The sequence below is a fragment of the Muribaculum sp. An289 genome, from assembly GCF_002159555.1.
Classification (GTDB): Bacteria; Bacteroidota; Bacteroidia; order Bacteroidales; family UBA932; genus Merdivivens; species Merdivivens faecigallinarum.
In genome coordinates this window covers 57672-115342 of sequence record NZ_NFIV01000006.1, presented here as the reverse complement: position 1 = coordinate 115342, position 57671 = coordinate 57672, and the positions used below count along the sequence as shown (strand labels likewise).

51 protein-coding genes and 1 pseudogene (1 of these 52 only partly in view) are annotated in these 57671 nt (G+C 45.2%); 32 read left to right on the top strand and 20 right to left on the bottom strand.

Annotated features, from left to right (window positions below; genetic code table 11):
• Window positions 1–437 carry the end of a class I mannose-6-phosphate isomerase gene (locus B5F83_RS06510; RefSeq protein WP_087278922.1) on the top strand. It extends 616 nt beyond the left edge of the window, so only the last 437 of its 1053 coding nucleotides appear in the window; its start codon lies off the left edge, out of view; its stop codon occupies window positions 435–437.
• Window positions 438–452: 15 nt separating this feature from the next.
• Complete coding sequence (locus B5F83_RS06505; RefSeq protein WP_087278925.1) at window positions 453–884, top strand: RNA-binding S4 domain-containing protein; 432 nt, start codon at window positions 453–455, stop codon at window positions 882–884.
• On the opposite strand, the gene pth is transcribed toward B5F83_RS06505, so the two are convergent.
• From pth to B5F83_RS06490, 3 genes are all read right to left on the bottom strand, one after another.
• Window positions 878–1456 (bottom strand): aminoacyl-tRNA hydrolase, encoded by a 579-nt coding sequence (gene pth, locus B5F83_RS06500; RefSeq protein WP_087278995.1) that lies wholly within the window; start codon window positions 1454–1456, stop codon window positions 878–880. The genes B5F83_RS06505 and pth overlap by 7 nt on opposite strands.
• A 32-nt stretch (window positions 1457–1488) precedes the next feature.
• Window positions 1489–2061 carry a 50S ribosomal protein L25 gene (locus B5F83_RS06495; protein WP_087278928.1) on the bottom strand — a complete coding sequence of 191 codons (573 nt, stop codon included), beginning with the start codon at window positions 2059–2061 and terminating at the stop codon, window positions 1489–1491.
• Between the two features lie 104 nt (window positions 2062–2165).
• Window positions 2166–3431, bottom strand: coding sequence for a clostripain-related cysteine peptidase (locus tag B5F83_RS06490; protein WP_158094174.1), 1266 nt, complete (start codon window positions 3429–3431; stop codon window positions 2166–2168).
• An 82-nt stretch (window positions 3432–3513) separates the two neighbouring features.
• Here B5F83_RS06490 and B5F83_RS06485 point away from each other — a divergent pair, with 82 nt between their 5' ends.
• The 5 genes from B5F83_RS06485 (at window position 3514) to B5F83_RS06465 (ending at window position 6620) form a co-directional block, all read left to right on the top strand.
• Complete coding sequence (locus B5F83_RS06485) at window positions 3514–3762, top strand: YtxH domain-containing protein (protein ID WP_087278934.1); 249 nt, start codon at window positions 3514–3516, stop codon at window positions 3760–3762.
• A 3-nt stretch (window positions 3763–3765) separates the two neighbouring features.
• The gene (locus tag B5F83_RS06480; protein ID WP_087278937.1) at window positions 3766–4116 is read left to right on the top strand and encodes a hypothetical protein; all 351 of its coding nucleotides are present in this window, start codon (window positions 3766–3768) and stop codon (window positions 4114–4116) included.
• Window positions 4109–4354 carry a hypothetical protein gene (locus B5F83_RS06475; RefSeq protein WP_087278940.1) on the top strand — a complete coding sequence of 82 codons (246 nt, stop codon included), beginning with the start codon at window positions 4109–4111 and terminating at the stop codon, window positions 4352–4354. Before B5F83_RS06480 ends, B5F83_RS06475 begins: the two co-directional genes overlap by 8 nt.
• 11 nt (window positions 4355–4365) lie before the next feature.
• Window positions 4366–6369: a dihydrofolate reductase gene (locus B5F83_RS06470; protein ID WP_087278943.1), complete on the top strand. Its 2004-nt coding sequence runs from the start codon at window positions 4366–4368 to the stop codon at window positions 6367–6369.
• 77 nt (window positions 6370–6446) lie between these two features.
• Window positions 6447–6620 (top strand): histone H1, encoded by a 174-nt coding sequence (locus B5F83_RS06465; RefSeq protein ID WP_087278945.1) that lies wholly within the window; start codon window positions 6447–6449, stop codon window positions 6618–6620.
• Window positions 6621–6698: 78 nt separating this feature from the next.
• On the opposite strand, the gene B5F83_RS06460 is transcribed toward B5F83_RS06465, so the two are convergent.
• Window positions 6699–7700 (bottom strand): PCMD domain-containing protein, encoded by a 1002-nt coding sequence (locus B5F83_RS06460; RefSeq protein ID WP_087278998.1) that lies wholly within the window; start codon window positions 7698–7700, stop codon window positions 6699–6701.
• Window positions 7701–7768: 68 nt separating this feature from the next.
• Here B5F83_RS06460 and B5F83_RS06455 point away from each other — a divergent pair, with 68 nt between their 5' ends.
• Entirely contained in the window at window positions 7769–9952 is a 2184-nt protein-coding gene (locus B5F83_RS06455) for a M6 family metalloprotease domain-containing protein (protein WP_087278948.1), read from the top strand.
• Between the two features lie 23 nt (window positions 9953–9975).
• Window positions 9976–10392, top strand: a complete 417-nt coding sequence (locus tag B5F83_RS06450; protein ID WP_087278950.1) for a hypothetical protein — start codon at window positions 9976–9978, stop codon at window positions 10390–10392.
• Here B5F83_RS06450 and holA read toward each other — a convergent pair.
• Window positions 10385–11425, bottom strand: a complete 1041-nt coding sequence (holA, locus tag B5F83_RS06445; RefSeq protein ID WP_158094173.1) for a DNA polymerase III subunit delta — start codon at window positions 11423–11425, stop codon at window positions 10385–10387. The genes B5F83_RS06450 and holA overlap by 8 nt on opposite strands.
• Window positions 11426–11506: 81 nt before the next feature.
• On the opposite strand from holA, the gene B5F83_RS06440 reads away from it, so the two are divergent.
• Both B5F83_RS06440 and B5F83_RS06435 read left to right on the top strand, forming a co-directional pair.
• Window positions 11507–11935 carry a type I restriction enzyme HsdR N-terminal domain-containing protein gene (locus tag B5F83_RS06440; protein WP_087279001.1) on the top strand — a complete coding sequence of 143 codons (429 nt, stop codon included), beginning with the start codon at window positions 11507–11509 and terminating at the stop codon, window positions 11933–11935.
• Window positions 11932–13356, top strand: coding sequence for an HD domain-containing protein (locus B5F83_RS06435; protein ID WP_087278955.1), 1425 nt, complete (start codon window positions 11932–11934; stop codon window positions 13354–13356). The genes B5F83_RS06440 and B5F83_RS06435 overlap by 4 nt, the downstream gene beginning before the upstream one ends.
• 29 nt (window positions 13357–13385) lie before the next feature.
• On the opposite strand, the gene folE is transcribed toward B5F83_RS06435, so the two are convergent.
• Window positions 13386–13985, bottom strand: a complete 600-nt coding sequence (gene folE / locus B5F83_RS06430) for a GTP cyclohydrolase I FolE (RefSeq protein ID WP_087278958.1) — start codon at window positions 13983–13985, stop codon at window positions 13386–13388.
• 143 nt (window positions 13986–14128) lie between these two features.
• Here folE and B5F83_RS06425 point away from each other — a divergent pair, with 143 nt between their 5' ends.
• From B5F83_RS06425 to B5F83_RS06385, 9 genes are all read left to right on the top strand, one after another.
• On the top strand, window positions 14129–14662 hold the full coding sequence (locus B5F83_RS06425; protein ID WP_087278961.1) for a cob(I)yrinic acid a,c-diamide adenosyltransferase: 534 nt from the start codon (window positions 14129–14131) through the stop codon (window positions 14660–14662).
• 125 nt (window positions 14663–14787) lie between these two features.
• Entirely contained in the window at window positions 14788–15009 is a 222-nt protein-coding gene (locus B5F83_RS06420; RefSeq protein ID WP_087278964.1) for a DUF2795 domain-containing protein, read from the top strand.
• A 230-nt stretch (window positions 15010–15239) separates the two neighbouring features.
• On the top strand, window positions 15240–16598 hold the full coding sequence (locus B5F83_RS06415) for a tyrosine-type recombinase/integrase (protein WP_087278967.1): 1359 nt from the start codon (window positions 15240–15242) through the stop codon (window positions 16596–16598).
• Window positions 16599–16654: 56 nt separating this feature from the next.
• On the top strand, window positions 16655–17326 hold the full coding sequence (locus B5F83_RS06410; protein ID WP_087278970.1) for a DUF2975 domain-containing protein: 672 nt from the start codon (window positions 16655–16657) through the stop codon (window positions 17324–17326).
• Window positions 17327–17666: 340 nt separating this feature from the next.
• Window positions 17667–17996, top strand: coding sequence for a helix-turn-helix domain-containing protein (locus B5F83_RS06405; RefSeq protein ID WP_055212302.1), 330 nt, complete (start codon window positions 17667–17669; stop codon window positions 17994–17996).
• Window positions 17989–19488: a DUF3987 domain-containing protein gene (locus B5F83_RS06400; protein WP_087279004.1), complete on the top strand. Its 1500-nt coding sequence runs from the start codon at window positions 17989–17991 to the stop codon at window positions 19486–19488. The genes B5F83_RS06405 and B5F83_RS06400 overlap by 8 nt, the downstream gene beginning before the upstream one ends.
• Complete coding sequence (locus B5F83_RS06395; protein WP_087278973.1) at window positions 19481–20509, top strand: DUF6371 domain-containing protein; 1029 nt, start codon at window positions 19481–19483, stop codon at window positions 20507–20509. The genes B5F83_RS06400 and B5F83_RS06395 overlap by 8 nt, the downstream gene beginning before the upstream one ends.
• Window positions 20510–20659: 150 nt before the next feature.
• Window positions 20660–22207: a MobV family relaxase gene (gene mobV, locus B5F83_RS06390; RefSeq protein ID WP_087278976.1), complete on the top strand. Its 1548-nt coding sequence runs from the start codon at window positions 20660–20662 to the stop codon at window positions 22205–22207.
• A gap of 102 nt (window positions 22208–22309) precedes the next feature.
• Window positions 22310–23575 carry a restriction endonuclease subunit S gene (locus B5F83_RS06385; protein ID WP_087325282.1) on the top strand — a complete coding sequence of 422 codons (1266 nt, stop codon included), beginning with the start codon at window positions 22310–22312 and terminating at the stop codon, window positions 23573–23575.
• A 25-nt stretch (window positions 23576–23600) separates the two neighbouring features.
• Here B5F83_RS06385 and B5F83_RS06380 read toward each other — a convergent pair whose 3' ends face one another.
• The 3 genes from B5F83_RS06380 to istA all read right to left on the bottom strand — a co-directional run bounded on the left by B5F83_RS06380 (window position 23601) and on the right by istA (window position 27111).
• Window positions 23601–24404 (bottom strand): tyrosine-type recombinase/integrase, encoded by an 804-nt coding sequence (locus B5F83_RS06380; RefSeq protein ID WP_087280787.1) that lies wholly within the window; start codon window positions 24402–24404, stop codon window positions 23601–23603.
• 380 nt (window positions 24405–24784) lie between these two features.
• Window positions 24785–25516: an IS21-like element helper ATPase IstB gene (gene istB, locus B5F83_RS06370; RefSeq protein ID WP_087280784.1), complete on the bottom strand. Its 732-nt coding sequence runs from the start codon at window positions 25514–25516 to the stop codon at window positions 24785–24787.
• Window positions 25517–25551: 35 nt separating this feature from the next.
• Window positions 25552–27111, bottom strand: a complete 1560-nt coding sequence (gene istA, locus B5F83_RS06365) for an IS21 family transposase (protein WP_087280781.1) — start codon at window positions 27109–27111, stop codon at window positions 25552–25554.
• Between the two features lie 221 nt (window positions 27112–27332).
• On the opposite strand from istA, the pseudogene B5F83_RS06360 reads away from it, so the two are divergent.
• A pseudogene (locus B5F83_RS06360) lies at window positions 27333–27581 on the top strand (restriction endonuclease subunit S); the annotation flags it as partial.
• Here the strand turns inward: B5F83_RS06360 and B5F83_RS06355 are convergent.
• The 7 genes from B5F83_RS06355 to B5F83_RS06325 form a co-directional block, all read right to left on the bottom strand.
• Complete coding sequence (locus tag B5F83_RS06355) at window positions 27576–28943, bottom strand: restriction endonuclease subunit S (protein ID WP_087325280.1); 1368 nt, start codon at window positions 28941–28943, stop codon at window positions 27576–27578. The pseudogene B5F83_RS06360 and the gene B5F83_RS06355 sit on opposite strands and share 6 nt — an antisense overlap.
• Window positions 28943–30757 (bottom strand): DUF262 domain-containing protein, encoded by a 1815-nt coding sequence (locus B5F83_RS06350; protein WP_087277975.1) that lies wholly within the window; start codon window positions 30755–30757, stop codon window positions 28943–28945. Before B5F83_RS06350 ends, B5F83_RS06355 begins: the two co-directional genes overlap by 1 nt.
• 60 nt (window positions 30758–30817) lie before the next feature.
• Window positions 30818–31966 (bottom strand): PDDEXK nuclease domain-containing protein, encoded by a 1149-nt coding sequence (locus B5F83_RS06345; protein ID WP_087278402.1) that lies wholly within the window; start codon window positions 31964–31966, stop codon window positions 30818–30820.
• A 4-nt stretch (window positions 31967–31970) separates the two neighbouring features.
• Window positions 31971–33401, bottom strand: a complete 1431-nt coding sequence (locus B5F83_RS06340; RefSeq protein WP_087277978.1) for a class I SAM-dependent DNA methyltransferase — start codon at window positions 33399–33401, stop codon at window positions 31971–31973.
• Between the two features lie 5 nt (window positions 33402–33406).
• A complete protein-coding gene (locus B5F83_RS06335) occupies window positions 33407–34063 on the bottom strand; it encodes a hypothetical protein (RefSeq protein WP_087277981.1) in 657 nt (218 codons plus the stop codon).
• Between the two features lie 2 nt (window positions 34064–34065).
• Window positions 34066–36771, bottom strand: a complete 2706-nt coding sequence (locus B5F83_RS06330) for a DEAD/DEAH box helicase family protein (protein ID WP_087277984.1) — start codon at window positions 36769–36771, stop codon at window positions 34066–34068.
• Between the two features lie 65 nt (window positions 36772–36836).
• Entirely contained in the window at window positions 36837–37043 is a 207-nt protein-coding gene (locus tag B5F83_RS06325) for a helix-turn-helix transcriptional regulator (RefSeq protein ID WP_087278405.1), read from the bottom strand.
• An 88-nt stretch (window positions 37044–37131) separates the two neighbouring features.
• Between B5F83_RS06325 and B5F83_RS06320 the strand changes: the two genes are divergently transcribed.
• The 9 genes from B5F83_RS06320 (at window position 37132) to B5F83_RS06280 (ending at window position 47289) form a co-directional block, all read left to right on the top strand.
• Entirely contained in the window at window positions 37132–37941 is an 810-nt protein-coding gene (locus B5F83_RS06320) for a nucleotidyltransferase domain-containing protein (protein ID WP_087277988.1), read from the top strand.
• Between the two features lie 4 nt (window positions 37942–37945).
• Window positions 37946–38506: an SLATT domain-containing protein gene (locus tag B5F83_RS06315; protein ID WP_087277991.1), complete on the top strand. Its 561-nt coding sequence runs from the start codon at window positions 37946–37948 to the stop codon at window positions 38504–38506.
• 177 nt (window positions 38507–38683) lie between these two features.
• On the top strand, window positions 38684–40579 hold the full coding sequence (locus B5F83_RS06310; protein ID WP_087277994.1) for a DUF262 domain-containing protein: 1896 nt from the start codon (window positions 38684–38686) through the stop codon (window positions 40577–40579).
• A 10-nt stretch (window positions 40580–40589) separates the two neighbouring features.
• Window positions 40590–42701, top strand: coding sequence for a DUF262 domain-containing protein (locus tag B5F83_RS06305; protein ID WP_087277997.1), 2112 nt, complete (start codon window positions 40590–40592; stop codon window positions 42699–42701).
• Window positions 42702–43173: 472 nt separating this feature from the next.
• Window positions 43174–43383 (top strand): helix-turn-helix transcriptional regulator, encoded by a 210-nt coding sequence (locus tag B5F83_RS06300; RefSeq protein WP_087278000.1) that lies wholly within the window; start codon window positions 43174–43176, stop codon window positions 43381–43383.
• Complete coding sequence (locus tag B5F83_RS06295) at window positions 43380–43718, top strand: HipA N-terminal domain-containing protein (RefSeq protein WP_087278004.1); 339 nt, start codon at window positions 43380–43382, stop codon at window positions 43716–43718. Before B5F83_RS06300 ends, B5F83_RS06295 begins: the two co-directional genes overlap by 4 nt.
• Window positions 43711–44676, top strand: coding sequence for a HipA domain-containing protein (locus tag B5F83_RS06290; RefSeq protein ID WP_087278007.1), 966 nt, complete (start codon window positions 43711–43713; stop codon window positions 44674–44676). The genes B5F83_RS06295 and B5F83_RS06290 overlap by 8 nt, the downstream gene beginning before the upstream one ends.
• Complete coding sequence (locus B5F83_RS06285) at window positions 44673–45944, top strand: serine hydrolase (RefSeq protein WP_087278010.1); 1272 nt, start codon at window positions 44673–44675, stop codon at window positions 45942–45944. The genes B5F83_RS06290 and B5F83_RS06285 overlap by 4 nt, the downstream gene beginning before the upstream one ends.
• A gap of 205 nt (window positions 45945–46149) precedes the next feature.
• A complete protein-coding gene (locus B5F83_RS06280) occupies window positions 46150–47289 on the top strand; it encodes a hypothetical protein (RefSeq protein WP_087278014.1) in 1140 nt (379 codons plus the stop codon).
• Between the two features lie 402 nt (window positions 47290–47691).
• Here the strand turns inward: B5F83_RS06280 and B5F83_RS06275 are convergent, their stop codons facing one another.
• Both B5F83_RS06275 and B5F83_RS06270 read right to left on the bottom strand, forming a co-directional pair.
• Window positions 47692–48447 (bottom strand): protein phosphatase 2C domain-containing protein, encoded by a 756-nt coding sequence (locus tag B5F83_RS06275; protein WP_087278017.1) that lies wholly within the window; start codon window positions 48445–48447, stop codon window positions 47692–47694.
• A 121-nt stretch (window positions 48448–48568) separates the two neighbouring features.
• Entirely contained in the window at window positions 48569–51064 is a 2496-nt protein-coding gene (locus B5F83_RS06270) for an excinuclease ABC subunit A (protein WP_087278019.1), read from the bottom strand.
• Window positions 51065–51380: 316 nt separating this feature from the next.
• Here B5F83_RS06270 and trkA point away from each other — a divergent pair, with 316 nt between their 5' ends.
• A complete protein-coding gene (gene trkA / locus B5F83_RS06265; RefSeq protein WP_087278022.1) occupies window positions 51381–52736 on the top strand; it encodes a Trk system potassium transporter TrkA in 1356 nt (451 codons plus the stop codon).
• Window positions 52737–52748: 12 nt separating this feature from the next.
• On the top strand, window positions 52749–54530 hold the full coding sequence (locus B5F83_RS06260; protein WP_087278025.1) for an ABC-F family ATP-binding cassette domain-containing protein: 1782 nt from the start codon (window positions 52749–52751) through the stop codon (window positions 54528–54530).
• A 12-nt stretch (window positions 54531–54542) separates the two neighbouring features.
• On the opposite strand, the gene ettA is transcribed toward B5F83_RS06260, so the two are convergent.
• Complete coding sequence (gene ettA / locus B5F83_RS06255; protein WP_087278028.1) at window positions 54543–56219, bottom strand: energy-dependent translational throttle protein EttA; 1677 nt, start codon at window positions 56217–56219, stop codon at window positions 54543–54545.
• A gap of 67 nt (window positions 56220–56286) precedes the next feature.
• Window positions 56287–57444, bottom strand: a complete 1158-nt coding sequence (locus B5F83_RS06250; protein ID WP_087278031.1) for a helix-turn-helix domain-containing protein — start codon at window positions 57442–57444, stop codon at window positions 56287–56289.
• Window positions 57445–57671 lie beyond the last annotated feature (227 nt).

Genomic DNA, 57671 nt, shown 5'->3' with positions numbered 1-57671 from the left:
CGTCCCTCATAGCCTTCAATCTGTATGACGGGAAAGGGACCGCCGAAGAAAGGATAGCCCATATCGGAGAGTCCATGGATTTCATCCGGCTCGAACGGACCAACCCGGCCGACTGCATCTCCCGGAAGGAAGGCATCGTAAGCGACTCTGACGAATCTACCATAGAATGCATCAGGCTTGCACCGGAAGGAACAAGGAGCACCGGCCTCGAAGAGGAAGACAGCGTATCGGTATTCCTGTGCACGGAAGGCGATGCCGGATTCACCATGGAACCGTACAGCGATTCAGCCACATGCAGGGTGAAGAAGGGGGAAGCCGTCGTAATACCGGCCGCCGCGACAGCCCTCACGATAAAGGCCGGGAAACAGGGCTGCACCCTTATCTCGGCAAAACTCCGCGAAAGGGAGGAGCATGACAGCTACACTGAACAAGGATAAAAACGTTTGGGACAAATGGCGGAAGTAAGGATAGACAAATACCTTTGGGCCATCAGGGTCTACAAGACGAGGGCGGATGCCACCGATGCCTGCAAAGGCAACAAGGTACATATAAACGGCGGGGATGCGAAACCCTCCAAATCAGTAAAACCGGGAGATGTAATAACCGTCAGGAAAAATGAAGTCACATTCACCTTCCGGGTGATAAATACGATAGAAAAGAGAATAGGGGCGAAACTTGTCCCCGAGTACGCCGAAAACATCACGCCACAGGAGGAACTTGAAAAACTCCGCCGCCCGATCGAGACTTTTTTCCTGAAAAGGGAACGCGGCACAGGACGTCCGACGAAAAAGGAAAGAAGGGAAATGGACGACCTCTGGGACAGGTATTTCTTCGACTCGGAAGATGTCTACGGTGAAGAAGACGATGAGGAAGAAGACTATTGAGGCTCCTTCCTTTTGGAATTGAAAAGGGACATGGCCCTGTCAGGACCGATTGTTATAAAGGCCTTTACGGCTTCGATGGAACGCCCGAGCAACTCGGGCAGTTCTTTTTTCTCCATTTCGTCCAGCTCTCCGAGGACGAAATCCACCTGGCCGCCACGGCCGAAATCATGGCCGATTCCCATCCTCAGACGCGCATATTCGGTAGTGCCTATCAGCTGATTGATGTTTTCCAGCCCGTTATGTCCCCCCGAGCTGCCGTTCTTGCGCATCCGGATCGTACCGTAAGGAAGATTCAGGTCATCGGAAATCACGAGAAGGTTCGAAACCGGGACTTTCAGGCGGTCGAGCCAATACCTTACGGCCTTTCCGCTGAGGTTCATGTAAGTGGAAGGTTTCAGCAAAGTAACCGAATTGCCGTTCAGCCTCAGCTGGGCGACTGCCCCGTACCTTTCGGATGAAAAAGAAATGTTGGACGCCTGAGCCCAGGCATCCAACACCATAAAACCCATATTATGACGGGTATTCGCATATTCGCCGCCAATATTGCCAAGACCTGTGACAAGATAATTCATTCCCATGGCAAATCAGGACGATAGGCCCGCCGTTATTCAGCAGCAGCTGCGGCTGCTGCCGCCCTGGTCATTCTGACAGAACAGATAATGGTAGCCTTAGGAGACACAATCTGTATATTGTCATAATGGAGGTCGCCGGCAACAATCTGCTTGCCTATATTAAGTTCTGTAACATCCACGTCGAGCCTGTCAGGAAGATCCTTGATCATGCCGCTGACTTTAAGCTTCCTTGAAGATACCATGAGCTTACCGCCCTGACGTACTCCGATGGAGTTTCCGGTAATCGAAAGAGGAACGTTTATGACAACCGGCCTGTCTTCCCTGATGGCAAGGAAATCCACATGCAAAGGCATGTCGGTCACAGGATGGAACTGTATCGCATGCAATACCGCAAGCTGTTTCTTCCCATCGATGTCGAGTTCGATGATATAGGAATTAGGAGTGTTTATAAGCTGCTCAAGGTCTTTCAGTGTCACTGTGAACATCGTGTTCTCCACACCGTTTCCATAATAAACGCATGGGACGAGTTTTGACCTGCGCAAAGCCTTCACGTCCGATTTCTTGCCGATAGTACGGCCTGTACCTTTTAATGTAACCTGTTTCATGTAATTAAAAATTTAAAAATGTGTTACTCAGCCCGTTTCCACGGGCCCCATTGCACCAAAAAGCCCGACGGCTTTTTATGGGGCTGCAAATATAGCGATTTTTTTTATTCCGCAATCATCCTGGTTGCAATATTCCAGTCGAGACCGCGGTAATATTCGTCAAGATACGGTTCCTCGGGCTTCTGGATATAAGTACTGAGCCCGCTGAAATCGGTTATTTCGAAACTGATGAAACGCTCCGTATTTTCCTTGAAAATCACTGCACGGTCCATTGCCGAGCGGAAATCCGCCATCAAGGTCGCGGACGGCTCCAGATTTTCCACGAAATCGCCCAAATCATAGAACCAGTGCTTGTTCATCCTGAAATAAGGCTGAATCGCCCCAAGGTCCAGATCCGGCACCTTGTACCTGTTCTCCTCGTATATCGCCCTGCATGCCGAAGCCAGGCCGTCAAGGCGCGAGCAATCCACCACCGAAACCGTCGCATAAGGGGCGTTGCTATCGGCATAATAATGGAAATACAAATCCGCCACTTCCTTCAGCGCCGACTCGGTGGAATATTTGAAAAGCGGCTCCATGATGTGGGTGTAAGGAAAACCGTTCGCGAGCACTTCGGTCGGGGAAGCGAGAAAATAATCCGTCACTCCGCGGAACTGGTAGGCGACTTCGACACAGCCCATAAGACAGCTGTCGAAAATAAGGAAGTCAAGATGCATCGGGATTGCCGCCGCAAGGTCTATGATGTCTATCTCCTCACCGGTATATTTGTCATTGCCGAAACTCGATGGGGAAATACCCGGCCCGGCCATCTTTACTATGGCATTCCCGTAAACGTCCATGTGGTTCATCGGCGATGTCGGGGCGTCGGCCGGATTGGCATAGCCAGACGGGGCCCCGTTCTCATAATAGCCCTCAGGCAGCCAGCCTGTAGAATGCGACCACAGGATGAGACCGTAATTGTCCGAAGGATAGGACTCCTTCACGTATGAAAGCACACTGCCCACACATTCCGCCGTAGAGGAAGACTCTACATCGAATGTCCTGACAACGGTTTCGACAGGATTGCCCTTGCGGTCCCTTGAAAGCTCCACGAGTCTCGGGGAATCGTCTACGGTATGGAAAAACACGAGCAGGCGCTCACCGGAACCCTGGGCCGGAAGATAGCCTTCCAGCATGGCCACATAGTTCGTATCGGCATAGGACACGCCGAATTCGGCATCGTCATAATTCGAAAGGTTGTTATTCGCTGAAATATATACGACTACCACGCGCCCCGACCCCTTGTAAGGAGGATAGGGAGACTCTTCCTCGCAGGAAAAGACAAGCAGGGAAGACAGCACGGCGGCCATGAATATGAAAAAGTTCCTCATAATCCATTTATTTGGGAGCAAATATAGTATTTTTCCGGCTAAAATGTTATCTTTGCTTTCATCATCATAAAAAATTATCGTCATGGACAAGAACCCGATATTCGCATTTCTCGCCGGTGCCGCAGCAGGCGCCGTCGTGGCGCTGCTCTTCGCACCGGACAAAGGCAGCGAAACACGCGCAAAGATAAGCCGGAAGGCCGAAGAAGGGCTTGAAGCCGCCAAGGCGTTGAAGGAAAGCCTGAAAGAAAGCGGCAACGAGCTCAAGGAAGACGTAAGGGAGCGCATCCTCGAAAGGCTGGACGCCCTGGAAAGGACCCTCGAAAAGATGTAAGGCATGGAAGATTTCACAAAACCTGCCGAAGACCTGTCAAAGGAAGCGGCAGAATATGCGGAACTTAGACTGCAAAAGATAAAGCTCAGGACGGTGAAGGACCTGTCTACCGTCCTGGGAAGGTTTTTCGGCATGCTTGTCCTTCTCATAACCGTAATGACGGCAGTAATTACAGCCGCATTCGGCTGCATACTCGTCATCGGAGAGGAAATCGGAAGCTACGCCGCCGGAGCCTTCATCGTCGCCGGCATATTCTGCATCGCCGCAGCGGTGCTTTTCGCTTTCAGGAAGAAACTTTTCAGGAATACGTTCGTGAGATTATTCATCAAACTGTTTTACGACAACAATGAATAGATACGCCGACATAAAGAACTACGATGAGCTGACGGCTTCCATCGGCAATTTGAAGGATGAGATAGAGCGGAAGGAGAAGAAGCTCGGGGAACAGTACGGAAAGGCCAAGGATTTCTACTCCCCGTCCAACCTTGCATATCTGGCAGTCCGCAGTATAATGTCATCGGTGGACTGGGCGGCACTCGCCCTCAAGGCAGTCAGAAAGCTGAAAGCGGCTATAGAGGACAAACGTGAATAAAAACATAAAACATGAATTTTAAAAAATTGCTTGTGTACACATTGGGACTATCCGCCATGCTGACAGGATGCGATGGCGGGCGGAAAACAGCGGAAGACGGCTTCCGCTATACCGTGGACGAATTCGCGGACATTAAGATAATGAGATACAGGATACCTGGATGGGATTCCCTCACATTCCGCCAGAAAAGCCTCCTCTACCATCTCGGGGAAGCCGCGAAATACGGAAGAGACATCCTTTGGGATCAGAACTGCAAGTACAACCTCGAAATCAGGCATCTGCTCGAAGCCATAATCGAAGACTATCAGGGAGACAGGGAGACGGAAGAATGGAAAAAATTCGAGACCTATGCCAAGAGGGTGTTCTTCAGCAACGGCATACACCACCATTATGCCGAAGACAAGATTGTCCCGGAATGCGGAAGGGAGTATTTTTCCATGCTGGTTGCGGAAGCCGGGAATACGGACAACGGTGAAAAACTCCTTAATATTATATATGACCCCGAAATCTACGCGCAAAGGAAATACACGGACGGGGACAAGGACATACTCTCCGCCTCAGCGGTCAACTTCTATGAGGACGTGACACGCAGGGAAGCCGAAAGGTTCTACTCCGCCATGGAGAACCCCGATGACCCGGCCCCTGTTTCCTACGGTCTGAACAGCCGGCTCGTCAGGGAAGACGGGAAAATAAAGGAAGACACCTACCGGATAGGAGGTCTGTACGGTAAAGCGATAGAAAAGATAGTGGAAGAGCTTGAGCTTGCATCCGGATTTGCAGAAAACGAAATGCAGAAAGAATGCATAGACCTGCTCATCAGCTATTACCGTACCGGAGACCTCAGGACGTGGGACGAATACAATATCGCCTGGGTAAGGGACACTCTTTCGGAAATAGACTTCGTGAACGGCTTCGTAGAGACCTACAACGACCCTCTCGGAATGAAGGGCACGTGGGAATCCATAGTGAACATCCGGGATGCGGAAGCGTCCAAAAGGACCGAGACCATAAGCGAAAACGCACAGTGGTTCGAAGACAATTCGCCAGTGGACCCCAGATTCAAGAAAAAGGAGGTCAAGGGGATATCGGCAAAGGTCATAGACGCGACAACCCTCGGAGGCGACTGCTTCCCGTCCACCCCGATAGGAATAAACCTCCCGAATGCGGACTGGATAAGGAAAGAGCACGGCTCCAAATCGGTGACGATAGCCAACATCACGCACGCATACAACAAATCGGCTGAAGAAGCGCCGAAAAGCACCACTTCCGAATTCGCTTGGGACGAGGACGAAGTCGCCTTAATCAAAAAATACTCATCATATACCGATGAATTGCACACCGACCTCCACGAATGCCTCGGGCACGGTTCAGGGCAGCTTCTTCCTGGAGTGTCTTCCAATGCGCTCGGGGAATACGCCTCCGCCCTCGAAGAGGCAAGGGCCGACCTTTTCGCCCTTTATTACATGGGAGACGATAAGATGGTAGAACTCGGGCTGCTTCCCGACATGGAAGCGTACAAGGCACAGTACCTGACATATATCAGGAACGGGATTTGCGTACAGTTCTCAAGGGTGGAACCGGGAAGGCCGAATACCGAGGCACACATGCAGAACAGGAAACTCATTTCCGAATGGTGCTACGAAAAGGGGCTTGCGGACAATGTCATCGAGAAAAGGACAAGGGACGGCAAGACATATTTCATCATTAACGACTATGTGAAACTCCGCGGACTTTTCGGGGAATTGCTTGCCGAGATACAGAGAATCAAATCTGAAGGCGACTATGAAGCGGGGAAAGCTCTGATAGAGCGCTATGCCATACACATAGATCCGGCTCTGCACAAGGAAGTCAGGGAAAGGTACGCCTCCCTCGGGCTCAAACCTTACGGGGGATTCGTGAATCCTGAAATAGTACCTGTCATCGAAAACGGGGAAACCATCGATTACAGGGTCGAATATACCGATGATTTTCTCGGACAGATGCTCGAATACGGCAAAAAATACCGTACTCTTTGATATTTAATGATTTTTTTTGCTATTTTTGTAGACAATTGCTATTTAACCATATTGTATAACACATTAACTTTAATTTCATGAAAGAGCTTGTAAATCAAATCAAGGCTGAAATCGATGCTTTCATCGCTAATGCCGACGCACAGGTTGAAAAAGGGAACAAGGCAGCCGGCACAAGGGCACGCAAAGCAGCCCTCAACATCAGCAAATTGATGAAAGATTTCAGAAAAGCATCCGTTGAAGCTTCGAAGTAAATTGACCATCCACTAAAGAGGAGGCCCTGCCATCACCGGCAAGGCCTCTTCTTTTTGCCCTGAATCCTGAAAGCCTTCTCAGAAGACAAGTTTCACATTGTCAATCCAGAATTTGTTGCCGATTCCGCCGCTGAAGGCAACCCCGTAACTCGACGAGAAACGGATTATGAGGAAGTTCGGTTCGGTGCCAGGTTCCGCCCAGCCCACTTCATGGACAGGCACGGACTTGCCTTTGCTGTTGAGTGTGTAATTGGAAACCTCTTCCTTGATAAGGCCCATATAAGGCTCGTAACCGGGGTCGGATGTAATGTCGCCGTATTTCACAGGCACGGTATGTCCGTTCTGCCACTCGGTCACGCTTTCGGTAATCCGTTCGTAGGCCGTCCCTACCCTTTTGGCATACACGTTGCCTTCCTCATCCTCCCATCTGTACTGGAGCATCATTACTATGTCTGCATAATCGGCATATCCCAACGGTTTCTTTTTGGAAAATCCCGTGGCCTTGACTGCCTCATTCCCTACTATGGCCTTATAATCCAGTTGAAGGGCAGAGGGCCTTGAAGTAAAAGGGAAGCCGAAAAGGAGCTTTCCCTGGGGATTGCTCGTATTGCGTATCGGTTCGGGAAGCCTTCCGAGAAAAATCGAGCCCTGCACGGTCACCTCCATGTTAAGCAGTCCGAAGACCTTCAGTTCTTCGAAATAGGTTTCCAGACGGGCGCAATAGCCGTCCCCCCTCCTTTCGGGAAACACGCTCGTGCTTGTCTTCACCACTCCCACGACATCGGCATAGACGTTGGAGGTCCTCCACACACAGCCGTCCGGATTCATATATGCCTGCCGTCCCGAAATGGTATCGTTTGCAAGGGAAGGTTCATACAGATACGCCGTATCGCCTCCGATGATCGCCGATTCTTCCATCACCCTCAAAGTCCAGAAATCGAATTTTCCCGCCTTCTCTATGTCTTCTACCAGCTTTCTGTCATTATCTTTGACGGGATTCACTTCATTCTGGGCAAAAAGCGGCAAACTGAAAGCCGCCATGACCGCAACGAATAATTTTTCCGCAAACTGTTTAATCATAATTATTATTATATTTGCCAATCGAATTTTTAAAATTAACCGTCAAAAATAAGAAAATTTTTACGGATATGATAAAACGTTTGAAAATCCTATTCTTCGTCCTCTTGTCCGGATTAGGTACGTTGCATGCCGGCGCCTCGCCTGTAAGAAGCGGCAGCACAACGATAACGCAACCGGACGGAAAGTGCGTGACAGTGCGTTTTACAGGCGATGAATTTTACAAGATAACGACGACCGAGGACGGTGCGGCGGTGACACTTTGTGCGGACGGCTACCTGAGATATGTGATTTATGAAAACGGGAAAAGGACGGTGACGGAATACGCTGTTGGCGGGGAAAATACCCCGAAGGAGATAGTCGCCGCAGCCCGGAATATCCCATACGCGCAATTGCAGGAAAACGCGAGAAGCAAGAGGAGGGCATACTACGATGCCGTCAGCATCTACGAAAGGAGAAGGGCGGACATGACCCCGCGTGCGGGAACTGCCGGCCGCGGCATGGTCAAGGCGGCGGTCATCCTTGTCGAGTTCCCCGACCTGGCGTTTACGGAAGGGGACAAGGACCGTTTCAATTCGCTGCTGAACTCGGAAGGATATTCGGAAAACGGGGCTGACGGTTCCGCGAAGGACTACTTCAAGGCACAGTTCGGAGAGCTGGCGGATTTCCAGTTCGATGTCTACGGCCCGTACACTGCCAAAAACGGATATGCCTACTATGGCGGGAACGATGACTCGGGGAACGACAAAGCGCCCGCGGAACTTGTGGCGGAAGCCTGCGAGGGACTGGATGCGGAAGTCGACTTCAGCCAGTATGACAGCGACGGAGACGGAGTCTGCGATTTCGTTTTCATGTTCTTCGCCGGGAATGACGAGGCCCAGAATCCTGCCCTGTATCCGGACAATATCTGGTCCCATGCATACGTTGTGGACTACTACAATCCGGAGCTGTACCTTGACGGGGTGAGGATTTCGAGATATGCCTGCACATCTGAGCTGATGGTAGCGGGGAACGGGTCGAGATTCACGGCCATAGGGACGTTCTGCCATGAGTTCAGCCACATTCTCGGACTGTCGGACGCCTACGATACAAGCTACAACTACGACGGAATGGCCACGGCCGATGCCCTGTGGGGCTCCACTTCCATCATGGATTCGGGGTCATACAACAACAACGGAAACACCCCTCCGAATTACAATGCTTTCGAAAGGGAAATGCTCGAAATAGCTTCTCCAAGGGAATTGTCCACCGGGGAACAGAGCCTTGCCCCTGTCAACGTTTCAAATGAATTCATCAGGATAGAAAGCGATACGGAAAACGAATACTTCATAGTGGAATGCAGGAAAAAAGAGGGCTGGGATGCCTACATACCGGCCTCCGGAATGCTGGTCTACCATATCGACAAATCGGAAAACGATGCCGGGACTTCATACAATTACGGACGGCCGGTCACCGCCAGCGAAAGATGGCTTTACAATGAAGTGAACAGTTATCCTCTGCACCAGTGCGCCGACCTCATAGAGGCATCGTACCCGGCAGACAAGAATAACCCTGCGGACATTTTCTTCCCCGGGCCGATGGCCATAACGCACTGTTCTTCCGAAACGCATGAAGACTATGTGTGCTGGAGCGGAGAAAGAGTCGGATACCAGCTGTACGGCATACGCATGTCGGAAGACAACGTAGTCTTCCAGCTGCTCGATGCGGACGCGCTCGACCTCCCGACCATAACGAAACACAGCATAACGGTAGCCGGCTGCAATGTAATGCTGTCATGGGAGACGGACAAGACCGATGAAGAGGCCGTCGCCTTCGTAAACCTCTCGTACAAGGACGGGGATACCGTATCCGAGCAGGAGGCCGAGGGGAACACGGTTTCTTACATGGACCTGACCGTGGACACCGAATACACCGTGACCATCTGGTACGACAAGAACGGAATCGAAGGCGAGAAGTACTCCATTGATTTTACTACTTTCGAGCAGAACAGCGATTTTCCTTATATTTTCATAAACAGGAGCGCCCTCGTAATGGGCAATACGATAAAACTGGAACTCATAAACCTCGAAAGCAGCGACTGCAAAATCGACTGGTATCTCGGCGACTACATAATAACGGTCCCGGACAAATTCGTGATAGCATTCGAAGGCAACCGGGAACTGAGTGCCATCATCACCTATCCTGACGGAAGGAAGGAACGGGTGGCCACGACCATACATGTTCCTGAAGCGGAAGAAGAAAACGACAAAAAATAAAAACAACAAATATTTTAATAATTATGAAGAAAATCATTATAATTTTCAGTCTGCTCGTCTCCGGACTCGTTTTGTTTTCATGCCAGAAAGACCTGAAAATGACGGAGACACAGAAAGCATTCACCGAAATGGCTTCACCCGGCCTTGTTTCATCGGGAAATTACGTAATCGAATTCGTGGCCGACAGCTGCCAGATTTCATCGACTACCGACGGCAGATACAGGATAATGACCGATACGCAGTCGCAATATGTCGAGGCGGTAATCGAAGGCGGCATCGGGAAGGTCGGCGCGACCCGGAAGGTGGCCCTCAAATGGTTCAAGGACGGAAAAATGAACGAGGAGGAGCTCGACATGGTTGTCAGCCTCAACTCTGGGGACACTTACTGGCTCTGGAACGAGGAAAATTCGAAGGGGGTAATCCTCAGGAAACTCATATAGCGAGGAGTCTGGAAACCAGTTCCATCAAAAGTTCTCCGGACGAAGCCTCACCGGCATCTCCACCCTTGCTTTTGTAGTCATACTCCTCGATTTCGGCTATCGCCGCCATGCATTTCCTTACGGGGAAAGACTTGGCGGCAATATCGTATTCCTGTAGGAAATAAGGATTTATGCCTATCTCCCTTGCCCTGTCCTGGGCGGAGGCCTGCGGGTTCCTTTTAAGCAGGGCTTCGTATTTCAGGATTCTGTAAAAATGCAGGAAAAGCGCGTTCACTGCCGCCGGAAGTGCGAAATTGGGAGAGTTCCCGAGATATGCGGCGATATGGAACGCCTTTGCCGAATCCCTGTATGAAAGGGCCTTGGTAAGTTCGAAAACACTGAACTGGCGGGTAATCCCTACATTCTGCTCGATGTCCTCGACCCGTATCTCCTTCCTGCCTTCTTCGAGGCTTTTTATGATTTTATCACCTTCCACGGCAATTTTGCTCAGTTCCGCTCCCGAATATTCGGCAAGAAGGGCTGCCGCCGGTGGCTGGATGCTGAAACCCTCGGAGGAAAAATAGGATGAAATCCACCTCGGCAGTTCATACTCCCTGACCGGCTGGGACTCCAGAACGACACCTTTTTTCAGTATCTCCTTATATAAAGAGGTGCGCTTGTCCATGCTCTTGCCCATGTAACAGAGCACCAGCACCGTGGTATCGAGGGGGGAAGCCACATATGAAAGGAGGTCGTCGAGTTTCTTTACGGACTGGGCCTCCCTCACGGCCACCAACTGCCGTTCGGCCATCATCGGATAGCGCGAGGCCGCGTTCGCTATGTCGGCCCCGGTAACGTCCGCCCCGTAGAAAACGGTCAGATTGAAGTCCTCTTCCGTTTCCGTCAGGACATTGTCCATCAGCATGCCGTATATTTTATCGATATAATACTGCTCCTCTCCCATCAACAGATATACCGGGGCGAAATGCCCGGCCCTGATGTCGGACGAGACCGAATTGAAGACGTTTTCCGTATTGCCTGTACCCTTTGCCATAAACCAATTTTTAACTTCGATTGCAATAAACCCCGTAAAGTTAAGAAAATTTGTACCTTTGTGAGCCAAAATCCATAGGATATGGAGGATATTTTCGATCCGTTGAGGAAAAAATTCGTCAGACTGACCCCGGAGGAGCAGGTAAGGCAGTGGTTCATAGGCGTGCTCCATAAAACGGCAGGTGTCCCGCTCACCCACATGATGAGCGAAGTGCAGCTGCATATCGGAGGAAAATCGTTGAGGGCCGATATCATAGTGTATGACAGAAAATTGAGGGAAGTCTGCATAGTCGAATGCAAGGAGCCTTCGGTAAGGCTCGACGGGGATGTCCTGGAACAGGCGCTCAGATATGACATGGCCGTCGGAGTCCCTTACATCTGCATCACCAACGGGAAGAAAACGTTCTTTTTCAAACGGGCATCGGGAGAAGGGGCGCCATACGGTTATATGGACAGGCTGCCGGCATACGAGGAGATGGTTGCGGCAGCAGGACAGAAAGGGATTATATGACAACGATAGGTTCAGGATATCTTGACAATCCGGTTTTCGGGATTGTTTCGGAATGCGCCGCAAAACTCGGCGTAAGGAGTTTCGTCATCGGAGGCTATGTCAGGGATTCGTTCCTTCACATACCCTGCAAGGATATAGACATAGTGGTGGAAGGCAGCGGCATCGAACTGGCCGAAGCCGTAGGGGCCGCCGTGCATTCGAAAATCTCGGTTTTCAAGAATTTCGGGACGGCAATGGTACGTTATAAAGACATAGAGCTCGAATTCGTAGGGGCCAGAAAGGAGTCGTACCACCGTGAATCGAGGAAGCCGATAGTGGAGAACGGGACACTCGAAGACGACCAGCTGAGGAGGGATTTCACCATAAACGCCATGGCTTTCAGCCTGTGCAGGGACAATTTCGGAGAACTGATAGATCCCTTCGGGGGCATCAGGGACCTTGCCGGCGGCATAATCCGCACCCCCCTCGATCCCGACACCACTTACAGCGACGACCCTCTGCGCATGATAAGGGCCATACGTTTCGCCACGAGGTTCGGTTTTACGATAGTGCCCGAATCCCTCGAATCCATAAAGAAGAACAAGGACAGGCTGGACATACTTTCCAGGGAGAGGATAGCCGAAGAACTGCACAAGATACTTTCCTGCGAGAGCCCGTCCAAGGGATTCCTCCTTTTGGACGAAACGGAACTGCTCGAAAAGATACTTCCGGAACTGACACGGCTCAAGAAAGTCGAGAACATAGACGGACACGGTCACAAGGACAACTTCCGGCATACATTGGAAGTCGTGGACAATATCTGCCGCAACAACCCGGACTCGGGCCTGTGGCTGAGATGGGCCGGCCTGTTGCACGACGTGGGTAAGGCCGTCACGAAACGGTACGACCCGAAAATCGGCTGGACATTCCACGCCCATGACACCGTAGGGGCCAAGATGGTGCCGGGGATATTCAAGAACCTGCACATGCCCCTGAACGAGAAGATGAAATATGTCCAGAAACTCGTAGCGCTCCATCTGAGGCCGATAGCCCTTGTCACCGACGAGGTTACGGATTCGGCCGTCAGGAGGCTTCTTTTCGATGCCGGGGACGACATAGACGACCTTATGGAACTCTGCGAGGCAGACATAACGTCCAAGAACCCGCGGAAGGTCAAGATGTTGAAAAACAATTTCGCCCTGGTAAGGGAAAAACTCGCCGAAGTCGAAGCAAAGGATGCCATCCGCAATTTCAAGAACCCGGTTACCGGGGAAATCATAATGACCACATACGGCATAGCCCCCGGTCCCGAAATCGGAGAGATAAAGGAGCACGTCAAGAATGCGATTCTCGACGGAACCATCGAAAACGACAAGGAAGCCGCCTTACGGCTGATGAGGGAATATGTCGCCTCCCATTACGGCTGGCCGGAACAGGCCTGACAGCGCAGAGTTGCCGGGGGCAGAGGGAATCAATCCAGCTTCTGGCCTATAAGGTGCATGAATTCCTCCCTCGTGCGGGGGTCCTTGAGGAAGGCTCCTGAAAAGGCCGAGGTTGTTGTAAGCGAGTGTTCCTTCTGTACTCCCCTGAGCCTCATGCAGGTATGGGCGGCCTCTATTACGACTGCCGTCCCGAGGGGCTTGAGCGTGGAATCTATGCATTCAAGTATCTGGGTAGTAAGCCTTTCCTGGACCTGGAGACGACGGGCATAACATTCGACCACGCGGGCAATCTTGCTGAGACCGGTTATCCTGCCGTTCGGGATGTATGCCACATGGGCCTTGCCTATGAAGGGAAGCATGTGGTGTTCGCAGGTAGAATAGAGCTCGATATCCTTTACCAGAACCATCTGGCTGTATTTTTCTTCAAACAAGGCCCCCATGAGGATTTCACGTCCGTCCTGGAGATATCCGTTCGTCAGGAACTGTATGGCCTTCGCGACCCTTTCGGGGGTTTTCAGCAGGCCCTCACGGGAAGGGTCCTCCCCTATCAGTTCGAGGATGGCCTTATAATGTTCCGCCAGTTTTGCGGTCGTTTCTTCGTCGTAGCTTTCTATTTTCCTGTATGCCATTGTCTTGAATTATTTGGCCCTTTATTTTCATTTTCCAAAGAGCCGCAAAATTAATTAAATTTTCATAAACACTTTTTCATATTAATGTTTATTTTTGGCGGTTGGATTGAATTTTTGCACAGAATTGGAAAACGGACGAAAATATGAAGATTTATACTAAAACCGGAGATGAGGGGAAAACGTCCCTCGTCGGCGGAAAAAGGGTTCCGAAAAACCATCCGCGGGTGATGGCTTACGGCGATATCGACGAGCTTATTTCATGGATCGGGCTTCTGCGCGCCGGGCTGCCGGAACATGATTATGAACTGCGGCGGATACAATGCGCGCTGATGAACGGTTCGGCACATATAGCGGCCGAGGATTCGTCGAAACCGCTGCCGGCTTTCCCGGAAGAGGATATCGCCTGGATCGAAGGGCAGATTGACAAAATGACACAGACGATTCCTGAACAGAAGGCCTTCGTGCTTCCTTCGGGACCGAGGGAGGCGGCCCTGTGCCACGTCGCCAGAACTGTCTGCCGCAGGTGCGAGAGGTCTTCCATCGCCATCGGAGGACAGCAGGGAGAGGATGTCCGGAAAACGGTAAAATATATTAACAGGTTGTCGGATTATCTTTTCACATTGGCACGATATGTGACAAATGCCAAGGGCTTGGTTGAAGATTTCTGGCTGCCATAAAAATTGTAAAAAATCAGGCATTGGCGACCGGGGTCTGAAAAAAGTTTTTATCTTTGCGCCCCGACTGGAACAATGGAAACCGGAGGGACAGTCAAAGAAAGTTTAACGATTTAACTGACAGAACGATGTATTGGACACTTGAGCTTGCTTACAGATTGGAAGATGCGCCTTGGCCAGCAACCAAAGAGGAACTGATCGATTACGCCACCAGATCCGGAGCTCCGCTCGAAGTAATCGAGAATCTTGAAGACCTGGATGATGACGGCGAGATTTACGAAAGCATAGAAGACATTTGGCCGGACTACCCTACCAAAGAAGATTTCTTCTTCAACGAGGAGGAATATTAGTGCAATTTTAAGCGCAAAAACTACTATTAAATCCCTGTCAATCAATAAGATTGGCGGGATTTAATTTATTTGGACAACAGTGTTTGACCGCCTCAAATGGCGTGGTTTATTTGGACAAAATACGTTTTTCGGAGGAAAAATCGGGATTTGTTTGGACAAAATTCATTACCTTTACAGAGGTTTGTGAGTATTACCGCAACCTCTGTTTTTTAATTTCAAACATCTCCAGTATGGGACGACCGAAACGACTATATCCATTGGGACGCTATCGCCTGCATATCCGGGGTGAGATCGATCCAGCCAAACAGTATCTTGTCCAGCTTGAATACACCAGGAACCGGCAGGTGATACGCAAGGGCATGAACATCTTTGTCCGGCTGGGCGACTGGAATGAGAAAGCCAACAAGGGACGCGGAGGTGTGAGGGCGAGTTATGGTCCGGAGGCCAACCGGATCAACAGTCTGCTGCTTGCCCGTGCGGACAAGATCGACGGACTGCTGGCCGAATATCAGGAAAAACATCCCAATCAGATTACGGCTCAGGTGATCGCCGACTTTCTGGCAGACAAACCGCTCACACGGGAGGACAAAGGGAAGGATTTTATCGAGTTTGTTTTGGAAAGGCTCGAATCTGACTATTCCCGGAACAGAATCGGACGCAGCCGCTATGAGAACGGCAAGAGCGGCATGAATATCTTCCGTATCTTTCTCCGTGCAACAAAGAACGGTACCTACAAGCCGGACAGTATCTATTTAGGTGAAATATCGGTTGAACTGATTGACGAATACATCAGGTGGCGGCGTGAGATAAAACAGAACAGCGATGCAACGATCAACCATGCCTTGACTCCGATTCTGAAGGCATGTGCCTATGCTTCCGAAATGAAGATGATAGACCATGCCGTCAATGCGAGGATTCAGGATATGCGTATCGCCTCAAAGATATCTCTTGCAGACGAAGACAATGAGTTTGACGGCAAGTATCTTTCAAAAGAACAGATGTCTGCGTTGTTGGAATATTACCATGCCTGCACCGAACCGCGCCGTAAGGAGTTTTTGGAAATGTTCTTCTTTGCCTTCCATGCCTGTGGACTCCGTGTTGTCGATGTGATGACATTGCAGTGGGGGCATGTAAATTTTGAGAAGAAGGAACTGAGAAAAATTATGATCAAGACGAACAAGCGCCATGTAATTCCTCTTACGGAACCTGCCCTGAATATTCTGCATCGTTGGCAGGAGAAACGTGCCGGATGCCGGTATGTATTCAACTTGGTAAAGGATGATCTGGATCTTGATGATGCAGAAGCTCTGTACAAAGCCCGTAACAATGCGACGAAATGTATCAATCAGTCGCTGGCGGTTGTCGGAGAACAGATAGGGCTTCCGTTTACCCTCTCAATGCATGTGGCCCGGCATTCGTTTGCGGTCTTTGCTCTGAACAAGGGACTTTCCATGTCGGTTGTCAGTCGTTTGCTCGGTCATGGAAGTACGGATGTCACCGAAAAGGTATATGCCAAATTCCTGCCCGAAACGCTGTCGGCGGAAGTGGCACGTCTGAAAGAGGATTTTGCTTCTCTCGAAATTGTCTGATGAATGTAGATGGCTATTGAAAACATTCATTAATTTTACACCTAAATTGACTTGAGATGACTATTACGCAGGTATTCCTATTGCTGGTGTGCGCATTTGTTCTGGTATTGCTGCTTTCTACTATCTTTAATAAGCACCATAGGATAATCATGTGGTCTGCTGCAATAGTATTTTTTATAGGAACTCTGCTCCTTATAGGACTTGGGATAATTGATCCGGTAAAGGACAATCATCCTGATCCTGTCGTTATAACAGGCATTGTCACCGCCCTTATCTTATCGGGGCTATTTGCATACGGAGCAGAAAAACTGCACATCAAACTTAGGGAAAAGAATCAGCAAACCGTTCAAGCCATAGATAATCAGTCAGAATGTCCGGATTCCCCAAAAGGGGTTGTATTGTCGGGAAGACTTGATACTTCACTTGCCCGTACAATCTTTGCGAAAGCAATAGAAGCCGGATATATTGAAGAGGTCGGGTCCCATTATAGCTGGAAAGGGACAAAGGCTCTTCTTGCCTATATGTGTGGTCGAATATATTGCGGCGATTATCCTGAATATTCCAAATACGAACAGAAGACTTTTTGGGAATTCGGCAACGGACTCTTTCCCGATGTCGAGCTTAACGCACTATTTGAACAGACCGGTATCGGACAGTCCCGGCAGAACAGGAGGGATATGCCCGTCCCTAACAATGCCGGAGAAATTGACAAGTTTTTTCAGAAGTGATAAAAAACGAAGGGTATTATCTTCGTTCTTGGCAAGTCTTAGCTTCTGGCTTGTTATGCATTTTGTTTCGCTTCATCTGGCAATCTTCGATTTTTTTCAATTTTATTTTCCTCTTTTTTATTACTGGTAATCAACTGGTTACATACAAAGTTGTGACAGAATCATAACTTTCCATAACACCTTTCCTAACATTGGATAATTTATTGTAACTTATTAGTCCTCAGCTATTTCATACATTCGTGCCGTGATTCTGGTGCGATGTGCACAATCGTACCATATCGTATAACCAGGCTGAAGGTCTGAGTGTGCATCAGGGCAATCGGCCATAATTGTTTTAAGTATGGCTAAAGAAACGAATGTAGAGAAGCTATGCGACCGGGAATTGCTTGAAAAGATTCTCAGCATAGTGGAGAGACAAGAGAAACTGCCGCCTCCGGCTCATGAAGGCGGACACCGTCTATATGACAACAAGTCTTTGATGGAGAAATTGAACATCAAAGAAAAGTATCTGAAAAAGTTGCGAGACAACGGCTATCTCGGCTACTCGCGTGAAGGTGATAAATACTGGTACACGCAAGAAGACGTAGACCGCTTTCTGCGTCGTTTCCATTATGAAGCTTTCGCTATTGGTGATGAACTTCCAAAGCAGGAAGGAGGTGGCTATGTTTAACACCGTTCATTTGACCAACATGCTTCGTTCGGAAGTGGAAGGCATTCCGGAAACAGGTCTTCCGTTAGATGCCTTCCCGGATAAGATACAGGAGATTATCCTCAATCTTGCCAGATACGAAAATTTCAATGTGGAATATACTGCGTCTATTGTTCTTTCTGCTGTTGCTACAGCAATAGGCAACTCTTGTCATATCCGGATAAAGGGCGAGTGGAAAACTTGCCCATCCCTTTATATGATGCTGGTCGGTCGTCCCGGGCTCGGAAAGACTCCTCCCCTCGGTTTTATCTATAAGCCTATTAATGAGTATGATGACCGGCTGCATGAGAAATATAACGAGGAATATGACGAATATGAAAGAGCCATGTCAGCAGGCAAGCACGGAAGTGAGGGGGAAGAACAACTGCTCAAGAAACCGAATTTTGTAACGACGGTCATTTATGATTCCACCCCGGAGGCGATGATGAATATTCATCAGCATAATCAGCGTGGGATAACATTGGTCGTCGATGAAATCCTGGCTTTGTTCAATTCCGTCAAAAGGTACAACAGCAAGAACAACCTCATTGAAGATCTGCTGACAGCTTATAGCGGACAGCCGTTAAAGATTATCCGCAAATCAGAATCACGTCCTGTTCTAATCAAGAATCCATGTATAAATGTCATCGGTTCAGTACAGACGAATATGCTGCAGGAAGTCTTCCGTGCAGAATTCCTTGCCAACGGATTGCTTGACCGTTTTCTGTTTGTCTATCCTAAAAACAGGAAGATATCCGGATGGAGACGGGAAGAACGGAATACAGCCCGTCCTGATATCATGAATCAATGGAGGACAATAATCAACAGAATCCTAAGCATCCCCTGTATCCTTGATGACAAGGGTACAACGGTCAATCCCCGTATCATTACAATGTCTGACGATGCGGAAGAATACTTTTATGAATGGTACAATGGAATTATCGATGCTGTAAATGCCATTGAGGATGATGCGGATGTTGAAAGCCGAAAGATGAAACTCAACGGCCATGTAGCACGTCTTGCCCTGTTGTTTCAGGTAATGAAATGGGCTACTGATAGTGGAGATATGCAATATATTGAGCGGGAGTCCGTAGAATCGGCAATCCGTATGATTGATTATTATGAGGAAACATACAGGAGGATTCAGGAAGCCATTGTCATAAACAGTATCGGCGAAACTAAGGAAGCGTGGCTTTCTCTGTTGGAAGATCGGTTTACTTCCGGGGAGGCTGTTATTGCCGGTAGAAAAGTTGATATGTCCCGACGTACCGTCTATTATGCGCTTGACCAATTATGCCGGCTTAAGCACCCTCTTATAGAAAAGCTTCAGCATGGAGTCTATCGCAAACTTATGACAGAAAATACTGATGCACCTTGCACTATTGCACTTTCATCTTGTCAAGATACCGTGCAATCTTCTCAAAGTGCAAAAGTGCAGAGTGCAACCACACTAAAATCAGAGGACCATGAGTGAATACAGATTCCATTTGCAGAAATACCGCCCTGGAAGCAAGACTACTTGTCCGAACTGTGGTAAAAGCCGGTGTTTTGTCAGGTATGTTGATGAACAAGGCAGCATTAGCTTTCCCGGTAATGTCGGCAAGTGTGATCATGAAAACAGTTGTGGCTACCACTATACACCTAAGGAATACTTCAAGGATAATCCTGATGTATTGGAAATGGATGAGGGAAGCGGTAAGTCACTTCTTTCTGTCCCTCATAAGACGGCAGATAAAACTCCGTCTTGTATTGTTCCTTCGTATATTCCTTCATCTTATGTGTTAAGGAGTCTGTCACATTATTCAATCAACCCCTTATATCAGTATTTCTGTCAGGTGTTTGGTGAAGATGAGACAACCAGATTGTTTGAAATGTATCGCATAGGGACATCTTCAAAATGGGGAGGTGCAGCGGTTTTCTGGCAGACAGATATAAATGGGCAGGTAAGAACCGGCAAGGTAATGTGCTATAATGCTGAGACAGGCCATCGGGTTAAAGAGCCTAAGGCTTTTGTCAGCTGGGCGCATTCCGAGTTGAAGTTGCAGGATTTCCATTTGAAGCAATGTCTGTTTGGAGAACATCTTCTGAAAAATTCATCGTCTCCGGTAATGCTGGTGGAAAGTGAAAAGACCGCTGTTGTAATGAGCCATTTTATCCCCGATTATATATGGCTGGCAACAGGTGGAAAGAACGGTTGTTTCAATAGTGAAGCCATGCAGGCCCTCAAAGGCAGGGAGGTTACTCTCATCCCTGATCTAGGAGCAACCGAACAATGGAAAGAAAAGTCTGCTTTGTTGTCTGGAATATGTAAACGGGTTGTTGTGTCCAATGTCTTGGAATGTACATCCGATGAAGAGCAACGCAGCCAAGGATTGGACATTGCAGACTTCTTTCTGTATTCACCATCAAAGAGGCAGATACTCCATCAGATGATACAACGTAATCCAGCATTGCAGTTGCTCATTGATGAACTGGATCTGGAACTTATTGAATAGTAAAGGAACTTGTTCCGAGGATTTATAGAAAGTCCTTAACACAATAAGGACTTTTTGCCTGACGGCAATAAAATCCGGTCATTGTCCCGCAGAGTGGACTGGCACAAGAGCAAGCTCAAATATTAGTCATTTATCAAAAAAATACCCTATATGAACACAGATATTAAACAGGCCATGCATGTTGAAGCCGGGAAGTCATTCGGCACAGCAGAGGCGAATGAAAACGAAAGGCATTGGAATGACGACAAGATTGACAGAAAGAATCAGGATCCGACCAATCACTATGACAAGACCCGAATGAAACTGAATTTTGAGATTGGGCCCGATGGGAAAGTTCATCCGTTAGGCTATCAAGAGAAATCGCTTGAAGTACGTTTGCAGGAACGGTTGACTGAACTGGGCTGGAAACCCTTCAAGCCGGACAGCAAAATTCAACCAAACTGTTGTGCGAAATTTATCTTCGGAGGCAATCATGACCGTACGCTTGAGATGGCATTTGGAACCCAAACCGTAAATCTGGATAAGGGTGCAGACAACAGCCATCTCCAGCGATGTCCGGAAATCGAACAATGGGCAAAAGATGTCTATGACTGGTGCGCCAAACGGTACGGACAGAAAAATATCATCGGTTTTCAGGTTCATCTTGATGAGAGCAGCCCGCATATCCATGCCTTGATTGTTCCTGTCGGACAACGAGCCAAAAGCGGACGCGAATGCGTCATGTGGTCGGCTAAGTTTGGCAAGAGCCGTTATGGGTATGGCCATATTCTTCGGGAAATGCACACCTCACTATATGAAGAGGTTGGGAGCGAGTACGGGCTGGAACGTGGTGACAGTATTGAAGGACGGAACGTCAGCCATCTTGGTAAACGCGATTATATCCGGAAACTGTCCAAAGATGCTAAACAGGCGGAAAAAGCAGTCAAGGGGCTGCAAACTATGATACGGAGGTTGGAAGCACAGATATTCAGGTCTCAATCCCAACTTGAAGAAATTGAGAAGTCTCTGACTTCCGGTAAAATCGCTCTTCAGGAATATGAAATTCAAAAGACCAGGATACAAAAACAGATTTCCGAATACCAGTCAAAACTTGAAGACAGGGCATGTAAGCTTCAAGAAAAGGAGCAGGAACTGGAGCAGATGACAAACAATATAGACCGTGTCGGTAGAGTGGTGCAACCTTTCCGCAATCACAAGATAGATTTTGAGCCGCCACGGATCACTGGTAAACCTCCGATATTCGGTGTTGACAAATGGATTGAGGATCAGAACAGATCTATCGCCAGCCGATTCGTGAAGATTGTCCGTCAGATTGAAGAACGGTATCGGAAGGATGCTGAACAGCAAATACAGGCGGTGCAGAATAATGCGTTGCTGGACTATCGGGAGTTTAAATGGCTGCAACAGGAGTATGCACGACTGACGGCTCTCAACGATAGTCAGACTGAACAGATGCAAATAGTTCTTGACCAGCTGGCTGAGCCTTCTGTACGGGAACGAATCTTCTCTATCGCTGATGCTTTGATTGGCGGACAACCTGTTGTTGTTTCATCCGGCGGAGGCGGTGGCAACGCCGACTCCGACCTTCGCTGGGATGGAAGAAGACCGGATGAAGAGGAAGAGGTGTATAAACGACGATGTATAAAAACCGCATTAGAGGTGTCAATGAAAAATAAACATAGTTACCGAAGAAGATAATTTATCAAGGTGTGCCGTATCGAATATTTATAGCGCACCTTGTTTTTATTATGATTAAAATTTACATTACATACGCCCCATTATGGGAATGTACCGTTTGCGGTGCCGAAAGGATGGGTGTGGTGCAGGTTAGAAGATATTGCTTATGTAGCATCAGGAAGTACACCCGATAAAACTTGCTTTGTTGAGAATGGTATCCCTTACATAAAAATGTACAATCTTAGAAATCAGAAAATAGATTTTGCTTACCATCCGCAATATATTACAGAAGAAGTACATAATGGGAAACTTCTGCGTTCGCGTACAGAAGTTGGCGACCTTATTATGAATATTGTCGGGCCACCTCTTGGTAAACTTGCAATAATTCCAGCAACATTACCACAAGCGAATTTCAATCAGGCTGCTGTCCTAATACGCCCTTATAAATTTAAAAAAGTGCTAGTGCCATACCTGAAGGCATATTTAGAGGAAATGTCAGAGATCAATTCTATCGCGACACGAGGATCAGCTGGTCAAGTTAACATATCATTGACCCAATCTCAAAATATGCGAATACCATTACCCCCTTTAAACGAAGTAGAACGTATAATAAACGAAGTCGTTAAGTATGACCTCCTCATTGAAGCTGTCGAATACGAAACTATAGAGTTACAAGCCCTCATTATTAGTATCAAAAACAAGATTCTTGACCTTGCTATACATGGAAAGCTAGTACCACAAGACTCTAATGACGAGCCTGCTTTGAATCTGCTTAAACGCATAAATCCTGACTTCACACCTTGTGATAACGGACAGTATAGGAATATTCCTAAAAATTGGTGTGCCTGCAAATTGGTTGATATATGTTCTTTCTTGTCAAGAGGAAAATCACCCAAATACTCGGAAGACGATAAAACATACCCAGTATTTGCTCAAAAATGTAATCTAAAAGATGGTGACGTATCATTAGAGCAAGCAAGATTTTTAGATCCTTCTACTATCAACAAGTGGAATGAAGTTTACAAATTACAAACTGGGGATATCCTTGTAAATTCAACGGGTACTGGCACTGTTGGAAGAACAAGATTGTTTAATACAAATTGCTTGGGCAACTATCCATTTGTAGTTCCTGATTCACATGTTTCTGTCGTAAGAGTGTTAAAAAGTATTTGTCCTCAGTATATTTATGCTTATATATCTTCTGACTCTATACAACAGTATATGGAAAAGAATCTTGCAGGAAGTACAAACCAAAAAGAATTATATATTGGGGTTTTAGAAAATATGCAAATCTTCTTACCTCCTCTTGCAGAACAGCAACGTATCGTTGCAAGAATAGAAGAGTTATTTTCAACTCTTGACAACATTCAAAAAGCCTTAGAAGCGTAGGAAAATACGCTTCTAAGATCTTATGCTACCAATTTACAACCTTGTCAACAATCTTTTGTTGTTCGCTAGCTGTACGCCGCAGATAGATGCGAGTAGTTTCAATACTTTCATGCCCCATAAGGTCGGCAAGTAATGCAAGGTCGTTGAAACGGTCAAGAAAGTTCTTGGCAAAGCGGTGGCGGAAAGAATGAGGATAAACAACATCACGGTTCAGTCCATACTTATCGGCAAAATGTTTAAGTTGCTGGGCAATACCTCGTGTTGTAATGCGTTGTCCGAAACGATTGAGAAAAAGATAACCGCTTGTAACACCTTTCGTTTTCAACCATTGCAAAGCCTCGCTTCGCAAGTTTTTGGGGATGTATAAACGACGCACCTTACCACCTTTACTATAAAGGTCTAGATAACCCACCTTCACATGTTCAACCTTTATGTGCAACAGTTCACTTACCCGTGCACCTGTCGCCGCCATAAACCATACCACGAAATACCAATCTTCATAACCATCGGCCTTTAACTGTGCTTTCAGAAACTTGTAGTCGGCATCGCTGATAACATTCTCTAAGAAGTTCTTTTGCTGCACTTTGACAAACTTTACCTTCAGTCTATCATGCTTGGAAAATTCCAAATACTTATTAATACCCTGTAGCCGAAGGTTTACGGTTTGAGGCTTAAAGTTTTCAACCAAGTATCCTTTGTATGCCAACAGGTTTTTCTTGTTCACTTCCCCATAGTGACTGAAAAAGTAGTTCACCGTCCATACATACGAAGCCACTGTGTTCTTTGCCAAGTTTGTTTTGGCAAGATAGTCATTAAATTTTGTTATCATATCAGTTTTTGTTTTTGATGAATACGATAACAATATAAAGCGCAACCTAACGGACATTATACGAACTTGCCTATTGGGTGGGTAGTAGCTCCAATGCAAATGCTATGTTCTTTGACGGATGGAGAAAAACTTGATGGTAAAGAAATGCCAAACCTTGACGTAAAATATCTAAGAGGAGAACGGGACTTTAAGACCTTGACAAATGGACGATATGTAGTAGCCAATAGCCTATTGATTTTAGTTGATGGCGAAAACTCTGGAGAAGTGTTCAGAACGCAGATTGAAGGTTATCATGACTATATCACATTGAATGTACCCCCTGGAGCGTTTTCAAATGTACCACTTCAGACATGGTCGCTTTCGGTTCGGCAAAGTTAAGATTATTTCTGATTTTTTCTTCTCATCGAGTCACCTTTTAGCTCAATCCGAACCGCGTTAGCGGTGAGGCGGTCCATGATTGCGTCAGCCAAGGTAGGCTCATTGATGTAGTCATACCATTTGGATACGGGGAGCTGTGATGTCACGATTACGGATTTCCTCTGATAGCAGTCTTCCAGGATCTGGAGCAGGGCCAGACGTGAGTTGTTGTCAAGCGGCTGCAGTCCGAAGTCATCAAAGATGACGAGGTCATTCTTCTCGATGCGGTTGATGACCTTAAGAAGGCTTCCGTCAAGTTTGGCGAGGGCTATACGCTCGATGAACTTGTTCATGGAGAAGTATTCCACCCTGTGTCCCATGAAGCAGGCCTGTCTTCCGATGGCACATGCCAGGAACGATTTCCCGCATCCTGTCCTGCCGTCTATGAGAAGATTCTCGGCTCTGTCTATGAAAGTGCAGTCCATAAGTTCGAGCAGCATCTCCTTGCCCAGATTCCTCTCTTCCGAACAGATTACATCTTCCATTACGGCATTGTAGCGCAGTTTGCTGGTCTTGAGGTACATTTCTGTCCTCTTGCGGTTGCGGTACTGCCGTTCCGCTTCAGCAAGTCTTGCAATAAAGGTGTCCAAAGCAGGCCACTGGCTTGCAGGCATACTCTGAAGGGCTTTGTAGCATTCCGCCATGCCCTTGAGTTTAAGTCCCTCCAGCTGGAGGATCGTTTCTTGTGTGTTCATTGTCTTGTATTCATTTGTGTGCCGGCATGGTTGTCCTATTGATACGCGGACGCACCTCTCACGTTGTCGTTCCGGGGCATGTATGAAGCCGTATCCGACGGTGTCAGGGGTATGTCATCCAGATTGTTCTTGAGTATTGCCTCTATGCGTTTGTATGTGGACGCGGTCTTCGGCTCTATCCGTCTGCAGGCTGCCTCCAGCCGGTCCGCCCCGTATCTTACGGCCAGGCGCAGGACACCCTGGCAGGAGCGGTATGCCTGCTGCACGAACAGGGCGGACTTCAGTATGCAGTCTATGGACTCACGTGTGTGAGGACCTATCTGACTGGCCTTTGACTGGAGATAGGCGGCATTGACTTCCTTTGAGCGTCTGTATGCCATATGCTTTTCCGGCATGTGGGCCTCGACTGTGGAGTATCCGTCAGAGCGCTTCCTGTCGTGTACCGCTATCCTGTCCAGTCCGATCCAGACTTCAACCGTCTCCGCATCGTATATGACCTTGGCTTTCCTGCCTATATGCTGATATGGAACACTGTAGAAGTGATTCCTGTCCACCTGGAAGTGATAGGTGGAGTTGATGGTTATTTCCTTGGTGTACTTCAGGAGGAAGGGCTTTGGCGGCAATGGGAGCATATACGGACGTTCCTCCCTTTCGTATTGCTCTCTGCGGCTGTATGTCCTGTTCTTGCGGGGCCTGTCGTTGAACATGTCATTCAACTCATCCAGCCTGCCGTTGAGCTCGTCATAAGAAAAGAAGGTGTCGCGGCAGATACGGCTGTAATAGTATCTGTATGTCTGGTTGACAAGGCTTTCTGCCGGGCCTTTGTCCCGTGGCCTGGCAGGGCGGCATTCGTCCAGCTCGGTCCCGTTGTGAAGGCACCACTGGCGCGCGGCCTCATTCAGGGTCGGCTCATAGCGGTCTGTCTTCCTTATCCACTGGCGCATGTTGTCTGTCTTTGAGACCTCGGCTACACCGCCGAAGTATCTGACGGCTCTTGACAGTGCCTGGAAGAGATATTCCATCTTTGCGCTTGGCAGTGCGGTCACATAGCTGAGCATCGAGTACGGCAGGACACAGACAAGAACAATCGCCTTGACCGCTTCTCCCGTGTCTTTATCTACTATCCATAGATTGTCGCCCGCAAGGTCGAACTGCATCTCGCGCCCGGGTTCGTACACGTTATGGTACTTGTAGTCGTGATTCCTTTCATATTCCTGGATGATCGCCTTGAACTGGGTGTAACCGTATGGATTGTCTGTGCTCTTCAGGTATTCCTCATACAGAACGTCATAGGTCATGTGCTTGCGCGTCATGTCCCTTGCATAGTCTTCTACTCTCTCCTGCATGAAGCCATACCTGTCGGAGTCCCTGCCGCGATGCCCGTCGCCTTTCAGCATGATTGCCTGAAGCTCCGCATCGTTCAAGGCAAGAAGGTCCACCATGCTCCTGCCGGATGCTTCCGCACGGTCCCGGTAGTTCCTCAAAGATGTGCGGCTGAGTTTCAGCTTGCGCTCCATCTCACGTAGTGATGTCCCGCGGGAAAACTCGCGGATAATTACTCTGATGTCTGTCATTGTCGCTTTTACATTTGCCATAGCCCTGTGGTATTACCTTTACCACAAAGTTACCTCGTCAAACCGTTTGCGACCATCCCGAAGAATCTGCCCCGACCATGCCGGCACTGGTTAACGGGGGGTACATTTCATTCCGCTACAGGCGGTACATTTCAAAGTGATACAGACGGTACATTTCATTCTGATATGCCCGGTACATTTGAAAGTGACATGGACGGTACATTTAAAGTGATGCAATCAGTTATCAAGGTAGCACATTCAAGCAACTACATATCAATAAAAACATGTTTGCAGAATATATCTTACATGTTATAAATCTACATCGTAAAGCATTGCGAGAGAATAAAGTAGGTTCGGCAATACCTCACCTGGATAAAAAACTATTTAAGGCAATAGAAGTACCTGTACCTCCTTATAAGGAACAAGTAAGAATCGTTGCTGCAATAAATTCAATGTATAGCAGACTGGACACAATAATGGAGATTTTATAAGTTCTCCATTATTGCGTCAAGTTTTTTAAACGCCATCTTTACAATATTGATTATACGCTTTTGTTCTTCTTTTGGTGGTATTGGTATGCAAAGTTTAGAGTATTCTGAAATCCAATAACGTTTATGAGTATCGCCAATAAGTCGTTTTATGCTCATAAACATAGCAACATATTCAATTTCTATATCGTCTGTCACTTTTAGGATTTTCATGGCAGATGATTTTACCTTAAAGGGAAAATCAACAAGTTTGGAATCTGTGGTAAAGTCATCAAAAATGATACAAGGCGTATTCTGATAAATACCTTCTGTCTCATTAGTGTATCCTATAATAAAAGACTTCCCGGCAGTTAAAACAGGAGTCAAATAGCTGTCATTATAATCAGTTGAATTGACAATATAGGCTTGAGGTTGTTCGTATTTAACTATGTCTTCTAAAAGACATTTGCACCATCCCACAGGTAACTGCGTATAATGTCCGTTATCACAAGTGATTTCAGCTTTTGGATTGATATGTTTGATCAATTCAGAAGCAGGCTCGTCATTAGGGTCTTGTGGTACTAGCTTTCCATGTATGGCGAGGTCTAGTATCTTGCTTTTGGTTTGCTTGATGAGAGCCTGTAGATCGGTTTGACTATTTTCAATAATATCAATTATACCCATCCATTTTGAAAGTTCAGAAACAATTCTGAACTGTTCGTGTAATGGTGGTATAGGAACATGTAAATTACCTAATATGGTTCCATTTACATTGGGCTGTCCCACTCCAACAGATCCTTGTTCTATTTGTTCCCAATAATAACCTGACTCAAAATAGAACTTGAGGTATTGAGGCAATACTGCATCATAAGTCTGGACTCGAATCAAATATGAAGCATAAATAGCTCCTTCTGTCAATCCTTGTACCAAATATGACTTACCAACAGTTGCGCCGGTTCTAGCAAACAAAATATCGCCATCGCTTAGTAGATATGATTTTGCTTTATTTTCATCGAAATCTGTATATGGAACAGAATCCCATTGTACACTGTTGTTTTGAATGTCCGTAATGCGTAAAAGCCTGTATTTCCCATTAGTCTTTGCGGATTCACTTACACCGTACAAAATGGATTTAGAAATATCATTTATGGTTGTCCACTCCCACAAACTTGGAATTTCAAATGGTACATTCTCATAATGGGGCGTATCAGAAGTCTTTGCAGACTTCTTGCTCCGCTTGATTTTGCCTTCCTTTATCAGTCGTTCTTTTTCAGCCTTGATTCGTTCGAGCAGAATTGATGCAGGCTCATCATTTGGATCCTGCGGTACGAGTTTGCCGCGAATGGCAAGATCTAGTATTTTTTGACGTAATATTTTGGTATCCACTACTCTTTAATTTCTTGCGGTTTGTTAAATATAAAATTACAGATTCTATCGGCTGCTTTCCGATTTGCAAATTCGATATCATTCTTTCCCCATGAATCAGATGGATATGAAGACAAGGATGTTGCTATACCAAAACTACTTCCAACATATCCTTTTTTGTCTTGCACAAGTGTTCCTTTCTTTGTTTTAAACCAATCCCTCCCAATATACTTATTGATATCTTCCTCCAATAAAATTTTGTTTCCTAGAAGGTTGACCATATCATCAAATTCCTCTAATGTCATCTGGGCATCAGCACGAATAGCGTCTATGTTATGCCCACTTGCAGGCATAATGTGCTCTACATTGACTTTATCTTGGACAAAGTCAAAATGTAATTTATGTTCCCTAGCATAAATATATTCATTAAGGTAAACCAAAATATTTTTATCGTATTCTTTAAGGTCTGCAATTACATCTTCTTCTTTCCAAACAGAATTAATATGGGAATCGAAATCTTCGATAATTTTGTCTATCGAATAATTTGGATCAACTAATTTAAAATTTTCATTGAAAAGGAATGTTTTGAAATAACGTGAGGAGAAACCAAAATCTCCAACTTCAAGAAGTGCGAACAACCGAAGCAAGCATTCCATGATTGGCGTGATATCACGCTCTGATATTTTTTCCTCAGGAATTCTATAAAGGTAAGAAATAAGAAACAATTTGAAGTTTTCATTAAACTTCAACAGTAGTTTTGTAATTGGAAACCCTTGGATCTTGTCCCATATCCTTAAAATTTTGCTGAAATTATTGCATATTTTGATAGGATCTTCTAAAAGCTCTGGATACAGGACTGTATAGTATTTTCTTACACCTGGCGTTGTCAGCTGGCCTTCCTCATATTGATGTTCTTTGGAACGATTTATATACATAAATTGTTGAAGCACACTATCAATATTGACGATTCTCTTTTGGCTTAATTCGTCAGCTTTATGTATTATAGGCTCCCAAATTTCTTTAAAGTTCGCTTTATTGGGTGCATGAGAAAAAAGGTGTGCAGATATGATATCTGCATCAGACAAAGGCATGCCAGTTGAATTCAGTGAATTAAACATCGTTATAGCTTGCTCAATCTGCCAACTTTTAATTTCTATGATCTGACACTTATTTAGGAAGCCATTGGCCAATACATCAAGATTTGATTCTTGATAAACGAGCAAACGCTCATAGAATGATTTAAAATTACGGAAAAAATTGGTGTATTTATTGTCTTTTTGTTTTCGAGGAAACTTATAAACCATTTTTTCTGCATCAGCAAAAGTCTTGGCTTCGATTATATTTTTCAATTCATTTTTATGAAGTTCGTTGATGGATACATTTTCTATGATTTGCACTCCTTTGGCTTTATCCCAGTTTTTCTCAATTTCTATCTGTTTTCTCACATCTGCCCGATATAAAATTTCAAATATTGAATCCAAACTTTGCTGTAAACTTCTCCTAAGTCCTGCAGCCTCTTCGGTGTCAGCCATATTGTTTAGAATTTCAGTTATTCTCAAATGCATGGCTTTGAGAAGGAGTAGAAACGTTGTCGTTCTTTGTTGCCCATCTATTAGATTCAGGTAACCTTTCATTGAACAATCAATAATGATTGTTCCAAAAAAATACGGATCTTCAGCGTCTTGATCTATATAAGATTCGATATCTTGCCACAACTTATCGCAATTTGATATATTCCAAGAATATGCTCTTTGATATTCAGGAATACGAAAAATGTCTGTTTTTTTCAGATAAACTCCAATAGTTTGTAGTTTCGGTTCTATTTCTTTTGCCATACAGATTCTATTTAATTTAGAGATTGGTTATTTAAAGTTTTTCCATCTGATTTTTTTGAATCAGTCTTTATTTAAGAATAGATTGCAGAACTCATTCAATTGCTGCTGCATGCGTTCTTGAGGAATGAGTATGCGTTTGTATTCAGCAATCATGGTAGGACTCATGCTGCGACTCATAGCGTACTCTACTACTACCCGGTCTGCTTCAGGACAGAGAATAATACCGATAGACGGATTTTCGTTGGAGCGTTTTACATCGCGGTCGAGTGCTTCCAGATAAAATTCTAACTGTCCAAGGTCACGAGGATGAAACTTTGTCTTTTTTAACTCTACAGCAACCAATGCCTGTAAGCCGCGATGAAAGAACAGTAAATCGGCCTTGAATGTAGATGTACCAATATTAAGACGGTATTCCTGATCCATGAATATAAAGTCTTTTCCCAGTTCAAGAATAAACTGTTTCATGTGTTCTACCAGACCGTTCCTTAGTTTTGTTTCGCTATGCTTTTTCGGCAGATTGAGAAAATCTACGAACAGGGTGTCTTTGAACATGAGTGGCGCATTAGGATATCTTTCCAGTAATCCTTTTGACATATTGTCCTTGCTTCCTAATAAAGCCGTATAAGTCTGATTGGAAATGCAACGCTGCATTTCTTTATAAGAAAGATGTTCCTTATTGGCATAGAGGATATAAAATATGCGTTCTTCATTGCTCTTGCAGCGACAAAGAATTTCTATATGATTGGACAATGTAGTTAGTTCCAATATTCTGGGCATTTGCCCAGATGTTGATTGGGTGTGTGTAACCATCGGCTGTAAAATTACAGACGTTTCCGATATATTATTGCTCGCAGCAATTTGTGCAGACGGCATCTGCACAAATTCAGTGTTCAAATATTTTCTTATTGTTGCTATGAACGTTTCTGATGAATACTCATCATAAAACATTACCATATTGTATATGCTTCTTTTGCTATATCCTTTGATGTCAGGACGTTGCGAACGTATGTGTTCGGATAATTGAGAAACAACCTTACTTCCCCATTCTTTGCTCTTCAGTTTAGCAGATACATATCCACCTACATGCCATGCTGTGAGTAGCAACTCTTCATTGACGGCTCTTGAAGCATTACTTTTATGTTGGAGAATAATATCTATGATTTCTCCAAATTGTTGTTCTGTTGATATTGCGATGTCGTTATCCTTCATACGCTTAATCTTCATTTATGTTTGCAAGCAGCTTCTCAAGTTCTGCTACTGCTAAACTAATAGTTTTACTTTTCTCTTTTATATCAGCCATCAATTCAGCCAAGGAGCGGTCATCAGACTTTCCTCCTTGTTTTATCCAGGTTATATCAAGGCTTGTCTTGTCACGGGTGAGAATATCATCTACCGGATATTTACGCCAACGCCCTTGAGGATTGTTGTTTGCATCATATGTCTCTTTGCGTCCTTCTAAATTTCCTGCATTATAGCATGTAACAAAATCATCCAAATGATGTCTCTCTAATTTATTAGTAGTAAGCGTATGTTTGATGTCAGTACGGTAATCATAGAACCAAATCTCTTTTGTCGGTTGACCTTTGGAAAAGAACAATACATTTGCTTTTACGCCTTGTGCATAGAAAATACCTGTAGGCAAACGAAGTATCGTGTGTAAGTTGAAGTCTGAGAGTAACTTCTTGCGAATTGTTTCCCCAGCACCACCTTCAAAAAGGACATTGTCTGGTAATACTACAGCTGCACGACCTCCGGTTTTGAGCATCAGCATCATGTGTTGAAGAAAGTTCAACTGATTGTTCTTCGTTTCTACATAGAAATCCGGGCGGTTAATATCGACAGAGCCTGCCGGACGTGTGCCGAAAGGAGGATTGGCAAGTATTACATCTACAAGAGTGGATGGTTCTTTCTCCAAGGAATCCTCACAAACAATCGGGCTCCGGTCTGTTCCTACACCATGCAAATATAGGTTCATAGATGCAAGCGTTACTACCAATGGAGTGTTATCTACGCCGTGCAGTGCCTTGTTGCGCAAGAAATCTCGTTTCTCCTTACTGGCAGACTGTTCTTTCATATAATCGTATGCAGTCAAGAGGAAACCTCCGGTGCCGCAGGCCGGGTCACAAACTGTTTCTCCAATTTGTGGAGCTATGCAATCTACCATTGCTTTGATGAGTGGACGTGGAGTAAAGTACTGACCGGCACCACTTTTCTTGTCCTGCCCATTCTTCTCAAGGATGCTTTCGTAGATAGCACCTTTCACGTCTCCATCCATGATCAGCCATTGTTCCTCATCAATCATGGTAATGACTTTTTTAAGATGAACAGGAATTTCTATCTTATTATGGGCTTTTGTATAGATGGTACCAATCAGATTGTCCTGACTACTTAGGTGCTTTAAAGTTTCCTCGTATTGTTTGACCAAATCAAATCCATCAAGAGACTTTAAATCCTTCCATTGATAACCATTTGGAATTGCAGATTCTCCAAATAATTCTGCGTTTTCATCATCCATTTTCAAGAAAAGGAGATAGGTAAGCTGAGTTATATAGTCTGTAAAACCGACACCGGCTGCTGCCAGTACATCTGCCATATTCCAGACTTTTTTTGTAAGTGTCTGCTCTGTTGTATTCTTTTTTGCCATATTTCCTATTCAAAATTTTTATGTTCTACTATAAACATGTCATCTAATGTAACTTTATAAGTATTTACTTCAGTTACATAATAGAATGGATATTGAGATTTACCCTCCTTTGACACATCGATAAAACAATTCCACGGAGATACTTTTGGAGATGGAGCTCCTGGATCTAGACAGAAAATTTTAGTTATGACGTCATTCTCATCGCTTTCTATTCCTATAGCCAATAAAGCATGTGCACCATCATTGAATTCTGTCGAGATTATAACTGGAGTATTCTGGCTTACGAATTGCCCTATCAATTCAATTCTATCATCATTAGTTCTTGGCCTTTTGTGTATTGCCCTAATTTCAAATGGCTGTTCGTTGATTTCTCGTGCTAATGCTGTATAGTTATAACCATTTTGAATAAAACCTTGCTCATAGAAAAAATGATATAAGAATTTGCCTTTTGGAGTACGCCTATCGGGGAAATTATACAGTTTAATATCTTGCTCTTCAATCATCCCCTGGCATAGCATTGCCATCACAAGGGAATAAATAGAACATGCGCCATCTAAATCCCCTTGTTGCTTATGTACATTGACCCATCGACCATTTGCATCTTTTGTTTGCAAACCAGTTCGATTTAATCTTATGCTATCTATTATTTGTATGGTTGTCATTATTATGCTGCTTTTCTTAAAACTACAAATGTGTATAGAGAGTGTAAAGCTTCGTTAGCTTTCTGCATATTGCCAAAGGCACGGATCATCTGTGCTGCCTGAGTTGCATCATCTTCACGAATCTCTTTGATTGTACAAGCTCCGTTGGAAGCAATATAATCTACAATACGACTGATGACTTCACGTTGTTTATCTGTTATTTCGCGCTGGTTTTGTCCTAACCATAGATTGAAATATTGTTTAGATGTAGAAACAACACTATCTAACCGCTCAATTTGGTGTAAAGCAAAACGTACAAGCTGTATGATATTAGTCAAAGCATCGCTCTCCTCTTTTGTAGAAGAACGTCGAACGCTATTTGGATTCAGAATGGCATATGAGTTCCATAATTGCTTGGAAGTAAAATGATTGTTAGCCATCTTGAGTTTGTTTTCCAAATCTTTTAGCATTGAATAGGTAATTGGCTCTCCTTCATTATTATAAATTATACGTAGAGCTTCTATTTCATCACTATGTTCTTTGCAAAAATCTTCAAAGGCTTCTATGGTATTTTTAGCTTCTTCTATTGAAAAACCTTTAGATACAAGCGTGTCTTCACCAGGCATTAGTGTGTTGACAAACCCGGCAGCAAGAATAAGCAGATATCGACGCGCATCTGCATGATTTGCAAGCGGAGCTACTAAACCTTTCCGTTCGTTATTAGGCTCTTTAGTACTTATGAATGGCGGCAGAATATTATTTTCAAATGCTTCGTAAATCCTTGAAGCAAGTTCTTTCATGTCGTCATTTGCTAAACGTACGAACTCAGTTCGCTGTGAATTATCAGCTTTGTTATATATTCTGGAAAGTGTTGCAGCAAGACGTTTCAGATGCTCGTCAGGAAGGTAACCATGGGTAATCTGTTCCAACAGCTCTTTAAGAGTAATAATCTTTGTAGTCGGCTCATCAGTTATCGTAGGTATTGTTTTTTCGTGTTCAGTAACACCTACGGCATCTATCAAATAGAAACAATCTTTACTAAACGCATTTGGGGTAACATTCCGTAACTGTTCATCTCCAATTGTGCGTACACCACGTCCTTTCATCTGTATATAGAGCGGTAAAGATTCTACATCACGCATGAAGATCAATACTTCAAGAGGCTTAACATCTGTACCAGTTGCTACCAATGTGCAAGTTACGGCAATTCTGAAATCCTTATCATTCCGGAACTGACGTATCAATTCATTACTATCGCCCGCGGAATAAGTTATTTTTTGCACGAAACGGTCATCTGTATGTCCAAATACCTCTTTAGTTATCTGTACGATATTGCTGGCATGAGTCTCATTTAGAGCAAAGATCAAAGTCTTTGGCAGATAGTCAAAATTTGCTTCTCGCTGTGGATCATTGAACAACTCGGTATAGACGACATCGCGATAAGTGGAGAGAATAAGTTTTATTTGCGCAGGGTTAATGACACTTCTGTTTAGCTCTTTATTGGTATATGTTTTCGTTTCTTTATTGGAAATGGTTTTTACATCTCCGGTATAACGTGTTTCTTCTTTGATTTTTTCTCCTTCTAATATAGCTCCGCCATTTTCTGTAACCTGAGTTTTGATTCGATATACGCGGCAATCTACATTTACACCATCAACGATACTTTTCTCCAATGTGTAGTTGACTATACGATTATTGTTAAAGAATGCCATTGTTTCAGGAATTGGTGTGGCTGTCAATCCAACAAGTCTGGCTGTATCAAAATATTCCAATACCTTACGCCAATTCCCATAAATGGAGCGGTGACACTCATCTATGATAATCAGATCAAAATAATCATGTGGTAAATTGGGATTAGGAGGCAATACAACTTCTTCTGTAGGATCATTATTATCATCGTTGTCATTATCCTCAATAACATCGCCTTTCAGAAAAGAAAAAAGACGCTGTATTGTTGAAATAACGACATTGCTATCAGATGGTATAGAAGAGGAACGAAGACGATTCACTGAAAATATTGTATTGAATGCATCTCCATTTTCTGTCAACCGGAAAGTTCCAAATTCTCCCTCTGCCTGTTTCCCGAGGTTATTTCTGTCCACAAGAAATAGTACTCTTCTCATTGGAGTATATGAAAGAAGACGATATGCAGCAAGACATGCGGTATATGTCTTACCTGCACCTGTTGCCAATACCATCAAGGCGCGATTCTGCCCACTCCTGAAACTTTTTTCCAGTTCAGTAACTGCCTCATACTGACAATCACGTAATCCTTTTTTTCGCAAAGTTGGGAGTCCGGCAAAATAATCATTTATTCCCAACAGCTTAACCAATTCATGAGGAGTTGGAATCGTCATAATTTGTTTGAAACAAGAATCCTGTTTACGAAAGTCACAGAAGTACAAGTCTTTCCCATTTGAAGTAAATATGAAAGGCAAAGGCTTTTGGTATACTTGATAGATATTAGGAACATTCCGGGCATATAAAACAGCCTGTTCGCACACAGTATTGGAAAAAGGATCTATCTCTTCTCTTTTTGCCTCAAGCACACCTACGGCTTTTCCATTAATAAAAAGAAAATAGTCAGCCTCTAGGTTACCTTTTAAAAGTCCTTCCCTTATGGCTACAGCAGTACAGTTTGGTTCGTAGTTGTCTCTATCAACTACTTTCCAGCCAGCATCCGTAAACCACTGATCTATTTTTTGCCTCGCTTTTTCTTCTGGTGTCATATATTCCTATATTTTTATATTATCGGAAGTTGCATACTAGAAAAATAACATCTACAAAGAACAAACTATTGACGTTCATCCTTGTCTGTTATCAGATCTTTTAAGTCTACCTGAAGAATCTCTGCAATTTGCTGCAGTGTCTCCAAGTTAGGCTGGATTCTGTTGCAAGCATAGGCATTGACCATACTGAAGCTCTTATCCAGTTTTTTAGCCAACCACGTTTGGGAAATACCTTTGTCCGACAAGACTGCCTTTATCCTATTTAGTTTCATTCTTAGATGCAATTTTATTGCGCAAATATAGCGAATTATATTCAGTAACTTGATTGTTTTACTATTTTTGCATCTAAAATACATTAATATGGATACAGTAAAAAAGAGAGGAGAAATAATAAGTGCAGATCAACGTTTGTTGGTCTCTCAGCGCTATAAACGAATAACCAGAGCCGTGAACTCGGAATTTTGGAATAGTGATAGTGAAACTACCCATAGTTTGTATGTAGGTTCCTATGGAAGAGGTACTGCTATCGATACGAGTGATATTGATATGCTTGTAGAGTTGCCGAGAAGAGAATATGAAAGGTATGACATATTAAAAGGTAACGGTCAATCACGATTGTTACAAGCATTAAAAAATGCCATTTTGAAAACCTATCCAAGGAGTGACATACATGGGGACGGACAAGTTGTAGTGATAAACTTTACGGATGGTATTAGATTTGAAATTTTACCAGCTTTTCGTCAAGAGGATTGGTTGGGGAATTGGAACGGAAAATATGATTACCCAGATTCGAACATGGGTGGTAACTGGTTGACAACAGATCCTAAAATTGAACAGCAAGCAATGAGGGAAAGAAATGCAGCAAGTAATGGCTTATTATTCGACACTTGTAAACATATGCGTGAAATTCGTGATAACCATTTCAGTAGTTACCATCTTCCAGGAATTGTGATTGACAGTTTCGTTTATCACTATATTGCTGATTGGCATTGGACAAGGGAGTGGGAACAACGCTCGGATTATCCAACCGGCACCTACGAAAAGAGACTTTATAATTCATGCCCAATTTGGAATTTTAATCTTACCGCACCAGGAAGTGAAATGCCTGTTGAAACATCTGGTTATATTGATGTATTAAGAAAAGTCTTAAAATATATGTCAGAAGAATAAGAACATGGATAATCAAATAGCTATTCAATATAGAGAAATTCTTGAGCGTTTTAATAAAATTATCTGGACGCACAAAATTCATTTATGCCAAGCCGATATTTACCTAGCTAAAAGAAAAAAGCAAAATTTAATTCTTTCTTTTTTATCTGCATTAGTATCAGCTTCGGCTATTACTAATATATTTAAATGGTTGCCAGAAATAGTGATTGTTCCATTAATAGCCTTTTTATCACTAGCATTAACTTATTTTACGACTAAATACAAGGCAGAGAATTTGGAAAAGAAAGCGGCCGACAACGAAAGATTTGCGGCAATTATGCATGATTTGCGTAACAGATATGCCGGTTTTTTATCTGATATAAAAGCTGGTTTATACACAAAGGAACAAATATCGGAAATTCGCCTACGCTTAGAGCAGATAGAAAATATTATCTATTCAGGTATTGTTCCATACACATCCAGCGAAGCTGTAAATAAGGCCTCAAAAGCATTAAAGAATAAGCAAGAATCTACGACAACCGATGAAGAAATTTCTCAAATCATATCCAGTAATTTACAATTATAAGATATAGGTTGCAAAAGCGAGAAGTTTACAATAGTATTATTATCAATCGAATTATAAAGATATCCTGACTTTTGTTCTTGTAGACTGGTATAATGCATTGTATAGTTTTCTAAAGATTATTGGCATATTTACATTAACAATAGAGAATAATAGCAAGTCATAATACTTTATTTGAACATGGAACTTATTTTTTCAGTACGAGAGTTATTTGCGGAATATCTTAAATCTGGAGAACATTTTACAATTCCAGCATATCAACGTGGATATAAATGGAAGATAACAGATATAGAGCAATTATTAGATGATATTGACTCTTTCGAGACTCATGGAGATAACGATGTCTTTTATTGTCTCCAGAATATTACAATAGTAGCCCAAAAGGATAGAAATTATAATGTAGTTGATGGGCAACAGAGACTTACAACCCTTTCGTTACTTTTAGCATATTTTGGGGAATTTGAGTTGATTGAAGGGAAATTGCAATATGATGTCCGTGAGGAATCAATGAATTTTCTTAAAAATTATGTATTTAACTGGAAGTTGTCAGCATTCAAAAACAATGCTAGTCAACAAGGAGGCAGGTTGCTGGAATGGAGCGAACTGGGCATAGAAGAAGACGATCAATACAATTATCAGGATATATTTTACATGTACAATACATGTAGAACAATCGAATCGTGGTTCAAGGAACATTCAGAAAAAAAAGATATGATGAAGGACAAAATCCTGAACCATGTAAAATTGATTGTCAACCTTCCTCAAATAAATTCAGATCAAGAGTTCGACTTGTTTGACAACCTTAATGGTAAACGAGTTCCTCTGGATGGGGCTGATCTTATTCGTGCAATAGTGATTACCCGGGTAGCCAGAAAGGACGTAGAAGATATTCATGATCCTATCAAGCATGATGTCATTCTTAATGAGAATCGTATAAAAAATGGCCTAAAACTAGATTCAATCAACAATTGGTGGTGTAACGAGGAGCGACAGAATTATTTCAAATATTTTACCAGAAATATCAACTCAAAAGGAGAACACATAAAGTTCGATGAAAGTAGATACCCCATTGACACCCTCTACAAGCTGATAGTTCAGACTTATGAAGGACAAAAATATCTTGGCATTCATGAAGATACTCTTTTGAAAGGAAGTGGTACAATTAAACTGATGTATTTTGAACATTCTGATAATCTGTGTCGCCTGTTTATTTATATACAGGATATCCAGCGTCTTGTCGAATATTGGTACGATGATTCCGAGTTGTACCATTTAGTCATGTACTGCGCTGTCTATCTGGGAATGACATTCAATGAACTCACAAATCTGTGGATTTCTCACAACCGCTTATCATTCATCTCGAACTTGAAAGAGAAGATTCGGGAGAAAGGTTGGATCAAATCCGTACTCAAAACCACCGATGATAATGGAGGAACCCTTTCGGATGAGGATTTAAATTTCCAACAAAACTGGTATGACGATGAGGAAATGATTCCTGTCATGGTACTCTTGGATGTTATCCGTATTCAGAACTCAAAAGCAACCAAATTCCCAATTGCCAATCTTGATTCCCAGCATTTCTGTGCTGTCAAAGAGGATAAAGAGCATATCTTCCCGCAAACGCCATTAAACACCGGATATCGGATCGAAACATTAAAGGATTACATTAAGATTGCCTATAAATGTGGGTACGGTAAGAAAACAGAACAATGGGCCTTTGGATTAGTTGACTACTATTGGCCCCTGATTCATGACAATGAAAACTTCAGGAATTGGTTCAACAATAAGATGACAAACGAAATTATACCTCTAAACTCTTTGGGAAACGTCTGTCTTCTGCAAGATAAAATCAATAGAGGTTATGGTAATGCCTCATACACACAGAAGCATTTTGACATTATGAAGAAAGCCGCAAGGGGCGAGTATATCAGGCCACATGTCCTTGACGCCTTCTCAAAAATAATGGCAACCGAAGACCAACGGTCAGATCCTTCATATATGCTACAATGGGATAAGAGAGACATTGTGTTAAGGAGGCAATACATTGTAGACCAGATTAGAAACTTCCTATTTTAATGATATTATTATGAAAAGACAAACATATTTGAGAGATGAGAATTTGCTAACACTACTCTCTCTGCATGATTTTATAGTTCCTGAGATACAAAGGGAATATGTTTGGGGCAGTCCCGACAATTGCAGTAGTGTACTTATTCCATTCTTGGAAAGCATTAGAGACGAAGCACAAATTGATGAACATTGTCATTATGCGCATAGTCAAGAAAACCATCATATAGGATTCCTCTATTCTTACAAGCCTCAGTACATCCGAGACCTATCCAGCCGAATTGTAGATGAATACCTGATAGATGGTCAGCAACGATTCACGACTCTATTTATCCTACTACTTGTAAGAGCGGCCAGGGAGAACCGAATGACGGATTTCTGTAATCTGATACGTTGGGATGACGGATCAATGGCTTTTGACTACAAGGTTCGCCAACTTACACACAGGTTTATCTACGATTTGGTTGAGCATTTTAAATCTGACGATAGTCTGCAAACATTGAAAGAAATTACCAGTGAGACTTATCCGTGCTGGCTTTTGAAAGACTATCAGAATGATATGACCGTCAGCAATATCATGAGAGCAATTAAATGCATTGAAGAGATATTTAGTAATTCTGATGGCTTCTATTATGACTATCTTCTCACCAAGATACATTTTTGGCATTTTAAGACTGATGTAACTTCTCAAGGAGAAGAACTTTACATCACTATGAACTCAAGAGGAGAAGAACTGTCAAACAATGAAATGCAGAAATCAAGAAAGCTGAAAGTAGCAGAGATGTCTCAATTGAAGGAATGGGGAAGACTTTGGGAAGAATGGCAAACATACTTTTGGCGGAATCGAGCCAAAGGGTGCGGCAGTAAGGCAAACTATGATGCAGACAAAGGCTTCAATAATCTCATTGCATGTATAGACGCAATGGAAAATAATTTAAAGATTCAACTTAGCTCCATTGAAGATATGAAAAACTCAGTAGAGGCTCTGCAATTCATGGTTGACACAGATTGGAACAAAGAATTGCAACAAATATATCCAGGATACTATACTGACTGGATTAGTACTTTGAAACAAGATATTTGGGCAAAAATCAATACAACAGATGCTAAATGGCTTATTGAAAAAGACACTGACACGACTCAAAGAGAAAACGCAGTCTTTCTGTGGCCATTGTTCTACTATTACTTTCTCGAAAAGTTATCAAAGAATCCGGAAGGAATCAATAAAATGACCTTTGTTAGACTCATGCATCTCTGCTACCTTAACTTTCATTCAAGAAAAACCAATGATGCGTCATTAGGGACTTTTGTTCAAACTATTCATTCCACTCGCTGCAATATGACGAATTTGGATGAACTCGATGAGGAAAATCGTAAATTCATATCTAAAGAACATTTATATGTTTCGAGATATATAAATGATCCTGAGATTGAATCTTTAATTTGGAAGATTCAAGATAAATCCTATTTCCTTGATGGTGAGGACGTCGGAGGTGATACAATCATCAGTTATCTCGAGGATATTGCCGCTCTCAATATTGATGTTAAAGAAGCTCTTAAAAATTTGATACATAACTATGATGTCATGTTCCCTAAGGATGCAACATCAAGAAACGAGATTCTTCTCAAACGAATTCTCCTTCATTATGAAGACAGCGAAGGGAATGCATTTTGGAGGCGAGTGAGTCCATACTACGACAGGAATTATGAAACTTCTTCATGGAAACGGATTGTGCGTCATGGTGCTTTCTTAAGATTCTATAAGGAGATCAGCAATAATTATACATATGCGTTCACTCAGGATGACTTGTCTGATTTCATAGGCAGAAAACAAGATGAATTCTTTTCGGACGAAAGAAATAGGTGCTTTACTGGTCCCAAGTGGGACGATAGGCGTCTTGCCGTTTTTTTTGATATAATTACTGACGGTCAACTTTGGATAGCAGGTAATCATAAGGATCTTGGCTTTCATGAGGATTTCGACTCAAATTTTAAAGTCTTTATGGGGCACACCATTATAGGAAATAGAGTATGTGGAAGAAGACATCAGTGGCAGTACAAACAGCTGCCGGACAAGTGGGAATGTAAGCTACAAAATATGTATCCATCATATACGTTTACATTTGAGTAAGGTTGTTGTAAAGAATGGAAATTTTTGTTTGTCCTCCCTTTTCCTCCCATCGCCTCAGCCCGTCTCAGGCGGTGCGGTTTGTTTGCGCAAATTTCATCGACTGTTGCATAATATACTGATAGTCAATATAGATAAATTTCTTCAACGAGGAGGAATATTAGAAGCCTTTATTTAGGTTAAATAACTGAATATCAGCGCGATGAACAAAGAAAATTTGTTTGTCGCGCTGGTGTTTTATGGACTTTTGTGTGGACTTTTACGGTGCGGGGTGTTTGAAAAAAATACATTACTAAAAAATTCATCGCCAACGCGAGGGAGTTGTGGGTACCGCCATAAGAAACTTTGTGCTTTCAAAAAGCAATTTTATATCACAACGGGTATAAAAATACTCTTATTTAATGATTTATACCCAATATGATATAACAACAAAATATTTTCATATATTTGTACCCGAACAGTTATAATTTGGTACATGAATAATCTTTCCGCTACTGTAAAATCATTGCGAAAGCAATTCAATATGACCCAAGAGGAGCTTTCCGTCAAATCCGGTGTCGGATTACGGTTCGTCCGTGATTTGGAACAAGGGAAATCCACATTACGCCTTGACAAAGTAAATCAATTGCTTGATTTCTTCAATTATGAAATGGCTCCACAACCGAAACAAAATAAACAGCGATGAGACGGGCAAACATATATTACAAAAATTTACTGGCAGGAGTGCTTACGGAAGGAGACCAAGGTTATGAGTTTTATTATCTTCCGGAGTATATAAAATCGACAGGAGCAAAACCTATCAGCCTGACTTTACCTTTGCGGGAAGAGGCCTACAGAAGCAATGTCCTGTTCCCGTTCTTCGACGGCCTTATCCCTGAGGGGTGGCTGCTGGATGTGGCTTTGCGCAATACGGATATCAGTATACTTGACAGGATGTCTTTACTGTTACTTTGTTGTAATGACTGTATCAGCGCCGTAAGTGTCGAGCAGGTAATCGAGGAGGAAAATACAAATGGATAAATGCTTGTATTGTTACCGCCCGCTTGAAAAGGGAGAGACGGATTTTCATGCCAAGTGCGCAAAGAAATTCTTTGGGACGGAGAAAGTCCCTGTTTTGGATTATACTTGTGAGGAGTTGGAGAAATTGGCAATACAGGTTATCAAAGACCGTACTTCACTTACCGGCGTACAGCCCAAATTGTCCCTACATCTCAATGAACATGAAGGGAGTCAAAGACTGACTATCGTTGGCTTATGGGGAAATTTTATATGCAAACCTCAAACAGTACGACTCGAACAGATGCCCGAAACGGAAGATTTGACAATGCATTTGGCTGAGTTGGCCAGAATTGACGTAGTACCACATACATTGATGCGTATGGCCGACAACAGCCTGTGTTATTTAACAAAACGGATTGACCGCTCAAGTACCGGTGAAAAGGTGGCAATGGAAGATATGTGCCAACTGACTGAAAGACTTACCGAGCATAAATATAAAAGCAGTTATGAACGTATTGCCAAAACGATAGTACAATATTCTTCAATGCCTAAAATGGATGTTACCAATTTTTTCGAAGTAATATTGTTTTCATGGATTACCGGAAATAACGATATGCATCTGAAGAATTTTTCTTTATATGAACCGACAGATGGGATTATACGTCTGACTCCAGCCTACGATTTGCTGAATGGCGTGATCCTGAATCCGAAAGATAAGGAAGAACTGGCATTGACCCTGAATGGGAAAAAGCAGAAACTGAAACGGTCGGACTTTATATTATCGGGTATGATGATGGGGGCCGAGCAGAAAACCATTGAACGCCTTATTAGGAAATATGTAAAGCTTTTGCCTGAAATGGAGGAAGTTATTGACAGGTCATTTCTGAATGATGAACTTAAAGACAAATATTGCGGGGTGATACGTGAACGTATAGGCAGGCTAAATTCAGAAAGACCACCTATTACGAACACGCTATGAGAAAATTCATACAAGCATTTGCCATACTGGCTTGCATGATGTCGTTGCATTCATGTATTATATATAAGGGGCTCAAATACGGCAATGCGGCAGTCGATGATTACACGGTATTTGAACAGGATACGGTGCACAGAGGTCCTCGGACTTTCACTTTTTCCGAACTGCCTGAAACGGAAAGGGTGCTGGACACGATGAAACTGGATTTTTATCTGGCCCGTCTGGATTCCGTATGCAAGATGAGCATCCCGGAATCAATGGAGAGTTGCGGTAAGCCGGCAGCTGCACTTATCATCAGAAATGACACGATAGTTTTCGAGCATTATTACGGTGGATGGAACAAGGATTCCCAATCATGCATCTTCTCTGTAACCAAGACCATAACATCGATGCTTTGCGGCATAGCGCTCAAGGAAGGATACATAAAGAGTCTGAGCGACCCGGTCACTGATTATATACCCGAACTTCAAAAGAAAGACCCTTTATTTGATTCGCTAAGGATAGAGCACCTCCTTGATATGACAGCCGGGCTGAAGTTTAAAGAGAACTACAGCTGGAATCCTTTTTCAAAAATGGCACATCTGTATATGGGCAACGATGCGATGAAAGTTGTCAAGAACACGAAATTCTCCCATAAACCCGGTGAATACTACCATTATGATTCAATGACGACCCAGATTCTGGGAATCATAATAGAAAGGGCTACAGGAATGCCGTATGCACAATATCTTTCCGAAAAGGTATGGCAACCGTTAGGGATGGAGAAAAATGCACTTATCGGACTGGACAGCAGAAAACACAGGGTGGCAAAAAGCTATGCCGGCCTTACAAGCAATGTGAGGGATTTGGCGAAAATCGGACGTCTGTATCTGAATGCAGGCAATTGGAACGGAACGCAAATTATTGATTCTGCTTTCGTGGCACGTTCATTAAGCCCGCATGTCAGCGGTGAAAAGCGCAGATATACTTATTCTTATTCCTGGTATTGGGGTATTATGGGAGAGAAGAGCTTCTCAGATACAGATAGTCTTAAGGCTTACTATCAGGACCCGCACAATCTGCCTGAGAATGTAACCTATCGTGGCTGGCAACGGCAGGAAGATGGCAGGGCGAGAGCTATTCTTCACCAAGGCGGCCATTGGGCTTTCGGGCTATACGGGCAGGTTCTATACGTCAATCCACGTAAAAATATCATAGGCGTATTTCTCGGTGCCGACAGGACGGAGGATTTCCAGAACGTCTTAGAAAAAGCGATGAACGCGCTTAAATAATTAAAGCTGTAAATCAATTAGATTGGCGGGGATTAATTTGCTTGGACAAAATACGGTTAAATGCTATCTTTGGCGCAGATTTGAATAACGCACCATCCAGCCACGGATTTTGAAATGCAGTCAAACAAGCGTTTGCCATAAGTATTATCATAACGGCCTGAATACGATGCGTGCCTTTTGTCGGTATCATTATTTTTAACAGATTATGAATAGTCGAATAATATCCATTCTTTTTTGTATTGTATCTGTAACGATTTCATGCGGTAAAAATAATTTGTCGCAGACCCAATTTATAAACGAAGTAAACCGGTTGACCCAATTGCATAATGGTTATATCCCAGATAAAGCGATAGACAAGCTTTTCCTTACAATAGAAGAAAATCCACAAACAATTGATTTTCAGATAGACAAATCTGACTTTGAAACAACAGCATTGATTATAACCACATCACAGGACGGCAGGATGCGGACATACAGTGTTGAACGGGGTGGCTTTATGGGGAATCCTGCCTTCGGATGTAATGCCCGCACGCTATTGCAATATCGGGATGACAATTCAATCAAGTGTATTGAGTTGGAGAATGTTATTGGCTACATTGCCAAAATAGTTCGAGTCGATACGCTAAAGCATCGTTATATTCTTCTGGATTATGAACAGGCAATATGTCAGGGCGATCATTTTTATATGAAATTGATGGGGGTTGAAATAACAGATTCCGGAGAGATTGTTCCGATAAAGATATTCAAGGAGGCAGGACACCTGTATTCTCACATCGATCTGAATTGGGAAGGATACGGATATGATGAGGCTTCCGATAAGGTGAAAACATCGGTTGAGTTGTTTGATTATCAATGCATGTATTATGATGAGAGTATAGGCGAACTGAGCATACCACATATTATCGAACATTACGGATATCCCATTGCGACAGAAGCGTGGCATTGTTATCAATGGGACGGGCGATATTTTGTAGACAAAGGAGTCGCGCCTTTGTTTGATTTGTATTGTGGAGATTTTCATATTATTATTGACTTATCTCAAGACGGCAACTATCGCTACAGATGTTGGAATAAAAATCGCCAAGTGTCCGATAAGCCCGATTTGCAAATAGACAGCGGAATAAAACTATATTGGGACGAATGTGGGACCAAAACGGTTTACGAAAATGCCTATGATATCTTGCCGACAGGATATATTTATACATTTTATAATAAAAACTATCGTTACGAATATCACACCGGGTGGTATAGAGGAAGGAATGTCGATGAATTGCGCATATATCGTGACAGCAATGAGCTGATATACCGACATGACTGCACACATGCGCCTGATGATTGCAATTAAAGCCATGTCTTCGGATTCCGGTGCGGCGTTTGGGCAAAATTCATCACGGATGAATAGGTTTGTGAGTAAAGAGGCGAAGCAGACGGAAAAAAACGGCCAAGATGTTTCAGGCTATGATACGAAAACTTGAACGGAAAATGCTTGCCGGCAAGAACCGGATTGCACCAGACAGTATTTAGGCGCACACCCCGAGTCAACTTTCAAAACCACAACTCACTGTCAATCAGGAACAAACAGAAGGCGTGTCAAAATATGGATGTGGATTCCGAGGGGTTTGAAACCTGCCAGAATCCACACTTGGGGAATTTCACCATGCCATTAATTTACTGTTTATCAACACATAACAACATGCAAGGCTTAAGTCGGGGTGCGCTTTTCAATTTTCCCGAAATAAAAATACCTTTACCTGGCTTCCAATACGATTGCCGTAACATTGTCTTTACCTCCCGCGAGATTGGCCGCTTCAATCAGAGATTCGACCTTTTGTTGCGGACTGCCCTCCCGCGCCAATATCCTTGCGATTTCAGCCGAAGGAATCATATCATATAGCCCGTCGGAGCAAATCAGATACTGTGCATCCGGCTCAATCGGAAAACTCCGGCTCACAATATATTCCGTATCCCAATCGAGCCGTGAATTGCCGATAAACCGAGTAATTATATTGCGTTGGGGATGAGACATGGCCTCCATTTCAGACAATAATCCGGCATCTTCCCGAATTCCGACCATCGAATGATCTTTAGAAAGTTTGACGAGCGAACCGTCCCTATAGCTGTAAAACCTTGTATCCCCGACATGGCACATATACGCCAGATTCCGTTCCATGTCAAACAAAACCGCCGTCAGCACGCAGCCCATGTTGCACAGCCTGGGATTTTGCTGCTGGGAAACGACAGCATTGTTGGCATATATGACCGCCTGTTTCAAGACATCCGCCCCGAAATCCGCTCCGAAATCCCCGTCCGGAGTATCCCTCAGATAATCCGACATACATTTGCAGGCAAGATATGAGGCCACTTCACCGCCTTCATATCCGCCGATTCCATCCGCGACGGCCGCAATTACACACCTTCCGCTCTGCTCAAGAAGATACGCATCTTCATTGTTTTCCCTGCAACGGCCGGGATCAGTCATTCCATAATAAGACAATCGATTCATAACATATTATTATTTTGCCTTCCATCCATGCTACCATATCGACAATGAAAAATACTCGTAGTCCGAAGAACATACCAAAGCTCCTGTCGTCAGGTCGAAAATCTGGATATAATACCTCAACTTATATAAACCTTCCCGTAATGCTTTCCGGACAGGTTTTTATCTGTTCCGGAGTACCGGCGGCCACTATCCTGCCTCCCTCGTCACCGCCTCCGGGCCCCATGTCTATGATGTAGTCTGCATTGCGGATTACATCGAGGTCATGCTCTATGACCACCACGGTGGCCCCACGGTCCACAAGACTCTGGAACACCCCGAGAAGGGTCTGCACATCGGACGGATGCAATCCTATGGTAGGCTCATCGAAAACGAAGACCGAGCCTTCCTGTCCCCGCCCCATTTCGCTGGCCAGCTTGAGCCTCTGGGCCTCGCCTCCGGACAGGCCCGGAGTCTCCTCGCCCAAAGTAAGATAACCGAGTCCGAGAGACTGGAGCACCTGCAAACGCTGGCGGACGGTTTTCAGGTCGTTGCAGGCCGCCAAGGCATCGTTCACGTCCATGGCCATAAGCTCCGGAAGCGAATAACGCTCCCCGGCCTCGTTTTCCCGATAAACGGAATAGGCCTCCTTTGAATATCTCGAACCGCGGCAATCCGGACACGGTATGTCCACATCCGGCAGAAACTGGACATCCAGACTGATTACTCCTGTGCCGTCACAGGTCGGACAGCGCAGGCGCCCGGTATTATATGAAAAATCCCCGTCCTTATAACCTTTTTTCTTCGCATCCCCGGTCTTTGCGTATATTTTCCTCAACTCATCATGCACATTGGCGTATGTAGCCACGGTGGAACGGACGTTTATACCTATCGGCGAGGCATCTATCAGCTTCACCTGCCGGATTCCTTCCGCTTCTATGCCCTTCACATGCCCGGGCAGCCTGCAACCCGAAACGCAGGACTGCAAGGCCGGGATGAGGCTCTCCAGCACCAAAGTAGTCTTTCCCGAGCCGGAAACCCCGGTAACAACTGTCAGCCGCCCTTTCGGGATATCCGCTTCAAGAGGCCTGACCGTATGAATCCTCCCTGTCGAAAGATGAATCTTCCCGTAACGGAAGACCTCGGCCGAGGCAGCCCTGTCGCGCATGCGGACATTGGCTTTTCCGGACAGGAACGGCCCTATTTCCGACACGGGATTACGCTCTATGTCTCCTATCGTCCCTTCGGCAATGACACGGCCTCCGGACGAGCCCGCACCCGGCCCCAGCTCTATAAGCCAGTCGGACTCCGCAAGAATCTGTATGTCATGATCGACCAGGACCACGGAATTTCCGTCCGCAATCAAATCCTTCATCACGCCGGCAAGTCCCCTGATATTGGCAGGATGGAGACCTATCGACGGCTCGTCAAGGACATAAAGTACCCCGGTAGTCCGGTTCCTGACCGCCCTGGCCAGCTGCATGCGCTGCCGCTCGCCCGTCGAAAGTGTCGAAGCCGCCCTGTCTATGCCGATATAGCCTATCCCGAGATCGAGGAGCCTCCGCGACACATCGAGAAAAGACTCGCAGATACTCTGGGCCATAGGCCGCATTTCCTCCGGCAAAGACCCTGGAATGCCCTTTACCCAGTCCACAAGCTCCGTCAACGTCATCTTGCAGGCCTCGTCCAAAGAGATTCCACGCACAAGCGGGGCGCGGGCCGCCTGCGAAAGCCGGCTTCCTCCGCAATCCGGACACGTCTCCGTCTTAAGGAATTTTTCCACCCGCTTCATCCCCTTCTCGTCCTTGACCTTCGCCAGGGCGTTCTCCACCGTATATACCGCATTGAAATAGGTAAAATCCAGTTCTCCCGCCTGATTCGTATTTTTCGATTTATAGAAAATATGTTTCTTCTCGGCCGGCCCGTGGAATACGATATCCCTCTCTTTCTCTGTCAACCGATTGAAAGGCACGTCCGTCCTGACTCCCATGGCCCGGCAGACATCGGTCATGAGCGACCACATCAACGTATTCCACGGAGCCACGGCCCCCTCATCGATACTGAGGCTTTCATCGGGGACAAGGGTGGACTCGTCCACCGTGCGCACAGTCCCCGTACCGTCGCATTTCGGGCATGCACCCTGGCTGTTGAACGACAGCTGCTCGGCGGAAGGAGCGAAAAAATGCGCCCCGCACTCAGGACATACAAGTTCCTGACCGGCAGCCACAAGCAGCGAAGGCTCCAAATAATGCCCGTTAGGACATCTGTGGCTGGCAAGCCGGGAATAAATGAGCCTCAGACTGTTGAGCAGCTCAGTTCCCGTACCGAAAGTGCTGCGTATGCCGGGAATGCCGGGCCGCTGATGCATGGCTAACGAAGCCGGGACATAAAGCACCTCGTCCACATCCGCCCTCGCCGCCTGGGTCATCCTCCTTCGGGTATAAGTCGAAAGCGATTCGAGATAACGCCTCGAACCTTCGGCATATAGGACTCCGAGGGCGAGCGAAGACTTCCCCGAACCTGAAACACCGGCAATGCCCACGATACTGTTCAAAGGCACTTCCACATCAATATTTTTAAGATTGTGCACCCTCGCGCCGCGCACGATGATTTTTTCAGGAGTTTTCATTTTTTCCGCCATAAGCCATCCGGATTTTTCAGAAGCAGTTTAAAAATTTTCTCAGAAGCTGTTTAAAATTTTTTCTCAGAAAATTTGAGACAGGCTTCCGTGCAGGTTTTTGCCGTTTTTTGAGGAGAATAGCAGCGCTATTTTACGATAAAAATGGCGGAAAGATGCCGGAATGATGTCACAAAGAACTTTTGAAAAAATTTTAAACAGCTTCTTCTCAATCAATTTACAAAAATACACTCTTTATCCGACATTCGGAGCCGCCCGGACCGACATAAAAAGAAAATTGATTATCTTTGAAAATTGATTGAAAATAAAATTTGTACCGATGAGAATAGTCATAGCCGGAGCCGGAGAGGTCGGCAGCCATCTGGCAAAGATGCTTAGTTCAAGTTCCGAAACCAACAACATAACCGTGCTCGACAGCAATCCGGAAAGGCTGGAAGCGCTTGCCGGGACTACGGACGTACTTACGGTCGAAGGCGACCCCTCATCCATAGAAAAACTGAAAGAAGCCGGAGCGGGGAAAGCCGACCTGTTCATAGCCGTAAGCCCGGCGGCCCTGCAGGACGTAAACATAGTGAGCGCACTGCTGGCTAAAAACCTCGGGGCGAAAAAGGTCGCGGCGAGGATAAACAACGAAGAATACATGAAGGCCGAAAACCGCCTGCTCTTCACTTCCCTCGGCATAGATTTGCTATTCTACCCCGAAAAGGTAGCCGCCGAAGAAATAAGCGAGCTGATGAAGCACACGGCTTCCACCGAATTCATGGACTTCGCACAGGGAAAACTCCAGATGATGGTATTCAAACTCGACGACGGAGCCTCCCTCATAGGAAAACGCCCCTCCGATTTTTCCGGAACCTACAAAGACCTTCCTTTCCGCGTTGTCGCCATCTCCAGAAACGGCAAGACAATCATCCCCCACACCGACACCAAGCTCAAGATGAACGACCTCATATTCATGATAACCAAGAAAGAGGGAGTGAACGAGCTGATGCGCTACACGGGGAAACCCAACATAAAAATCAACAGCATGATGATTCTCGGAGGAGGGAAAATAGGAGAATTCGTTGCGGCGAGCGCGGCCAGGACGACTTCGAACATCAAACTGATAGAACTAAAGAAAGACCGTTGCACCGAATTGTCGGAAAAATTCGACAACATCCTGGTAGTCAACGGAGACGGCCGTAATTCGGATTTTCTTATCGAAGAAGGAATCAAGGACTACGATTCATTCGTGGCCGTCACCAGCAATACCGAGACCAACATCCTTGCCTGCATGATAGCGAAACGCTTCGGAGTGCCGAAGACCATAGCCGAAGTGGAGAACATCGAATACATCCAGCTTGCCAAGGGAATGGGCGTGGACGCGGTAATCAACAAAAAACTCATAACCGCCGGACGTATCTTCAAACTCACGCTCAGCAGCAAGGTAAGGAATGTCAAATACCTGAGCGGGACGGAAGCCGAAGTGATAGAATACATCGTCAATCCGGAGTCGAAAATAACCACGGCGCCGCTGAAGGAACTCGATTTTCCCAAGGATGCGATTATCGGAGGGCTCGTAAGAGGCAAGGAAAGCATCATCGCCGTCGGGAGCACCCGGATAATGCCTTACGACAAAGTCGCCGTTTTTGCCCTGCCGCACGCTGTAAAGGAAGTAGACAAATTTTTCAATTAACACCGGAACGATATGCCGAGCTACCTGCAAGTCGAGAACATAAGCAAATCATACGGGCCCAAAACGCTGTTCGATAACATATCCTTCAACATAAACGAGGGGGACAAAATGGCCCTTGTCGGACCTAACGGATGCGGTAAAAGTTCCCTGCTGAAAATCCTCGCAGGGGCGGACAGTTCCGATTCCGGAGGAAAAATAATCTTCCTGAAAGACATACGGATTTCTTTCCTGGAACAGGAGTTTGCATACGACCCGGAAAAGACCATAATGGAGGAAATCATCGGAAGGGAGGAGGCCAGGAAAATCTGGCACAGCGAGGAACAGAAATGGGAATATGAAAGAAAACTCGTCAGCAACCTCACTTCCTTCCGTCTGACCGACACGGGAAAAAAGATGAAGGACCTCTCCGGAGGGGAAATAAAAAGGGCCGCCATAGCCGCGCTGCTTGCCGAAGAACCGGATTTCCTCATACTCGACGAACCTACCAACCATCTTGACATCGAAGCGATAGAGACTTTGGAAAACTATCTCTCGCGGTCGAGGTCCACCCTGCTCATGGTCACCCACGACAGGTATTTTCTCGACAAAGTATGCAACACCATCCTCGAACTCGACGGTGGCTCGCTGTACCTTTACCGCGGGAACTATGCCCAGTATCTTGAAAAAAGGGAAGAGAGGCTGAACAACCAGAGGGCCGAGACCGACAAGGTCCGCAACATTTTCAGACGGGAACTCGAATGGATGAGAAGCACCCCGCAGGCCCGCACCGGAAAGGCCAGATACAGAATCAACGCCTTTCACGACCTCAAGGAGAGGGCTGCCGCCACCGTACAGGACCGGAGCATCGACATGGAAGGACTCGAAAGTTCGAGGCTCGGCACCAAAATATTCAATTGCAGGAACGTTTCTTTCGGATACGGAGACAAAAAACTCATCGACGGCTTCACCTACAATTTTTCCCGATACGAGAAAGTCGGCATCGTAGGAGGCAACGGAGTCGGGAAAAGCACGTTTCTCCAACTGCTCACAGGCGAAATCCGACCGGCATCGGGAACAATCGAACGCGGCGAATCGCTCAAAATAGGATATTACAGGCAGGGCGGAATGAGGGACACCGATTTCGACCCCGACAAGACAGTACTGGAAACGCTCAACGACACATCGATGCTCAACCGCTTCCTGTTTCCGCACAGCATGTTCAATTCGAAGCTCGGGACACTTTCCGGAGGAGAACTCAGAAGGCTGTACCTTCTGGACATACTCATGAAAAGCCCCAACCTGCTCATCCTCGACGAGCCCACCAACGATTTGGACATCGTTACGCTGAACGTACTCGAAGAATATCTCTCGGACTTCAAGGGGACACTCATCATCGTGTCCCACGACAGGCATTTCCTTGACAGGCTGGCCGATCATCTCTTCATTTTCTGCGGGGACGGGGTCATTAAAGACTTTGTCGGCACATACAGCGAATACCGGGAATTCATCAGGGAATACGGCAAAACAGGAAAACAGCCCGAGAAAGCCAAGGGAGACAGCGCCTCCAAAAAAGAATGGAAGGAAAACAAGGAGAAAAAACGCGAAAAGGACAGGCTCTCGTACAAAGAGCAGAGGGAGCTGGAAAAACTCGAAAAGGAAATCGAGGCCTTGACGGCGGAAAAGAAGGAAATCGAAGAAAAACTGTCTTCGAACAGCTACGGATATGAAGAAATCACCCGGATGTCCGAAAGGATATCCGGGATAATCTCCGAACTGGAAACGAAGGAAGAACGCTGGCTGGAACTTTCCTGCTGACCGCCAGCCCCGCTAATCCTTCAGTTTCTTGTATCTGAAACGTTTGGGATCTTCATTGCCCATACGCGCCTTCCTGTTTTCCTCATACTCCGAATAACTTCCCTCGAAGAAATACACCGAGGAATCGCCTTCAAATGCAAGGATATGAGTGGCAATCCTGTCGAGGAACCACCTGTCGTGCGAAATCACGACGGCACAGCCGGCGAAGTTCTCCAGACCGTCTTCGAGAGCCCTTATCGTATTGACATCCACGTCGTTGGTCGGCTCGTCGAGCAAAAGCACGTTCCCTTCGTCCTTCAGGGTAAGCGCGAGATGGAGCCTGTTCCTCTCACCTCCGGAAAGCACCCCGCAGAGTTTTTCCTGGTCGGCTCCCGAAAAATTGAAGCGCGAAACATAGGCGCGTGCGTTCACTTCGCGATTCCCCAATTTTATGAAATCCCGCCCGTCTGAAATGGTTTCAAAAACCGTCTTGTCGGGGTCTATGCTCTTATGCTGCTGGTCCACGTAGGCGAGCCTGACAGTCTCACCTATCTCGAAATGGCCGCTGTCGGGTTTCTCGATACCCATTATCATACGGAAAAGGGTCGTCTTCCCGGCCCCGTTAGGGCCGATTACGCCCACTATCCCTGCCGGAGGAAGCGAAAAATCGAGATTTTCGAAAAGAAGCCTGTCCCCGTATGCCTTGGAAACCCCGTGGGCCTCGATGACCTTGTCTCCAAGGCGCGGCCCGTTGGGAATATATATTTCGAGCCTCTCCTCTTTCGCCTTCCCGTCCTCGTTCAACAGTTTGTCGTATGCGCCCAACCTCGCCTTGGACTTGGCATGCCTTGCCTTAGGGGCCATCCTCACCCATTCAAGCTCGCGTTCGAGGGTCTTTCTCCGCTTGCTCTCCTGTTTCTCCTCCATCGCAAGCCTGGAAGCCTTCTGCTCCAGCCATGACGAATAGTTGCCTTTCCACGGTATGCCCTCTCCCCTGTCGAGCTCCAGTATCCAGCCGGCCACATTGTCAAGGAAATAACGGTCATGCGTAACGGCAATGACAGTCCCCTTGTACTGCTGCAAATGGGCCTCCAGCCATTGTATGCTTTCCGTATCGAGATGGTTGGTCGGCTCATCGAGCAGAAGCACGTCCGGCTCGCTTATAAGGAGACGGCACAGGGCCACCCTTCTTCGCTCTCCTCCGGAAAGAGTCCCTACCAAGGCATCCGGTGCAGGACATTGCAGGGCATCCATAGCCCTCTCAAGTTTCGAATCCAAATCCCAGCCGCCGCAATGGTCTATCTTGTCAGTAAGCTCTCCCTGGTACTCTATCAGCTTGTTCATCTCCTCATCGGACATCGGCTCGGAAAAACGCAGATTGACCGCTTCGTATTCCGCAAGCAGGGCCGCCGCCTCCCCCGCCCCTTCACGGACGGTTTCCATCACGGTTTTCGAATCATCCATGACGGGTTCCTGCTCCAGATACCCCACCGTATATCCAGGGGCCCATACGACCTCTCCCTGGTAGGATTTCTCCACACCGGCGATTATCTTCATCAGAGTCGATTTTCCGCTTCCGTTGAGACCGATGATGCCTATTTTCGCTCCATAAAAGAAAGACAGGTATATGTCTTTCAATATGACCTTATTGTTATGCGGGAGAATTTTCCCGACACCGTTCATCGAAAAGATTATTTTCTCGTCTGCCATAAAAACATTTTTTATCAGAATCGGACAAAGATAACACATTTTTCGATGCCGCACCGCTTCTCCCCGCTCATCCCTCAACAATCACAGGGTCCTTGACGGACTGCCTCAACTTGGAACGGGTCCTGCGGCACCAATCGCCTGGAGCCTCCCCGGTATTCAGCCTGAAGGCAAGCGAAAAGGTCGAAAGGGACCTGAAACCCGCAGCATCCGAAAGATCAGCCAGTTTGAGATAAGGGTTCTTGACGAAGAGTTCCATGCAATAGGCCACGCGGTATTTATTCACGACCTGGCTGAAATTCATCCCGAGACCGTTATTGAGCATTCTCGACAGATAAGTCTTGTTTGTACACAATGCCACTGCCATATCGTTGAGCGACAGCTCGGGATTCAGAAAAGGCTTCTGGGACTTGAAATATTCCTCGAACCTGTCCTTTAGCGAGGCATCGTACTGCCTCTGACAGCCCCCGTCTTCACAACCGTCCCCGGACCGCACCGCATCTTGCGCCGTCACATCCAGCAAAGACACCGGCAGGGAGGACGACACCGCCATCTTGACATGCCTCATCAGATACAGGTCGTCACTGCGTATATATGCCAGATGAAGATAAGCCACCGACAACAACGAAAACACCGATACGGACAGGGAGGAAACCGCCCCGCCTCCCATAAGCCCGGACACAGTCATCACCGCAAGATTCAGGAAGAATGCCGAAACGAAGACAAGCTCCCGGGCGTAGAGAAGGGCCATGCCTTCCCTGCACAGCGCGGACATCCCTTTCAGGGAAGCGTGCATATATGATACGAAAGAAGATATCGTAATCCAGCAATAATAGAGTTTCCATACGGTCATAAGCTCCCCTTTCCCATGCCCCATCAGCCGGAACAAAGACCAGAAGACCACCGATGCCGTAAAGGCGAAAGACAATCCTGTAATGAACTTATATAAAAGGCTTTCCCTGTCGGACCACCTCGGCATCAAAGCCATGGGGACCATACAGGACGACTGCAAAGCCAGCAGGGCGAAACCTGTCACAGGGTCATCCACAAACAGATTGAATCCCATGAAAACGGTAAAACACAGATGCACCGGCCAAAACAGCACGGGCTTCCTGTCCACGCCGCTTATGTTTCCCGTCCGGATATAATCCACAAGGTCCCAGACGGATACGGCAAGCCCCACTGCCAACAAAGATAAAACAACAAAACAAAAGGACAATCTTCCCATATCTCCCAAAATTCAATTTACAGTCCTGCGATTCAGAAGCTGTTTAAAATTTTTTTCTCAGAATGTTTGAGACATGCTTTTGTGCAGGTTTTTGTCGTTTTTTGAGGAGAATAGCAGCGCTATTGTGTGATAAAAACGGCAGAAAGATGCCGGAATGATGCCTCAAAGAACTTTTGAAAAAATTTTAAACAGCTTCTCAAAGTTATCCGATATTCATACAGAAGAAA

Excerpts from the sequence above, each read along its gene's own strand:
- B5F83_RS06250 (WP_087278031.1), bottom strand. The coding sequence starts at position 57,444 with ATGGGAAGATTGTCCTTTTGTTTTGTTGTTTTATCTTTGTTGGCAGTG.
- B5F83_RS06280 (WP_087278014.1), top strand. The coding sequence starts at position 46,150 with ATGAATAGTCGAATAATATCCATTCTTTTTTGTATTGTATCTGTAACG.
- B5F83_RS06435 (WP_087278955.1), top strand. The coding sequence starts at position 11,932 with ATGACAACGATAGGTTCAGGATATCTTGACAATCCGGTTTTCGGGATT.
- B5F83_RS06285 (WP_087278010.1), top strand. The coding sequence starts at position 44,673 with ATGAGAAAATTCATACAAGCATTTGCCATACTGGCTTGCATGATGTCG.
- B5F83_RS06275 (WP_087278017.1), bottom strand. The coding sequence starts at position 48,447 with ATGAATCGATTGTCTTATTATGGAATGACTGATCCCGGCCGTTGCAGG.
- holA (WP_158094173.1), bottom strand. The coding sequence starts at position 11,425 with ATGGCAAAGGGTACAGGCAATACGGAAAACGTCTTCAATTCGGTCTCG.
- B5F83_RS06415 (WP_087278967.1), top strand. The coding sequence starts at position 15,240 with ATGGGACGACCGAAACGACTATATCCATTGGGACGCTATCGCCTGCAT.
- B5F83_RS06380 (WP_087280787.1), bottom strand. The coding sequence starts at position 24,404 with ATGATAACAAAATTTAATGACTATCTTGCCAAAACAAACTTGGCAAAG.
- B5F83_RS06420 (WP_087278964.1), top strand. The coding sequence starts at position 14,788 with ATGTATTGGACACTTGAGCTTGCTTACAGATTGGAAGATGCGCCTTGG.
- B5F83_RS06475 (WP_087278940.1), top strand. The coding sequence starts at position 4,109 with ATGAATAGATACGCCGACATAAAGAACTACGATGAGCTGACGGCTTCC.
- B5F83_RS06480 (WP_087278937.1), top strand. The coding sequence starts at position 3,766 with ATGGAAGATTTCACAAAACCTGCCGAAGACCTGTCAAAGGAAGCGGCA.
- B5F83_RS06505 (WP_087278925.1), top strand. The coding sequence starts at position 453 with ATGGCGGAAGTAAGGATAGACAAATACCTTTGGGCCATCAGGGTCTAC.
- B5F83_RS06300 (WP_087278000.1), top strand. The coding sequence starts at position 43,174 with ATGAATAATCTTTCCGCTACTGTAAAATCATTGCGAAAGCAATTCAAT.
- B5F83_RS06315 (WP_087277991.1), top strand. The coding sequence starts at position 37,946 with ATGGATAATCAAATAGCTATTCAATATAGAGAAATTCTTGAGCGTTTT.
- B5F83_RS06270 (WP_087278019.1), bottom strand. The coding sequence starts at position 51,064 with ATGGCGGAAAAAATGAAAACTCCTGAAAAAATCATCGTGCGCGGCGCG.
- pth (WP_087278995.1), bottom strand. The coding sequence starts at position 1,456 with ATGAATTATCTTGTCACAGGTCTTGGCAATATTGGCGGCGAATATGCG.
- B5F83_RS06450 (WP_087278950.1), top strand. The coding sequence starts at position 9,976 with ATGAAGAAAATCATTATAATTTTCAGTCTGCTCGTCTCCGGACTCGTT.
- trkA (WP_087278022.1), top strand. The coding sequence starts at position 51,381 with ATGAGAATAGTCATAGCCGGAGCCGGAGAGGTCGGCAGCCATCTGGCA.
- B5F83_RS06490 (WP_158094174.1), bottom strand. The coding sequence starts at position 3,431 with ATGAGGAACTTTTTCATATTCATGGCCGCCGTGCTGTCTTCCCTGCTT.
- B5F83_RS06340 (WP_087277978.1), bottom strand. The coding sequence starts at position 33,401 with ATGGCAAAAAAGAATACAACAGAGCAGACACTTACAAAAAAAGTCTGG.
- istA (WP_087280781.1), bottom strand. The coding sequence starts at position 27,111 with ATGGCAAATGTAAAAGCGACAATGACAGACATCAGAGTAATTATCCGC.
- B5F83_RS06425 (WP_087278961.1), top strand. The coding sequence starts at position 14,129 with ATGAAGATTTATACTAAAACCGGAGATGAGGGGAAAACGTCCCTCGTC.
- ettA (WP_087278028.1), bottom strand. The coding sequence starts at position 56,219 with ATGGCAGACGAGAAAATAATCTTTTCGATGAACGGTGTCGGGAAAATT.
- mobV (WP_087278976.1), top strand. The coding sequence starts at position 20,660 with ATGAACACAGATATTAAACAGGCCATGCATGTTGAAGCCGGGAAGTCA.
- B5F83_RS06460 (WP_087278998.1), bottom strand. The coding sequence starts at position 7,700 with ATGATTAAACAGTTTGCGGAAAAATTATTCGTTGCGGTCATGGCGGCT.
- B5F83_RS06410 (WP_087278970.1), top strand. The coding sequence starts at position 16,655 with ATGACTATTACGCAGGTATTCCTATTGCTGGTGTGCGCATTTGTTCTG.
- B5F83_RS06465 (WP_087278945.1), top strand. The coding sequence starts at position 6,447 with ATGAAAGAGCTTGTAAATCAAATCAAGGCTGAAATCGATGCTTTCATC.
- B5F83_RS06455 (WP_087278948.1), top strand. The coding sequence starts at position 7,769 with ATGATAAAACGTTTGAAAATCCTATTCTTCGTCCTCTTGTCCGGATTA.
- B5F83_RS06290 (WP_087278007.1), top strand. The coding sequence starts at position 43,711 with ATGGATAAATGCTTGTATTGTTACCGCCCGCTTGAAAAGGGAGAGACG.
- B5F83_RS06345 (WP_087278402.1), bottom strand. The coding sequence starts at position 31,966 with ATGAAGGATAACGACATCGCAATATCAACAGAACAACAATTTGGAGAA.
- B5F83_RS06485 (WP_087278934.1), top strand. The coding sequence starts at position 3,514 with ATGGACAAGAACCCGATATTCGCATTTCTCGCCGGTGCCGCAGCAGGC.
- B5F83_RS06335 (WP_087277981.1), bottom strand. The coding sequence starts at position 34,063 with ATGACAACCATACAAATAATAGATAGCATAAGATTAAATCGAACTGGT.
- B5F83_RS06295 (WP_087278004.1), top strand. The coding sequence starts at position 43,380 with ATGAGACGGGCAAACATATATTACAAAAATTTACTGGCAGGAGTGCTT.
- B5F83_RS06470 (WP_087278943.1), top strand. The coding sequence starts at position 4,366 with ATGAATTTTAAAAAATTGCTTGTGTACACATTGGGACTATCCGCCATG.
- B5F83_RS06325 (WP_087278405.1), bottom strand. The coding sequence starts at position 37,043 with ATGAAACTAAATAGGATAAAGGCAGTCTTGTCGGACAAAGGTATTTCC.
- B5F83_RS06320 (WP_087277988.1), top strand. The coding sequence starts at position 37,132 with ATGGATACAGTAAAAAAGAGAGGAGAAATAATAAGTGCAGATCAACGT.
- B5F83_RS06310 (WP_087277994.1), top strand. The coding sequence starts at position 38,684 with ATGGAACTTATTTTTTCAGTACGAGAGTTATTTGCGGAATATCTTAAA.
- B5F83_RS06495 (WP_087278928.1), bottom strand. The coding sequence starts at position 2,061 with ATGAAACAGGTTACATTAAAAGGTACAGGCCGTACTATCGGCAAGAAA.
- B5F83_RS06405 (WP_055212302.1), top strand. The coding sequence starts at position 17,667 with ATGGCTAAAGAAACGAATGTAGAGAAGCTATGCGACCGGGAATTGCTT.
- B5F83_RS06260 (WP_087278025.1), top strand. The coding sequence starts at position 52,749 with ATGCCGAGCTACCTGCAAGTCGAGAACATAAGCAAATCATACGGGCCC.
- folE (WP_087278958.1), bottom strand. The coding sequence starts at position 13,985 with ATGGCATACAGGAAAATAGAAAGCTACGACGAAGAAACGACCGCAAAA.
- B5F83_RS06305 (WP_087277997.1), top strand. The coding sequence starts at position 40,590 with ATGAAAAGACAAACATATTTGAGAGATGAGAATTTGCTAACACTACTC.
- istB (WP_087280784.1), bottom strand. The coding sequence starts at position 25,516 with ATGAACACACAAGAAACGATCCTCCAGCTGGAGGGACTTAAACTCAAG.
- B5F83_RS06440 (WP_087279001.1), top strand. The coding sequence starts at position 11,507 with ATGGAGGATATTTTCGATCCGTTGAGGAAAAAATTCGTCAGACTGACC.
- B5F83_RS06400 (WP_087279004.1), top strand. The coding sequence starts at position 17,989 with ATGTTTAACACCGTTCATTTGACCAACATGCTTCGTTCGGAAGTGGAA.
- B5F83_RS06395 (WP_087278973.1), top strand. The coding sequence starts at position 19,481 with ATGAGTGAATACAGATTCCATTTGCAGAAATACCGCCCTGGAAGCAAG.
- B5F83_RS06330 (WP_087277984.1), bottom strand. The coding sequence starts at position 36,771 with ATGACACCAGAAGAAAAAGCGAGGCAAAAAATAGATCAGTGGTTTACG.
- B5F83_RS06350 (WP_087277975.1), bottom strand. The coding sequence starts at position 30,757 with ATGGCAAAAGAAATAGAACCGAAACTACAAACTATTGGAGTTTATCTG.